Below are 57,671 nucleotides of genomic sequence, written 5' to 3'. Positions count from 1 at the left end.
CTGAGTAACGATGATGGTGTCACCGCTCCGGGAATTCAAACTTTAGCGGCAACATTACGTAAATACTATCATGTTCAGGTGGTTGCACCTGATCGTAACCGTAGCGGTGCGTCTAATTCTTTAACACTGGATCGTTCCTTGCGTATTAATACACTGAATAACGGTGATATTTCTGTCCAGGAAGGTACACCGACTGATTGTGTCTATTTGGGTGTAAATAAATTAGTTCGTCCCCGCCCTGATATCGTCGTTTCAGGGATCAACTGTGGCCCTAATCTTGGTGATGATGTGATTTATTCCGGCACAGTTGCGGCTGCGATGGAAGGTCGTCATTTAGGGTTACCCGCACTCGCGGTATCACTAAATGGTGACAGACATTATGAAACCGCAGCAGAGGTGACAGTAAAATTATTGACTTTGTTGCAACAATTCCCATTGAGAGCGGGCAATATTTTGAATATCAATGTGCCTGATATTCCGTTTGAACAAATCAAAGGCTTTCGGGTAACGCGATGCGGCAGCCGCTGTGCTGCGGAAGAAGTCCATACTTTACAAGATCCCAAAGGCAATATGCTCTATTGGATAGGTCCTCCGGGTGAAAAAAATGATGCAGGGCCTGAAACAGATTTTGCTGCGGTAGAAGAAGGATTTGTATCTATTACTCCTTTACAGGTGGATTTGACGGCTTACAAAGCATATGAACTGATAAACGATTGGTTGGCAAAGGTCGGGGATATTGGGGAATGCTGAGCCGGGCAGTGAAAAATTTGCTGGTTCAATTACGCCAGCAAGGTATACATGACGAGCACTTGCTGGAAATAATGGCCAGCGTTCCTCGGGAATGTTTTGTTGATGAAGCTCTTGCACACAAAGCCTATGAGAATACAGCATTGCCCATTGGACATGGGCAAACTATATCTCAGCCTTATATTGTTGCCCGCATGACAGAATTGCTGAATTTAACGTCTGAATCCAATGTGCTGGAAATTGGGACAGGGTCTGGCTATCAGACAGCGATACTTGCTCATCTGGCCAAACATGTTTTCTCCGTGGAGCGTATCAAGGGATTGCAATGGCAGGCAAAGCGGAGGTTGAAGCAACTCGACCTGCACAATATCTCAACTCGTCACAGCGATGGTTGGAATGGATGGCCATCAAAAGGCCCATTCGATGCCATAATTGTTACAGCGGCACCACCAGAAATTCCACAAGCTTTGCTTCATCAGCTTGCTGATGGTGGTGTCATGGTTTTACCTGTTGGCGAGAGCTCTCAGTCATTGAAAGTGGTGCATCGTTATGGAAATGATTTTCATAGCGAAGTTATCGAATCTGTCCGTTTTGTACCTCTAATTCAAGGCGAGCTAGCATAATTAGCTGATTTATTTGAGGCGTAATTTTAAAATTGGCTGTCGTTTTGTTTGAAGTTGAGCAAAATATCTCGCTTTAAATCTTTTGTAATTCTAAATTTCTTTATAAATCATCATTATTAGTACTTATATTTGCCTTTGTGGGGGAATAAGGTATGAATTCAGGAAACCCAATGAAAAAAATAAAGTGGATAATCATCAATATATTTATAGGGAGTATATTGGTTGGTTGTAGCAATACACCAAATCGTCCGGCTCCGATAGTGAATATTGATAATAAGGAAAAAAACGGAGGAATATCCTCCAGACCGTCATCAATTTCGACTCCTATGCCGTCTTCTCCTGCAATCATTTCAAAAAATAGTACGCCAGATAATCGTGCTGTAGAAAACCGCCAGACAGTGAATCCTGCTACTATTGTGAGTTCACATCAAGGAAGAATTACCTATAGTCGTAACTACGAAAACATCCCGAAAGGCAGCTATAGCGGAAATACCTATACAGTCAAACATGGCGATACACTATTTTACATAGCCTGGATTACGGGCCATGATTATCGTGATTTGTCTCTCAAAAACAATATTTCAGAGCCTTATAGTTTAAATGTTGGTCAAGTCCTGAGAATGGATAATGTAAACTCCAAGAATGGTGTATTAATAGCATCAAATAGTACCCAATCTGAAATTAAGCAGGTTGATTTTCAAAAAATTAATGCGTATCCTGCAAACATTGATAGACCTAGTGCCAAAAAAATGTTGCCAAGAGCAACTATTGCTGATAGCGACAGTGCCAAATCAAAAGCACCTACAGTAACTAATACGGGTATAAATGGTGCTGACAATCTTGGCACTATTAGTAGTAGCTGGAGATGGCCTGCGGAAGGAAAGATTCTTGAAGGCTTCTCTGATTCTCAGGGAGGAAATAAAGGCATTGATATTGCGGGAAGCCGTGGCCAGTCCGTATTTTCAACTGCCAGTGGGAAAGTAGTTTATGCTGGGAATGTATTACGCGGATATGGAAATTTAATAATTATAAAACATAACGATGACTACCTGAGTGCCTATGCTCACAACGACACTATGTTGGTACGTGAGCAGCAGGATGTCCAGGCGGGGCAAAAAATTGCCACCATGGGTAGTACCGGAACAAGTTCCGTGAGATTACATTTTGAAATTCGCTACAAGGGAAAATCCGTAAACCCGCTGCGTTATCTTTCGCAGCGATAAACCAGGGCAGGATCTGAAATTCCTGCCCGTATTATCATGGGTAGGAGCAGCTGATGAGCCAAAGTACGCTTAAAGTTAATAAGTTGTATGATGATGCGGATTTAGACGAAAGTGGCATGGAAGCCGATGACTTTGATGAAGCGTTGCTGAAAGATGGGGATGATGTTACCAATCTTGATGAAGATTTGGATTTGTTGCAAAGTGTAAACCAAAGAGTTCTTGATGCAACCCAACTTTATCTCGGAGAGATAGGTTTTTCCCCTCTGCTGACAGCAGAGGAAGAGGTTTTTTTCTCTAGAAGAGCACTGCGTGGAGATATTGCGGCGCGCCAGCGTATGATTGAAAGTAATTTACGTTTGGTCGTCAAAATATCCCGTCGATATAGTAATCGTGGATTAGCTCTGCTAGATCTGATTGAAGAAGGGAACCTTGGGCTTATTCGTGCGGTAGAAAAATTTGATCCTGAAAGGGGATTTCGTTTTTCCACTTATGCGACATGGTGGATACGTCAAACTATTGAACGTGCCATCATGAATCAAACCCGTACAATTCGTCTCCCTATTCACATAGTCAAAGAATTAAATGTCTATTTACGTACTGCAAGAGAACTGGCACACAAATTGGATCATGAACCCAGTGTTGAAGAAATTGCGGAAAAACTGGATAAACCAGTTGAAGATGTAAGTCGTATGATGCGGCTTAACGAACGCATTACTTCTGTCGATACACCAATTAATGGCGATTCAGATAAAGCATTATTAGATATTTTATCTGATGAAAACGACTCAGGGCCTGAAACAACCATTCAAGATGATGATATGAAAAGGAGCATCGTGAAATGGTTGTTTGAACTGAACGCAAAACAGCGTGAAGTTTTGGCACGTCGTTTCGGTTTACTTGGGTACGAAGCAGAAACATTAGAAGATGTTGGGCGAGAAATAGGATTAACAAGGGAGAGAGTTCGTCAAATTCAAGTTGAAGGGTTGCGTCGCCTTAGAGATATATTGCACACCCAAGGCCTGAATTTAGAATCATTATTCCGTACTTAATTAACCCGAATTCTGGATAAGAAGTTGACGAGAGGCCTGTTCCCGGAGCCATGTTTTGGTGCCCACCAAAAACCGCTCCGAGGGGGAACAGGCCATGAACAACTTAGTTGAAATCTTCTGTGATGTCGATGATTTTTGCCGTTTTTTTATCCCACAATGGATGCAATTTTGTCTTGATAACAAAGGTTATCTCAACAAGGAATTAGCGGAGGATTTAGCCCAAAATGGTGAGTGAATCGATAGAGATTTATAATCGATATCGGCCGCACTTAGCGCTAAAATATAAAACGCCCGATGAAGTCCATTATCAGGCGTTAAGTAAAAATAGTGTCAACGTATATCAGGACTAGACACCTGTACCTGAATTCGTGTAATTGCCTGTATTTGATATGTTTAATTTATCAACTTCTGCATCTACCTTATCTTTTAAGTATCTGTTTTTTTCCAATCCCAAAATATGGCTAATTCTGGATTATGTCTCTGAATGAATTTTTTAAAATCAGACTGAACCAGAGCTATCTCTTTATCTATATTGTTCTGCATTTGTGCAATACTCCAATTAGAAGTTTATATAGCCTTTAACTCATTCACGATATTAGGGTTCTTTTCCATAAAATATCCTCGTTATGGAGAGGTTAACCGCCCGAAGGCGGTGTTTTTATTTCATATATTGAATAGCATTCCTCAATTGAGCCTTTTGAGCTTGTGTTAAGTCAGCTTGTGCATTTTCCATCAAATACTAAAGTGATCACCACTCATGCGCTGGCTTATCGTTTTCTGAAGAACTTGAAATTAAAAATAAAGTTTAATTTCAATGAGTTTGATGTTGCGCGATTGCTAAATATCACTTCAATTCAATTGCAATTCCTCATAATCGAAACACTCAATAATTACTACAGATCAGCAGACTACACGTTACAGATTCAGCATGTTCTAACTGAGAATGCGAGTAGCGGTAAAAAACACTCTGAAAATCTGAGAAAAGATGCCTTAGAAAAAGCGAGACTGATTTTTGAGTTACAGGCAGATCCCAAAAGCCAGTTCCCGGCTCCACCGGATTTCTATATAAAGTATTTTCAGTTGGTAGCACCGCCACTTGATACATGGTTCGATATCATTCTTTTTGATGAAGCACAGGATGCTAACCTTGTGACTAAAGCCTTGCTGGATAAGTGCCAGTGCAAACGGATTTTTGTTGGTGACACCCATCAGATGATAAATCGTTGGCGTGGTGCTAATGACGCTCTGGAATGCGTCTGTACGGGACGGAGCCTTACTACCTCTTATCGGTTCGGACGCTGTGTTGCAGCAATAGCTAATGCTATTTTGATGCTAAAAGGCGAAACCGTGAGTCTGAAGACTACAGGGATAACAGATAAGTTGGTCAGTAAAGCAGAAATTATTTTGGCCGAACATCCTCTTCCACCTTATTTGGTGCAAATATTACTAAGGTTACAGGCGCATTATCACTATCTGGTTGGGCGAATCACCGAGATTGAGACCGCACTGTCACAGGAAATCATTCAGGATGATACCGGACATCGGCTGATGACGATCCCCGGTATTGGTCCCATCACGGCGAGTGTGCTTTCCTCACAACCGGGTGATGGAAAACAATATTCTTGCAGCCGGGATTTTGCGGCCTCGATGGGTTTGGTTCCCCGCCAGTACACTAATATCGTGGCCTGTGCATTGGCTAATAAACTTGCCCGGATAGATTTAAGCAAGCCAAAAATTTATCAAAAATTAGTGTTGCAAAAAAGAGGGGAACCATAGATTTTTATGCTATTCCCAATATGAAGTCCATAAGTTGATGTACTGACAGGTAGTACCGACTTTCTGTGAACCTGGTAAACGGCTTAGTCTAACGAGATTATTGTCATGATGAGGCCAGAGAGTGCGGATTTTCATCAGGATTCATTGAAGCCGAATATATGTTTGCGACTACGTTGTCAGAAAAATTTATTCATCCACTTGAATTGAGTCGGCGTCCATATATGCCGTTTAATCTAGACTCGTTTGCTCTGCCGGTGAATGGTTACATTCTTTGCTTCCTGAAAAATCGGTAAAAGCAAGGGTTTTTACGCCTAATCGATAAATTTCCTCATATCCTACGACCTCCCCGAATTCCGCTCTGACAATCATACCTTCTAGAAAGGTTATGATAGCTTTGGTCTTAGTATTTACTCCTGATTGCTCTGGTTCAAATACTGAGAGTAGCAGTGATTCGAACCAAGCTTTATGTCGTAACGCTTGCTGCGTGAGTTTTTCATCAAAACCCTTAAATTCTGCCAAAGCATGCATGAACATGCATCCTTTAAAATCCGCAGATCTAAACCAAGAAAAGTGCCAGTCCAAAATGGCATTCAATCGACTCTCGGTATTAGATGCAGAGGAAACTGCCTCAGTCAGTCCTTTTTCAAAAAACTGATGTCTCCTAACGAGAACTGCTTCTATCAGTTTGTTTTTTGAACCAAAATATCGATACATTGATGTTTTGGACACTTGTGCCTTGTCTCGGATCAAATCAACCCCAACAGATGTATATCCAAACTCACTAAACAAAGCTTCAGCTGTGTCCAGAATGTGTTCTCTCTTACTCATCACGATCTCTTATTAAATTTTATAAATTAAATGTTGCCTCTATGTGAGCAGATGTGTATCATTTTTTGTAATGTACAGATCTGTACATTCAATTATAGCACAGTACTTAATGGTATTTCCGTGACCTTTTTAAGGAAATGTAAAGATGAAGAAACTACGAGGCGGTGGAGCACTTCCGCCAAGACCGAAATTTATCCAACTAATGAAAGGATTAGTCGGCGGTTTTTTCGGTATTTTAATTCTTGGTGTTCTTAGCCAACTAACTGAAGTTCCTTGGCTGATGGCTCCTTTTGGTGCTACCTGCGTGATTCTATTCGCGGCACCTGCTTCACCATTGGCACAACCACGCAATGTTATTGTTGGTCATCTCGTGACCTCAGCCGTGGGTTTGACTGCCTTATATGGTTTTGGCGATTCCATTATCGTGATGTCATTGGCTGTTGGTGTAGCCATCATGTTGATGCAATGCCTCCGTGTGGTACATCCGCCCGCTGGTGCCAACCCGTTAGTTATCATTCTCGCTGGGCAAGGTACTGTAGGTTTTGATTATTTATTTATGCCAGTACTGATTGGTAGTGTCGTTTTGGTTGTGATCGCATCTGTTGTTAATAACTACGGAGAAGAAGGCAATTGGCCGATTTATTGGCATGGATTAAGTCGCGGGAAGAAATAGTAATTATGCCTAAACTAGATCTTACGCTTAATACACAATTGCCTGAAGAAGAGGTAAAGAAAGTAGTTACAGAATTAACATCTTTGACTCAGGTATTACTCGGAAAAGACCCCAAAGTTACTCGGATACATATTTATCAAAATAGAAGTCAGTGTTTCGTGAATGCAGCTTATATAAATGAATCATCTGTTTTTGATTTAGTCATTTACATTACTAAAGGAACTAATACAGAGGAGCAAAAAGCGCAGTGGTTACTCGCAACTTATCAGTTTCTTAGTGAAGTACTGGGAGGACGAGGATCACAACAGCCCAATTACATCTCCATATTTGAATTAGATGCGCGTAACTGGGGCTACAATGGCCTGAGTCAATATACAAGAAATCATTAAGTCTATAGCAATAAGGAGTTATATAGATGGAGTTCGTTGTTCCACCCGAATCAAGGGATGTGGTTTTGAAATTAGGTGTTGGTGATATCAACTTACCTGCGGAATTAGAATTTCGACCATATCAACGCGGCCTTCGGGAAGGCGTTGATATCGCGGTGCTGTTTGATGAAACAATCAATAATCCCAAGGGACCAGATATGGCTTTTCTGCGTTATGAGGCTGGCGCATATGTTCCTGGTCATGTCCATATGGGATTCGAAAGTGTTTTGGTTCTGCAAGGCGACTATATTGAGAACGGGCAAACTTTTACATCTGGCTCATTAATCGTCCGGGCGCCCGGCACTTGCCATAGCATGGCATCCAAAAACGGTTGTGTGATACTGGCCTCTCGTTACCAACCGGTTAAGCAGTTAAGTGAGTGATAAAATGAGACGGATTACAGCAAAAGCTGTGGCTGAGATGATCACAAATGACTCGGTTGTGATTCCTGGGGGATTTGGGTGTTGTGGGCACCCAGATCTACTAACTCAGGCCTTATCTGAGCGATTTTTCCGTGAACGACAACCAACAGGACTAACGTTACTTTTTGCGTCTGGTGCAGGTGATAAACAGGGAAACGGATTGGATAAACTTGCTCATCCCGCTCTAGTGAAACGCGCTATAGGTGGCTTCTGGGGATTCTGTCCAGCACTGACCAAGCTTGGCCGGAAAGGAGAGATTGAAGCTCACAATTGGCCAATGGGAGCAATTAGCCACCTGTTCCGCGATATCGCCTCAGGCTTGGATGGTCACTTTAGCCGAGTAGGATTGCATACCTTTGTTGATCCGCGCCATGAAGGTGGGGGGCTAACAAAGGATACTGCTTCCCTAGTTGAGGTTGTTACCGTCCGCAACAAAGAACTGTTGTATTATCCCAGCCCGGGTGCAGATTTCGCGTTGTTGCGGGGAACTTTGGCAGATGAGCACGGTAACATTTCGATGTCAGGAGAAGCTGCTCTACATGATGCATTCTGGCAGGCTATGGCGACTCGTAATTGCGGAGGGCGAGTGGCAGTTCAGGTTGAGAATATTGTACATTCTTTACCTGCTGAGCAGGTTGATATTCCTGGGCATTTGGTGGATTTCATCATTGAAACCAATGATCACCACTACCCTAGCTACGGAGCTGCTCAAAATATAACTACCGAACAGATGCCTGTACTGTCTCTGGAAAAAACACTTATAGTGAACCGAGCATGTACAGAGCCGATTCAACCTGGCGCGTTTCTAAATTTTGGGATTGGAATTCCTGCGTTGATTGGGAGAAGGCTGACCAACCGGAATGATCAGATTTATACATCTGTGGAATCAGGGGTGATAAATGGTAGGCCAAAAGAAGGTATAGCTTTCGGAGAGGTTTCAGATTTCAGTAGTATTGTTCAGCAATCTGATCTCTTTAGTTATTATAATGGCGGAGGAATTGATGTCGCGTTCCTAGGGTTTGCCGAAATTGATCAATATGGAAATATTAATGCCAGTGCTTTTGGAGAAAAGTTCACCGGTGCGGGAGGTTTTATTAATATTGTCAGCTCAGCCAAGAAGCTCGTCTTTTGCGGCACATTTACAACTAAGGGCTTACAATTAGAAATGCAAGGACACAATATATGCATTCGTAGTGAAGGGAAAATACCGAAGTTTGTCGAACGGGTTCAGCAAATAACTGTTGCCACTAACCATTCTGATTTTTGGGATAAAGACATCAGAATTATTACCGAACGAGCCGTATTTTCTTTACATAAAGGTGAATTTGTTCTGGAGGAGTTGACAGAAGGGATTTCTATTAACGACGTCCTTCAAGCAATACCATTTTCCATTAAGATTTCACAAAAAATTCGGCAATAGATAGAAAATTAGGATATTAGAAAGTGAAAACTAACATCGTTATTATTGGCGGTGGGGCTTCGTGCATATCTTTTATGGATGCCCTGTTGAAAAGAAACTTACAAGAAAAATTTAATGAATTGTCACTTACTATTTTGGAAAAATCTAGCGAGATTGGGCCTGGTAATGCTTATATCAGTGATTTAAGTTCGAATATTCTAAATACGAAAGCGGGTTATATCACAATTTTCAAAGATCATCCTGGTGATTTTTATAATTGGTTAGAATGTAATGAATATAAATGGAAACTAAATTTCCCTGATTTAAAAATAACTCGGGATACCTATGTTCCTCGTCCACTGTTCGGTATGTATATGAAGGATGCTTTTGCTTACATTTGTTCCTCTTGCCAACACAGAGGCGTTAGAATCAAAGTAATTCGTGATGAAGCCATTGAGATCGAGCAATTAGAAAAAAATAAAGTAAATGTTATAACTAAAAACGGTATTTCTATCGTGGCCGACAAAGTAGTGTTGGCTTGTGGAACACAGCAGCGATCTAGTATGTTACCTCCATACAGTCCTAACATAATTAGTACACCCTATCCTACTCAATACTTGAACCAAAAGATCAGTACTGATGAGAGCGTAGCAATTATAGGAGCTAGACTCAGCGCGATTGATGCTACCATCGGTCTCATTGAGAATGGTCACATTGGTCCGATAACAATTTATTCCCGTAGTGGTTATTTCCCTTGCGTGCGGGGAATACAAGGACGATATAAGAATGTCTACTTAACACCAGATTATATTGCCAAACATTACCCAAAACTTGATTTTTATACTTTAGGCTGTTTGTATCAGCAAGAACGAGAACACTACCAAATGCAATCCGGCGAAGATTATTTTGAAGATTTGCCTCTACCAACCAATCCGATTGATAATTTGGAAGAATTCTTGGTAAAGGAACTGGGTCTGGCTAAAAGAAATAGAGGTTGGCAGGCCATTCTATATGATACTAATGCCAGCATTGATCAGATGTGGGATCGTTTATGTGCTGAAGACCAAGAATTGTTTGTTAAACGATATCTTTCATCTGCAATGTCGATGAGAGTATCTATCCCGGTCGAAAATGCTGAAAAAATACTGAGTTACCTTCGCTCAGGACAACTGAAGTTTGTGACGGGTCCCTCCTCTGTAGGATTAAAAAACAATCAATTAGCGGTGCATTGTAATAATGTTAGTGTCCCGACTGATAAGGTCATTTATGCCGTAGGTAGCCCTAAATATCTCGATCAAATTGACTCGCAATTAATTCGCAATCTGATTGGTAGTGGCATTAGTGTAGAAAACAAGTTCGGTGGTATTGATGTCTGTAAGAACAATTACGGCTTATTTTGCAAAGAAGGTGAAATGAGCACAAATATTTTTGCTATCGGTGAACTGACCAGTGGTCGTTTTTTGTTTACAAGTGCTTTAGATATCATTATCCGACATGCCCATGCATGCGCCGCCAGTATTGAGAAATTTATTATTCAGCGTGATCGTTCCGAGTCACAAACCGGCTTTCAGGAGTTAGCATGAGTCTTTCCTTTATTCCTCAACCCACTCTGTTATTAGGGCCAGGCCCATCGCCAGTACATGAGTCAGTTCTAGCTGCTACATCACAACCGACTATCGGCCATCTTGATAGGCAGTGTTTTGTACTTATGAATGAAATCAAGCGGATGTTACAGCAGCTATTTCAAACGGATAATTCCCTAACTATCCCGTTATCGGGACCTGGTTCTGCTGGGATGGAGGCTTGTGTATCTAATCTAATTGAACCAACCGAAAAAGTCATAGTCTGTATCAACGGTGCTTTTGGAAAACGTATCGCAGAAAACTCTCGGAAAGTGGGAGGTAATGTGATTGAAGTGAGCGCTGTGTGGGGAAAACCTATTGAACCTAGTGTCCTGCGTACAACTCTGGAACAACATCCAGATGTCAAAGTGGTTTGTTTTGTACACGGTGAAACTTCTACAGGAGTGCTCAATGATGCAAAAGCACTGTGTGCCGTTGCTCATGAATTTGGAGCTTTGACGATTGTAGATGCGGTTACCTCGTTGGGAGGTGTCGAAGTTAAGGTCGATGAATGGGGTATTGACGCCATTTTCTCGGGAGCCCAAAAGTGCCTATCCTGCCCGCCAGGTCTGGCACCGATCAGCCTAAATCAGCGTGCAGTGAATAAGCTTCAGCAAAGAAAATCTCCGATTCCGAGCTGGTTTTTGGATTTATCTATGATCAACCGCTACTGGGATGTATCTTCTCGAGCTTATCATCATACTGCTCCAATCAACGCTCTTTATGGTTTACATCAAGGTTTGTTTAATGCCTTAAATGAAGGAAAAGAGGAGCTGATAAAACGGCATAGGCAATGTCATGAGTTGTTAGTAACCGGATTGGATGCATTAAATTTGAAACTGTTAGTCGATGAAAGCTACCAGTTACCTCAACTTACTACAATTATAATTCCTGGCTGGGTGGATGATTTAGCGTTTCGTAAGCAACTAATGGATGATTATCAAATCGAAATTGGCGGAGGCATCGGTGATTTAGCTGGGAAAGTTTGGCGTGTGGGGTTGATGGGTAATGGGGCAGTACCGGAGAATGTGGAGCAATTACTTTATGCGATGAATTCAGTCCTCCATTCTTGAGATGTTGGGTAAGCTTTCACTGAACTAGCTACATCACCGTAGAAAGTAGTAGTACTTATCGCGAAGGTACTCAACAACCGCGACTTTAGTCAGCGGTTGTTGAGTTTCCATTAAATACTCTATTGCGTACCAACGTTCGGTAAACTGTGGGCCTGGATACTGAAAAAAGCTCGGCCAAATCACCGATCGAATAATCACCCGTGCCGTGCATCCGGCATAATTCTTTCTGTTGCTTATTGGAAAGTTTAGTGTTGTGCTTTAATAAATTCGGACACTTTGGTGCACATGAGTACTGAGCATAATCACGTTTAGTGCAGCCGACTTCTGAAATTCATCATTTGATGAAATTCAAGTTGAGTCAGTAAATTGAGATGAGCGCACACTATTGATGATGAACCGTTATAATAAGCGAGATTTTCATAATCAAGAGAATATGCAGTGACCGAAAGTTATAGTGATAAATATTGGATGCGCCGGGCAATGGCGTTGGCTATGCAAGCACAGGCACAAGGTGAGATCCCTGTCGGCGCTGTATTGGTGGCAGATAACAAAATTATTTCGCAAGGGTTTAACCTTCCGATTACCGGGCATGATCCTACTGCTCATGCTGAGATTATTGCCTTGCGACGGGGTGGTATCCAATTGCAGAATTACCGTTTACTGAATACGACGCTATATGTCACTTTGGAACCCTGTGTCATGTGCGCAGGAGCAATGGTACACAGCCGGATACAGCGGCTTGTTTATGGAGCCAGTGATATGAAAACGGGCGCAGCAGGATCATTGATTGATATACTGCGTCATCCCGGCATGAACCACCAGATTGAAATTATCGGCGGTGTTCTGGCCGAAGAGTGTTCTACTATGTTGAGTTCTTTTTTTAAACAACGCAGGGAGCAACATAAGGCATTGAAGAAGATGTTGAAAGCTCAACAACAGAAAATGTCATAATCAGTTACAATCAAAAAACCAATTACGATTGACGTATTGTTGCAGATTGCGCCGATGTTGTCTCTTCCGGCGCTTTTTCATTGGAATCGGTTTTAGTGCCTTCCGCTTTATCATCTGTTATTTTATCACTTTCAGGTTGGGAGCCACTGGTTGTGTCCGCCGGCACTTCTTCTGCTATTTTCTCACGGTTGGCTTTTGCCTGTAGATATCCTTCCAAACTCAGATAGTAACGCCGGATATTTTCAACATAGCGATAAGCCTCATAGCCGCGGGCATAACCATAAGTCGTATTGGTATAGTATTTTTTCTTGCTGAGCAGGGGAAGGCGCGCTTTAACATCCAGCCAACTGTCAGGATTACCTTTTTGCACCGCCGTTAACTTACGAACATCAAGAATATGCCCGTATCCCATGTTATAGGCGGCGAGAGCGAACCAGATACGTTCATCTTCAGGAATGGTTTTTGGCAAGCGATCCATCAAATAGTGCAGATAAGCCATACCACCTTTCACGCTTTCTTCTGGGTCCAGCCGATCGTGGATCCCCGCCCATTCTGCCGTTGGACGAGTCAGCATCATCATACCACGAACGCCAGTAGGGGAGGTCGCTTGCGGATCCCAATGCGATTCTTGCCATGCAATGGCTGCCACTAATTGCCAATCCAGTGATCCCGCATATTTCTCAAAAATAGGCTTATATGTAGGCAAAATATTATTGATAGCACGGATAAAAGAGATGGTATCAAAATAGTCGAATGAATTGACATGGCTGAAATACTTTTCCTGTAGCCGCGACATAATGCTGTTTTCAGCCAGCATGCTGAAAAAATCAAGCATGGCGGAATAAAGACTATAATCATCATTGCGTTTTAAATACCAAGTCAGGGGACGTTCTTCACTGACATCAAAAGCAACTGCCAGATTGGGATGAACACGTTGTTGCAGGGCCAGACTGATTGAATCGCTGATTGTATAGTCGATTTTTCCCTCGGACACTTGTTCGAGTAACTGTTGTGTATTTTCGTGCGATGTCTCTTCCCAGGTTAAATCAGGATAAGATTTCTCTTTCCATTTTTTCAGTTCGCTTACATGGGCCGAACCCGCTGTGACGATGAACTTACCTTTTAAATCATTAAACGAACGCGGACGTGTTGTCCCTTTGCGATAAACCAGTTGTTGTAAGACTAAATAATAGGTTGGACCAGTGTGTGTCTGATCTAACCTTTCTTCATTGTAGATAAGGCCCGCAGCCAAGAAATCGGCTTTATCGTTTTCCAAATCGTCAAAAAGCTGATTAATGTTGGCGCGAAACTGAATGACAAGTTTCACACCCAGATAATCAGCAAACCGTTTGGTCAATTCATAGTCAAATCCTATTGGCTTATTTTTGCTGTTAAGAGAAATCAGAGGAGAAGAGATGGTATTAACCCGAAGTTCTCCTCGTGCCATAATTTTGTTTATCTGCTCCTGCTGTTTATTGGACCAATTAATGTTGAGACCAATAATAGCAGCGGAAAGGAGCGCGATAATAACGATAACAAAATAATTTATCTTTATATTACTCAAACAGTTATCTCTAGCCAGTGTGGTTAGGCTCCGTATGAAATGTAAGATAATAGCATGGTTAAATTTCCAGTAATCAAGAATTTTGCTGAATAAAATAGCGTAACGCAACTTGATTAAACCAATTTTAGAACTTCATTACGTACATTAATAGGGTGTTAAATAACCACGCAAACGGTTTCGTCGGGGAGAGCATTCCTCTATAATGTCTTCAGTTTCCCCTGAGGCATCAGTCAGGCTTTGCTTCTAAAATGAGAGAACCTATTATTATGGAAATTCTGCGTGGTTCGCCCGCTTTATCAGCGTTTCGTATTACTAAGCTCCTTTCCCAGTGTCAAGATCAGTGCCTTCCCGTTACAGAAATCTATGCAGAATATGTGCATTTTGCAGAAGTTAATCGTCCTATCACCGGAGATGAACGGGAAAAATTAAATCAATTATTAAAATATGGTCCCGCTTTGGCTGTGCGTGAGCCTAAAGGTCAACTACTGTTAGTCACACCTCGCCCGGGCACTATCTCTCCTTGGTCATCGAAGGCGACAGACATCGCTCATAATTGTGGACTGAATACGATTGTCCGTTTAGAGAGAGGAATTGCTTATTATATCCAATGTATTGAAATGAATACCACTCAGTGGCAAACCTTATCCGCGTTACTGCATGATCGTATGATGGAGAGTGTATTTACTCAGTTTCAACAGGCTGAAATATTATTTTCTCACCAAGAACCTACTCCATTGAAGCAAATTGATGTTTTGCAATCGGGACGGGCAGCACTGGAATCTGCCAATATTGAATTGGGATTGGCTTTGGCCGCAGATGAAATTGATTATTTGGTGAAGGCTTTTCAGATATTGGAACGTAATCCGACAGACATTGAGCTTTATATGTTTGCACAGGCGAATTCTGAACATTGCCGCCACAAAATTTTCAATGCAGATTGGGTTATTGATGGGCAGGCTCAACCTAAGTCTCTGTTCAAGATGATAAAGAACACATTTGAACAAACGCCGGATTACGTGCTTTCTGCTTATAAAGATAACGCGGCCGTAATGGAAGGCTCTCATGTTGGTCGCTTTTTCCCTGCCCTTGAAACCGGGATCTATGATTACCACCAAGAACCCGTCCATATCTTGATGAAAGTTGAAACGCATAACCATCCGACTGCGATATCACCGTGGCCGGGTGCTGCGACAGGTTCAGGAGGGGAGATCCGGGATGAAGGAGCGACAGGACGAGGTGCTAAACCCAAAGCTGGATTGGTCGGCTTTTCAGTATCAAATTTGAAAATCCCTGGATTTGAACAGCCGTGGGAAGAGAATTTCGGTAAGCCTGAGAGAATTGTCAGTGCTCTGGACATTATGCTGGAAGGCCCGTTAGGTGGCGCGGCTTTCAACAACGAATTCGGGCGTCCGGCGTTGCTGGGATATTTCAGAACCTATGAAGAAAATGTATATTCCCATAATGGTACAGAGCTGCGTGGTTATCACAAACCCATCATGCTTGCGGGGGGTATTGGAAACATTCGTGAAGAGCACGTTCAGAAAGGAGATATCCCGGTTGGCGCAAAACTTATTGTGCTGGGCGGGCCAAGCATGAATATCGGCTTAGGGGGCGGCGCAGCATCGTCAATGACCTCAGGTCAATCCGATGCTGATTTGGATTTTGCGTCTGTGCAACGGGATAATGCAGAGATGGAGCGCCGTTGCCAGGAAGTCATCGATAGTTGCTGGCAGCTGGGAGACAAAAACCCAATTCTGTTTATCCATGATGTAGGTGCTGGTGGATTATCAAATGCCATGCCTGAGTTAGTCAATGATGGCGGTCGAGGCGGTCGTTTTGAGCTACGTGATATTCTGAATGATGAGCCGGGAATGAGTCCATTGCAGGTATGGTGCAATGAATCTCAGGAGCGTTATGTTCTGGCCGTGGCACCCGAACAACTTACCCTGTTTGAAGAATTGTGCCGTCGTGAGCGTGCTCCTTATGCTGTGATTGGAGAGGCTACGGAAGAACGACATCTGCTGCTGAATGACAGACATTTCGAGAACCAGCCAATCGATATGCCTCTGGATGTTTTACTCGGCAAGACACCAAAGATGTTGAAAAATGTACAGGTTTTGCAAGCTCATGGAAAAAGTCTTGAGCGTAAGAGCATTGATCTCGCGGAAGCGGTAAAACGAGTCCTGCATTTACCTGCTGTTGCCGAGAAAACATTCCTGATTACAATTGGCGATCGTTCCATAACAGGCATGGTTGCCCGCGATCAAATGGTTGGCCCGTGGCAAATTCCTGTTGCGGATTGCGCTGTGACTACAGCCAGTCTTGATAGCTATTATGGTGAAGCCATGTCAATAGGTGAGCGCGCTCCAGTTGCATTACTGGATTTTGCTGCTTCGGCACGCATGGCTGTCGGGGAAGCGCTGACCAATATCGCTTCTGCTTACGTGCAGGATCTGAAACGAGTGAAGTTATCCGCTAACTGGATGTCAGCATCAGGCCATGCAGGTGAAGATGCGGGCCTGTATGCTGCGGTAAAAGCTGTGGGAGAAGAATTGTGTCCTGCACTCGGCCTGACCATTCCGGTAGGCAAAGACTCTATGTCAATGAAAACCCGTTGGAATCAGGATGGAGAAGAGCGTGAAATGACTTCGCCACTTTCATTGGTTATCAGTGCATTTGCTCGTGTGGAAGATGTACGTTGCACAGTGACGCCAGAACTATCTGCGGAAGATGATAACGCATTGCTGCTAATCGATTTGGGGCAAGGGCAGAATGCCTTGGGAGGAACCGCATTGGCTCAGGTTTATCGCCAGCTTGGTGATAAAACCGCAGATGTTCGTGACGTTGAGCAACTAAAAGGCTTCTTCAATGCAATTCAGCAATTGATTGCAGAACAAAAACTGTTGGCTTATCACGACCGCTCTGACGGCGGCCTGCTGGTAACATTAGCAGAAATGGCTTTTGCCGGACATTGTGGGCTGCATGCTGATATCAGTGCTTTTGATGAAGATGTTTTGGCTGCTCTGTTTAGCGAAGAATTAGGGGCAGTGATTCAGATTCGGGAAACGGACAGGGAGTGGGTTGAAAATCTACTGGCAGATTATGGTTTGAGTGAAAACGTACACTATTTAGGTAAAGCTCAAACAGGCGATAATTTCGTCATTTCCAGTAAAAATATGGAAGTTTACCGCCAAAATCGCAGCACTTTGCGTTTATGGTGGGCAGAAACAACATGGCAGATGCAAAGTTTACGTGATAATCCTGAATGTGCTGACCAAGAACATCAGGTGAAACAGGATGTGAACGATCCCGGTTTGAATGTGAAGTTATCTTTTGATCCTGGCGAAGATATTGCAGCCTGTTACATTTCGAAACAGATACGACCACGCGTTGCCGTGCTACGTGAACAGGGCGTTAACTCTCATATTGAGATGGCGGCTGCATTCCACCGCGCCGGTTTTGAGGCCGTAGATGTTCACATGAGTGATTTGTTGAGTGGCCGGATCACGCTTGAGCAATTCCAAACATTAGTCGCTTGTGGTGGCTTTTCATATGGAGATGTACTTGGTGCGGGTGAAGGATGGGCGAAATCCATTCTGTTTAATTCACGGGTACGCGATGATTTTGCGAATTTCTTTGCAAGGCCGGATACTTTGGCACTTGGGGTGTGCAACGGTTGTCAGATGATGTCTAACCTGCATGAACTGATTCCGGGTACAGAGCACTGGCCTCGTTTTGTCCGTAACCGTTCAGAACGCTATGAAGCACGTTTCAGCTTAGTGGAAGTGGCAGACAGCCCTTCACTGTTCTTGACAGAGATGGCAGGTTCTCGTTTACCAATTGCCGTTGCCCACGGTGAAGGCCAGGTGGAATTCAGAAACAGTCAAAGTTTGCAGGAACTTGAAAAACACCAGCAGGTAGCACTGCGCTTTGTGGATAACTACGGTTCGGTGACTGAAAATTATCCGGTAAACCCGAATGGCTCTGTCAATGGCATTACCTCAGTTACCAGCCTTGATGGTCGAGTCACAGTGATGATGCCTCATCCTGAAAGGGTATTCCGTACTGTCAGTAATTCCTGGCATCCTAAAGAGTGGGGAGAAGATAGCCCGTGGATGCGTATTTTCCGCAATGCACGTAAACAATTGGGGTAATTCATCTCTGCATTTTATGCTGAAAAGGCCCTGAAAATTTCTCAGGGCCTTTTTAATAAAAGTATTTCGTCGTCGATTTGGCATTGTTTTGGCATTGTTGATGAATGTTATTATCAGTGTTTCCATATTGAGACAACGTGATTTCTGATGTCTCAAATAGGAGACATTTAATAGCATGATATTAATGAGAAAATATCTAAGTATGGCTAAGTGTCATAAATTGACGACAAAAATGCAGATCAGGCACCATAAAATTTTAATCAGAAAAATAAATGAATATATTTATTTTTAAATTAACAATAAAATCAATGCATTAAAAAAATATTTTACAAGTTGGCACGCAATGTGCTTAATACAGGCCAGTTGCTCATTCAATTTTTTATGTCGGCCCGCAATTAGGTGGAAACATGCCACATAAGCCCAGAATGATGCCGAAGTAAGGTGCCTACCGTCCACTTAATGATACTCGCTTTCGGGCTTTATCAAACACAGGGCGACACGTGGAGTGAGGCACCACCTATATGCTATAGGTTCATCAGGTAGCATGAGGTTCCTCACTGGCGGGATAGTAAACAAAGTTACTATCCCGCCGTCATTATTACAGGTGACTCCTGTCCATCGTGTTTATGTACGTACCCACGTAACTTCAAACCATCCACTATTTTCAATTATTATTTTCAAACGTTTTCAAAAAAGAAGAGAAAGAGTAACTTTAGAATTCATCATTTGGCAGACGTTCTTCTTTGTTTTATGCCAATTGGCATCAATGTAATTGCAGGTTATAAGATGATTTCTTTGAAAAAATGGCGTTTATTTCCGCGCTCACTGCGTCAATTGGTTGTAATGGCTTTCTGGCTAGTATTATTGCCATTATTGGTGTTGGCTTATCAGGCTTATCAGAGCCTCGACCAGCTCAGTACTCACGCCGCAGAAATCAATAGCTCTACCCTGGCGGATGCCCGTCGTAGCGAAGCGATGAGTGGCGTTGTCTTTGAGATGGAACGCAGTTACCGCCAATATTGTGTATTAGGTGATGCCAGGCTGGAGAAACTTTATCAGCGTCAATATCGTCAATATACGAGTATGCTCGGCAATCAGATAACCATGCTGGGTAATACTGAATATACAAAAAAGTTTAACGAATTACTGGCAGGCTTGACCAAAATTTCCTGTAACAACGGTGTCCCAGAACCTACCTCATCCAAATTACTTGAAGAATTTTCTACCACTAATAATCTTCTGGTACAGGAAATCCGTAAGATCATTTTTAGTCGGGGTGAACAATTACAAAAAGATATTGCAGATAAAGGACAATTCTTTGGTTGGCAGAGCCTTATCTTATTCTTGCTAAGTGCATTCTTGATAACTCTATTTACACGCATGATCATCGGGCCAGTGAAACGTATCGAACGGATGATCAATCGGTTGGGAGAAGGGCAGTCATTAGAAATTGAGTCCTTTAAAGGCCCACGGGAATTGCGATCACTGGCACAGCGTATTATTTGGCTGAGCGAGCGTTTATCTTGGCTGGAATCTCAGCGGCATGAATTTTTACGCCATATCTCCCACGAATTGAAAACACCTCTGGCAAGTATGCGTGAAGGTACTGAGTTATTGGCGGATGAAATAGCAGGGTCACTGACAGAAGATCAAAGAGAAGTCGTGAGCATTCTGGATAGCAGTAGCAGGCATTTACAGCAGCTCATTGAACAACTGCTCGAATATAATCGAAAATTGGCAGATGGTGCCGCAGAACACCAGATTGTGTCTTTAAAAGAAATTGTGGATGGTGTTGTATTATCGCATCAGCTACCGGCACGCACAAAAAATATTCATACGGAAATTCAATTAGATATGGATATGTGCTGGGCGGAACTAAATTTATTGACAAGAGTGATTGATAATCTCTACTCCAATGCAGTGCACTATGGCGCTGAATCCGGTAACATCTGGATTGCCAGTCGGCAAGTGGGAAAAAATCTTCAGATCGATATTGCCAATACAGGAACGCCTATCCCTGAATTAGAAAAGAGTATGATTTTTGAGCCGTTTTATCAAGGAAAGCTCCAGCGAAAAGGGGCAGTGAAAGGAAGTGGGCTTGGCTTGAGTATTGCGCAAGATTGCATTAAACAGATGAGGGGAGAGCTTCATTTGATAGAACCCGAATTTGCTGACGTATGTTTTCGAATTGAACTGCCATTAACCGCAGAGAATGACTAGATAATATGTATAACAGATTTATTTACCGCTTTATGACGAAGACGGAACAGCAGGGTATTGTGACTCAGCCGGTTTTGGCCCGGGTTCCGGTTTTACGTTTTCGTACCGTGTTGTTATTGCTCGTTCCCTATTTACTGGCCGGGTGTGCTAAAACGAGCGGAACAGATAAATTGGCAACAATTGCGGAATCTATTCTACCGGAGCAGCATGTCACGGATTACCGTTTTAAAGAGTGTGATGTAATCTGGGATATGACGAAACCAAAGGCACTGGAAAACGGGCTTTATTGGCTGAGACTTATAGATTGTACGGATCGGCTGTCTTCAGCAGATGCTCGTGAGATGGCAAAAAATTTCACTATGACTGATTGGGAACAGGTATTTAAACAGAGTATCCTGATTAACAGGGCTACGCCTGCATTAGCTGAACGCCGGAAAATTGTCGAAAACCTCAACCAGTATAGTGTCCAGTTTCCTGTTGCTTTGCGGCCATTATTACAATTGTGGCGTGAACAGCAATACTTGAAAATTAACCTCGCCGAAGAAAGAACTAAATTCCAGCGGCTCCAACTCGACAGTGATAACAAAATAGATCGCTTGAAAGAGATTCGGGCTCGCTTAGAATATGATCTTCGCTCAATATCCCGCAAACTCGAAAATCTGACAGATATCGAACGTCAGCTTTCCTCCCGCAAACAAGATCAGAGCAATGCTGCTACTTCCGGTGATATAGGTAACGTGAGTAACACAAACTCCCCATCCAGTAAATTGATACCGGAAGATAAATCAGCAACAAGCCTGGAGCTTAAAACAGAAATTAACTCTCCAGAAGAAAAAGGAGCTGAATAATAATGACAGTACGCAATCCCGCCCATCTTCTCTTAGTTGATGATGATCCTAGCTTGTTAAAATTATTGGGAATGCGTCTGACCAGCGAAGGTTTCCGTGTCACGACCGTTGAGAGTGGTCATGAAGCATTGCGAATGTTGGTGAAAAAAAAAGTAGATTTAGTGATCAGCGACTTGCGCATGGATGAAATGGATGGAATGGCATTGTTTGCTGAAATACAGAAACAACATCCTGGCATGCCAGTGATCATTTTGACCGCACATGGTTCTATTCCTGATGCAGTAGCGGCAACTCAGCAAGGCGTATTTAGTTTTTTGACCAAACCCGTTGATCGTGAAGCACTTTATAAAGCCATAGATGCAGCACTGGAGCTATCAACACCCGCTGTAGATGGGCAATGGAACGAGCAGATTGTAACCCGCAGTCCTTTGATGTTACGTCTGTTGGAACAGGCAAAGATGGTGGCTCAATCGGATGTCAGTGTCCTGATTAATGGGCAAAGTGGAACCGGTAAAGAAGTAGTGGCTCAAGCTATTCACCGGGCAAGTCCCCGGGCGAAAAAGCCTTTTATTGCGATTAACTGCGGCGCTTTACCTGAACAGCTGCTTGAATCTGAATTATTTGGTCATGCCAAAGGCGCATTTACTGGCGCGGTCAGCAGTCGGGAAGGGTTATTTCTGGCGGCTCAGGGAGGAACATTGTTCCTTGATGAGATAGGTGATATGCCATTGGCGCTGCAAGTAAAATTATTGAGAGTTTTGCAGGAGCGCAAAGTTCGTCCGTTGGGGAGTAATCGTGACATAGACATTGATGTCAGAATTATTTCTGCTACTCACCGTGATTTGCCAAAGGCGATGCAACGAAATGAATTTCGTGAAGATCTCTACTATCGATTGAATGTCGTTAACCTGAAAATCCCTACACTGAATGAACGTGCGGAAGATATTCCCCTATTAGCCAATTATCTATTGCGGGTATCAGCCAAACGTCACAAACCCTTTGTTCGCAGCTTTTCCACTAATGCGATGAAATGTCTGATGGCGGCAAGTTGGCCGGGTAATGTTCGTCAATTGGTTAACGTGATTGAGCAATGTGTCGCATTGACAACTGCTCCTGTAATCAGTGATGCGCTAGTGATACAGGCACTGGAAGGGGAAAATACGGCATTGCCGACATTTGTGGAAGCTCGTGGGCAATTTGAACTGAATTATCTGCGCAAATTACTGCAAATAACCAAAGGCAATGTAACACATGCTGCTCGCATGGCAGGGCGTAACCGGACTGAATTCTATAAATTGCTGGCCAGGCATCAGTTGGATGCCAGTGATTTTAAAGAATAACTTTTTGACCATTTCAAAAACCCTTACACTGAATAAAAATTGTATATATTTAATATACCTAATGAATTTCAGATTGCAGCGTGGCACCAATGCTGAAATTTGAAAGACGAAGGGATAGATGCGCTGTCTTGCTAAGACGAAGTAAGATAGATAGATGAATTATGGCCCAGGAGAGCCGCATTCTATGAGTCGTACTCTTAATATCGGTCTTGCCCAGTTAAATTGGCTGGTGGGAGACATCGAAGGCAACTGCGAGCGTATGTTGCAAACAGTCAAGGAACAGCAAGAAAAAAATGCTGATCTGGTTATGTTTTCAGAACTGGCACTGTCTGGCTATTTTCCTGAAGATTTACTGTTCCGTCCCGATTTGCATCAACGTTGCCGTGAACAATTGATACGTTTGCAGGAAGCAAGCTCTCAGGTCGCTATTTTAGTGGGGCATCCGTGGCAACAAGATGGCAAACTCTACAATGCCCTTTCACTGTTTTGGAAGGGTGAAGTTGTTGCCAGATATTTCAAGCAGTTACTGCCAAACTATGGCGTCTTTGATGAAGAACGTTATTTCAAGGCGGGTAAGCAAAGCTGTGTAATACCATTTAAGGGTTATAATCTTGGTTTATTGATTTGCGAAGACTTGTGGTTTGATGCGCCAATTGATGCCCTGAAACAGGCTGGTGCAGAAATTGTTCTGTCGATTAATGCTTCTCCTTATAATCGTGAAAAACCGAATATTCGCAGTACCTTAATTAAATCCCATTGCCAGCGCACTCAACTGTCGATCATCTATCTCAATCAGGTTGGCGGACAAGATCAGCTTATCTTTGATGGTTGCTCAAAGGTTTTTGATACAAATGGTGAAATTACCCATCGTATGGCAGCTTTTGAAGAGCAGATTGAACAATGCCGCTTCAATGACATGAATATTGAACCGATGGCGAACCCTACACCTCAGCTGCCACTGCTTGAACAAATCTACAAGGCACTGGTGCTCTCTGTTCGTGACTACGTACAGAAAAATGGTTTCAAAGGCGCTTTGCTTGGCTTATCCGGCGGGATTGATTCTGGTTTGACATTGGCGATTGTTGTAGACGCGCTAGGTAAAGAGCACGTGCAGGCGGTTATGATGCCATTCCGCTATACCTCAGAGATGAGCATCCACGATGCCAGGGAACAAGCAGAAATGCTGGGTGTTGAGTTTGATTTGGTATCCATCGAACCTATGTTTGATGCGTTTATGGCGCAACTTGAACCGATGTTCGCGGGAACAGAAAAAGATACAACAGAAGAGAATTTGCAGGCCCGCTGTCGTGCAGTTATTTTGATGGCGATGTCAAACAAACACCGCCGCCTTGTATTGACGACCAGTAACAAAAGCGAATCAGCAGTAGGATACTCCACTTTGTATGGCGATATGGCGGGGGGCTTTAATGCGTTGAAAGATGTGCCAAAAACGATGGTATTTGCATTGTCCGAATACCGCAATACAGTATCTCCGGCTATCCCTCAGCGGGTAATAGATCGTCCACCTTCTGCGGAACTGGCACCGGATCAGCTGGATCAGGATAGTTTGCCGCCATATGACATGCTGGACGCTATCCTCGAAGGATATGTTGAAAAAGACAAATCAGTGGCTGACTTAGTAGCTGAAGGTTTTGATGAAGCCATTGTTCGCAAAGTGATCCGACTGGTTGATATTAACGAATATAAACGTCGTCAGGCACCTATTGGCCCACGTATTACACAACGTGATTTTGGTAAAGACCGTCGCTACCCGATTACTTCTGGTTTCGGGCATAAGAACTGGTAATAACAGGAAAACTTCATGAAAAAGATTGATGCAATTATCAAACCTTTCAAGCTGGATGATGTACGTGAGGCTCTGGCTGAAGTGGGGATCACTGGTATGACCGTGACAGAAGTAAAAGGGTTTGGTCGCCAGAAAGGACATACTGAGCTTTATCGCGGTGCGGAATATATGGTGGATTTTCTGCCAAAGGTCAAAATAGAAATTATTGTACCGGATGATATTGTTGATACCTGTGTCGAAACAATCATGCAGACCGCACAAACCGGCAAAATCGGTGATGGCAAAATTTTTGTTTTTGATGTTGCCCGTGTTGTGCGTATCCGTACTGGTGAGCAGGACGAAGAAGCGATTTAACTGAAATTCCGAAAAAAGTGATAACGGAAGCTGGGCAATGACCCATATTCAAACGGGAGTGCAACTGTTTTAGCCTATAATTTATAAAGCAACCTGATGGTACGGCTCATTCTATTTATGACCTCGAAATTTATAAATTGTATTTGGGAATACACCAAATAAAAAAAGAAGATCATATTGATTTAAATCAAAAATCTGAAAGGATCTTGTCTTTTTATGAGCATAAATTTTGATTAAGATCACAAATATTAGTGATAAATCTGAAATTGTTGATTTTATAGTTAGTTATTTAGCCGCAAAGAGGCAATCAACAAATAATGCAAACGTTTGCGTAAATTATCTTGTCAAGACTATCTCATTAGAGAAAAAGAGTTTACACTGTGTGACATTCTGGCCCTCAGGGGTAATTTTTAGTGATGTAGCTGAGTCAGGAGAACCAAATGTTAAAGCGTGAAATGAATATTGCGAATTACGATCCCGAACTGTGGCAAGCGATGGAACAGGAGGTTTGTCGTCAAGAAGAACACATTGAATTGATTGCCTCTGAAAACTACACCAGCCCAAGAGTTATGCAGGCTCAAGGATCTCAACTCACTAACAAGTATGCGGAAGGTTATCCGGGTAAACGCTACTATGGTGGCTGTGAGTATGTCGATGTTGTTGAACAACTTGCGATTGATCGTGCGAAAGCGTTGTTTGGTGCAGATTATGCTAACGTCCAACCACACTCTGGTTCTCAGGCAAATGCTGCGGTGTATATGACATTGCTGCAACCTGGAGATACTGTTTTAGGGATGAATCTGGCTCACGGCGGCCATTTGACTCACGGCTCTCCAGTAAATTTCTCCGGTAAACTGTATAACATTGTGCCTTATGGCATTGATAACAGAGGTAAAATCGATTACGACGATATCCGTACCCAAGCGCAAAAACACCAGCCAAAAATGATTATCGGCGGCTTCTCTGCTTACTCCGGTGTTGTTGATTGGGCGAAGATGCGTGAAATTGCCGATGAAATCGGGGCTTATCTGTTCGTTGATATGGCTCATGTCGCTGGTTTGGTGGCTGCGGGTGTCTATCCAAACCCAGTTCCTCATGCCCACGTTGTCACAACCACAACGCACAAAACACTGGCTGGCCCGCGTGGTGGCCTGATTTTAGCAAAAGGTGGTGATGAAGAGTTTTACAAGAAAATAAACTCTTCTGTTTTCCCCGGTTCTCAGGGTGGCCCGCTGATGCACGTTATTGCCGGTAAGGCTGTTGCTCTGAAAGAAGCGATGGAGCCTGAATTTAAGGTTTATCAGCAGCAAGTCGCCAAAAATGCGAAAGTCATGGTAGAAGTGTTCCTGCAACGCAGCTATAAAGTGGTTTCTGGTGAGACTGAAAACCATCTGTTCTTGTTGGATTTGGTGGATAAAGACATTACCGGTAAAGAAGCAGATGCAGCATTAGGGCGCGCCAATATTACTGTTAACAAAAATAGTGTGCCTGACGATCCTCGTAGCCCGTTTGTAACCTCTGGTATTCGTATCGGTACACCTGCTATTACCCGGCGTGGCTTTAAAGAAGAAGAAACCCGAGAACTGGCCGGTTGGATCTGTGATGTGTTAGATAACATCAATGATGATGCGACGATTGAAAGTGTTAAACAGAAAATATTGGCAATCTGTGCAAAATATCCGGTTTATGCATAAATATACCAATTTAAAATAAAATACTGACAGTGCTTTGAGCTGCATTGTCGATATTACTAAATCCCGACTCATGACATTCGTTTTGAGCGGGTTTTTTGTATTTTCCTGCCATTTTAGGCCACAGACAAACTCCGTTTAAAACAACGGAGTTTTTTTATCATAAAAATATTTTCGTAAAAATATTGTCTAAAAATATTGTGGATGATGAAGATTCATTCACTCACCTTGCACTCTGCAAATAATCAACAACACTAATAAATGATCTTTTTATATTATTCTATTCCCAGAGCCGAATGGAACTGGCTTTTTATCGCTTTCTGGAGGTGAATACCATGCTAAAACGTAAGTATCTGACTCAGCCTGAGATAGAAATTCTGCTCAGGGAGTTGGGCAAGCATGCCCATGCAGAACGTAATATATGCATGATTTTTATGTCTTTTATTCACGGTTTTCGAGTTTCTGAACTGTTGAGTCTGAAACTGTCGGATGTGGATTTGGATGGCAGAAGTCTGCGGGTACAGCGGCTGAAGAATGGCTTTTCCACCATTCACCCTATGGTACAACGTGAAGTCCAGCTTATTCGTCACTGGTTGGTATATCGACAGAATTATTTATCAAAAGCCCCGCCACACCAACAATCCGGAGAAGAGGCGGACTGGTTGTTTCTCTCCCGCAATGGTCAGCGTATGTCGCGGCAGCAGATGTATAAAATCATCCGGCAGACCAGCCAGAAGGCCAGATTGTCGATTTGCGCTAATCCACACATGTTGAGGCATGCCTGTGGCTATGCACTGGCGGACAATGGTGTCGATACCCGCTTGATTCAGGACTATTTAGGCCACCGTAATATTCGTCATACTGTCCGTTACACTGCGAGTGATGCAGGTCCTTCGAGACGATATAAGATCAAAAAGGAAAACGCGCTTATTTGACAATTAGTACCAAACTGTCAAGTCACCTAAAATGGCTCTTCTTAACTTTAGTTTATGTTTTTCTCCATCGGTAAAAATCAACTCATCTTATTGTTTCTTAACTAATAAATTTCCCTTGTTTTTCGTCTTGCCTTACGGTGCCAGCCAAATTATTTCTACTTGATTTTTCTATTTATTTTTCCCCTTTACATAATATTCTATTTCGAAAGAGTAATTCCCTGCATTGATCAATCTTCAGTGGTCATTTTGTCTGCCAATCTTGTTTGATTCGCGCAAATCGCAATTTGTGCATTGATACTTGTGTTCCTGATGATTTTATAGATATTAATTACCTCCCATAAAAATACAAAAAAATCATCAAAAAAATACGTTATACAGTTAGATTATTATTTTCATTGTCAGTGATCGCAAAAAATAGCATAAAAAACCTAATATATTAAATAATGCGACAAATAAGGCAGTCAGGTAATCTCTTTTAATCATCCAACACATAAAAAGATAAAAAATAACCATTTCTGATCTGATATACTGAAAATAAATAAAATAGAACATTAGAGATGAAATAAATAACAGTTACACGATTAATTCATATCATAAATGTGGCAACGTACTTAAAAGGTTCTGGAATACGTTTCATTCAAATTTACCTATTAAAAAAACAATACCATAATGATTATTTATATAAATTAAATCATTGGATACTCATTAATGAAGATACCAGAAGATCTCTGTTATTTATATAACCACCGTCTTTCAAATGATAGTTTTATTGGCTATATCCCAATATCCATTGGGATACATGAAACATTTTATTTCCAATAAAATAAAAAACATAACTATGTTAAAAACAATTGAAAAAGTATACCAGGAAAATAATAACTATAAAAAACACTATAAAATCATTCAAAAAATATGACTAAAATAAATCAAGCTATAATCCGCCAAATAAATTCCCCCTACTATTACGTTATGTCGTCTATTTACAAAATGATTTCGCAATGTAATTGAAACAAAAATATTTAAAGTTGTATAAATATACAGTGATTTTTTGCGAGTCACTTCTCAAAGAGCAACATTGTCGATAGCATGTTAGTCAACTAAACGCTAGTGTAGATATCAATCATTAATCAATGATATGCGGTACAGATAAAAACACATATAATTCCGCGGTGCAGTGCGGGCAAAGTGCTGATAAAGTATCGTCGTATACCCAAATAACACAAGGAACGTATAAATGAGCCTTCATGTTTCATTTCGCCAGACTGACATTGATATTCCGGAATTAATACTTAATGGCTGTGAACTCCGCGATGCTGGGTTTACCGCAAATGAGTTATTTCACATATCACAATTTTCCAATGGTCTCATTATCTCTCTCGTTGCTCCCAATGTAGATTTAGTCAGTTTAATCAAAGAAGTAGAAGATAATCCCTATGAAGGGATCGATAGCATTCGTGAGAATGGTGAGCTTTATATCGCGGGGGACTGGTTAACAATCAGCAACTTAATAGAACAACCTATTCATATTGAGGTGGAACCCGGCAAGGTTATTCTTAAGCCAAAGCTGATGGAAAGGCAGGCTTAATACTATTGTCAATTTAAAACCACGGTTCATTTAAATGATGCTATCTGTTTAAAAACCTTCTATGTTTAAAACCTGAGTTTAAGGCAATATATTTAAAAATCTATGTAGTTAAAACCATGTAGTTAAAACCATGTATTTGAAACCACATGTTTAAAATAATTAGCCGGAAAATTATTGAAAAAATTCCGGCTTACGGAACCCGGATATGTCCCATTGGTCTCAAGTTGCTGCGTGGCAAACTATGTCCACAATAGTGTTTATTTCCCACCAGCCAAGTCAATAAAATTGCCCGTAACATAGATGATTCATCCTATAGTAGCCATGCAATAGCCTGAGCAATTTCTTCTGGCTAACTACTCGCTTCATCGGTAAAAAATCCTTGATTCGATCAATGCGTTCAGGTTCTTCGCTATCAGCATGCATGTCAGTATAGATAAACCCCGGAAGTACTGTATTTATTCTAATACCCTGTGCAGATATGATATGTCCTCGTTTTGCCAAACAAAACGCGATAGTCTTACTAATACCCCGTGAACCACCTGTAATGACTGTCACTTTTTGCACAATGTCATTATTGTACCCGTGACTTCCCGTTGTCCAATTGCTTTGATAAGTAGTATCGCAAATCTGTCAGTAGAACAAATACAGAAAATAAAATAGTCAATTGATCGCTTCCCCAAGATTTCCATTCAAGGCTAATTGCATAAATTACGTATTCATGGAGTAGTTCTGTTGTGAAATTAATGTAACGATATGGAAAATAACAAATATTATACGATTTTCACTATTTATTCAAAACATATACCTCTCACGATAATTGTTATCCCATCCCTCAGAAATCTGTAATATTTATTTGATTTTCTTTGTTTATTTCAATGTGAAAATAGCAGGGTAAAATTTAAATACAATTAGTTACCGATAAAAACGATTTAATAATTAAAAGTAAACATCTATAAAAATATTACCTATATCAAATTTACAATCATATCATTCAAAACTATACTCCGAACTGCAAGAGTAGACTTCGTGTTTACGTACTCTAACCAGAGGATATAAGTGATGAAAAGCTTAAAGTTATCAGTTACAGCATTACTAGTGTTATTTTCAAGTACAGTACTTGCAGCGCCTGCGGTATCCACTTCAGCTGGGGCCGTTTCAAAAACCGCAACAGCAGTTGAACATAATGTTAAATCCACAACAAACAAAGTTAACCCGCTAGAGAAAAAAGTAACCAAAAAAGCAAAGAATCAAAAAGCATCCAAGAAGAGTAATAATCCTGCAAAAAAAGGCGCCAATACGGCACTTTGTAAAGACGGGACTTATAGCAAGAGTAAATCTAATAAAGGAGCCTGCTCTCGCCACGGCGGCGTTGCTAAGTGGTTATAATATGATATTTATTTTTCATAATATATAATTAGGGAGATTAATCTCCCTAATTCTTCTTGCATCTGAACCTCATTTTTTTAATCGAATTTATTAAGGATAATTCATTTCTTAACCAGAAAAAATTGGAATGATAATGTTATTTACTGGTGATTATAAAATAAGAAATTCCATAATTAAGTTAGTTACCTATACTGAACACTCCATTCTGTTCAAGAACTTTGAATTAGTTAGAAATTAAACCAGAGATGATGTTACCAACTAGCTAAAGGGTATATATCCCAGTCATCGTTTTTATAAACATACGGTTAGCTATGTTTTTGATAAGGATTTGCATAGAACACAATATAGAATAGACAGAATAAAATAATAAATAAAAACAAAATATTAGATAGAAAACCCAGAGATAAAAAATAAAATTCCAAAATAAAAAAACATTAAATTTATAGTTAAAATCACCAGATAAAATCCCAAAAATCATTACATTAACTTACCATACAACATAAAAAATATAGATATTTGTCAGTAGAGTGCCAATATTCGTTTGTTTTTTTATCCGTTTTTTATCCATAGTAATAAAACATAGTAATAAAATGAGGAGAAGCAAATGCCTTCTCGAATGATGAGGACAACTGTGGTCTTCGCTTTCTTTAGCTCATTAATCTTTACCAATCTGAGCGATGCCTCGACCAGTACCACAGAAATGAAAGAGTATTCTCACAATGGCATTCAGAAAAATTTGCCTGATTTGCGAAAATACCCTTCAGGTACACCCCGGAAGAAAGCGTTTTTAAATATTGTTGTCCCTGTAGTTGATCAGCATAACCAAAAAATTATGCAAGACCGCAAATGGCTCCTGTCACACCAGAAAACAGTCCACTGGTCTGTACAGGATATCGATCGGCTAAAAAAGATCTGCATGGATTATAAAATGACCTGCAATTCACCAAGACAGGTCAATTGGGATAGCCTGCTGAGTCGGGTTGACATTATACCGACCCATTTTGTTGCCACTCAAGCGGCAGCAGAATCAGGCTGGGGAACTTCGGAACTTGCCCAGAAAAACAATAACCTGTTCGGAATGCGTTGTGCTTCTTGTGGCAAGACTAAAGGAAAGATCAAAGGTTATTCTGTTTACCGTACGATTGATGATTCTGTCGTTGCTTATATGAAAAATCTGAATACGCACCGTGCCTATAAGTCATTACGCTCTTCACGGGCAAACCAGAGAACAACGCAGAAAACACTGAATACCAGTAAATTGATTGATAATCTCAATGGTTATTCCGAACTGGGTGCTAACTATAATAGGTATTTACACCGGGTATTTAATGGCAATAAAAACCTGATTTCGGAAGTACAGGAATTAGGGCGTGTTGACGTTTGATCTGACCCCAAAAAGTTAGACAAGTGGTTATATCGTTACCGCCATTTAGTGGAGAATGCGTTTGCAGAAACAAGCATTTTCGTGCTATGGCAACGAGATAAATTAGAACGAAATTATGCCAGCATGTTAGCACTGGCGTTTATCATTGTCTGGCTACCCAGGTAATGGAGGGGATAAATCGCCATTTTGTTAACTTACTCTTATTTCATTTCAAAAGGTATGCCGTTCCACTTTAGTACAACCCAAAGCAGTTAATGTGGACTCTGTGGCGCTCCACTGTGATAACTGACTGTTTTTACTTTCAACCAGCACGGCCCGTTTGATGGACTGACAATCACTACCCGACATGTTCATAAATATCAAAGCAGCCTGCAATGGTGGCAAACTTGGATTGAATGCAGCATTTTCCGCATAACGGCCAGTATAAATTCTCCCTTGCTCATCTTGTAATGCGATACCAGCATGGGATTGGCTGTAAGGTGCGTGGCTGCGGTTCGCAGCATCTAATGCGGCTTGCACTAAATTGTCATGGGTAGCCAACTGATAGTTATGATTAACTGTATCCAACAGCAGTGGGGCATCAGCTAAATCACGCGGACCGAAGGCTTCTGGCAGATAATCGGCCAAAGTTAATGGTGGGCGATCGGGTAAGTGAACCTCTAATTGTGTTCCACTGTTCAATTCATTCATAAATTGTCGGCAGTGACCACAAGGTGAATAGTTGATAGTGATGGAAGCCAGTTTTTTTTCGCCATGGAGCCAAGCGTGAGTGATTGCTGATTGCTCGGCATGAACGGTTTGCTGCAATGGCACTCCCGGAAATTCCATATTGGCGCCAAAATAGAGATTACCACTTTCTCCCCGTGCAATTGCACCGACATAAAAATGAGAAATAGGAGGAATGGAGCAGGCAGCAGCCAATGGCAATAAGGCAAATGCCAAAGCATGATCATCAAAGCCACTGTTCCGCTTGATGGATTCAACCTGCTCCGTTGTCAGCATGGCTGGAAAATCGTCATTTCCAATATAAGGTAACAAAGCTTGTTGCAGTTTAGGGGTGATTTCTGACCAAATAGTGTTAAAACGAGCTTGCATAGAATGATCTCCGAATTAATTAAAGGCCATTCTAGGATGTCTGTTTGGGTTTGTAATGTGATAACAGCCATAAAATCAATGGAATTTGTGTAATAAAGCTATTATTTTAGCCATGCACATCAAATTTTTATGATTTTTATTAATCCTTTCACTTTTTTATTACGGTTTGGTAACTATTTAGATAAAAATCATTTGTAGAATAATCAACTAAACAGGTGAAGTAGTATCGGGAATAAAAAAGGCGCAACCAGTGAAGTAATAATGCCGCAGGTCATCAGGGCCAGTGAACTATATGCACCTTCAGTATGATCTACCTCAGCACAGCGGGCGGTTCCCACAGCATGAGCTGCTGTACCCATAGCCAGTCCTCGGGAAAACTTCGTTTTTATTTTAAGAAGATTAAATAGGTTATGACCGAAGATAGAACCTAAAATACCCACCATGATCACACAAGCAGCGCTGATGGCAGGAATCCCACCGATGGAATTGGCTACTGCCATAGCAATAGGGGTTGTCACAGATTTAGGCAGAATTGAAGCTGCGATTTCAGGTGTTGCACCTGCCCATAATGCTATAGCTGTACCGGTCACCATTGCGACAATACAGCCGATAAAACAAATGGTAATGATTGATTTCCACCGAGTACGGATTTGGTGAAGTTGTTCATAAAGAGGAAAAGCAAGAGCGACCACTGCTGGTTGCAGCAAATCGTTTAATACCCGGCTGCCTGCAAAATAGTGTTCATATGATGTATGTGTCATCAGGAGTAAAGGAATGATAATGACTATTGATATCAATAAGGGATTAAATATAGGAAATTTTAATCGTATAGATAGTTTTTTGGCTAGATAAAATACAAGTAGTGTTAATGGCAGTGACCACCAGATATAGCTCAACATTTTTCTTTCTCTTCAAGTTGTTGTGATGTAGTAATTGCTTCTTCTTCTCGTTTGGAACCAATAATGATGCGTTCGCGATGGATATAGTGGGAACTATAAGCAACGACAATCATGACAATCACTGTACTGACGACACAGGAAAGAACGATTGGGAACATTTGTTGGCTGAGTTGTGGATAATAATTCATGATCCCCACCCCAATGGGCAAAAAGAGTAATGTCATGTTCTTCATCAACAGGCTACAACCTGGCTTCACCCAATGTGGGGGAATAATCTGGAATGCCAGTAAACCGAAAAGGATAAGTAAACCAATAATACTACCGGGAAGAGAGAAAGGAAGGAATGTCGAAATGATATTCCCTGCAATCAAGCACAAATAGAGCAGTGCGAATGCGCGCAGGTATTGCCAGCCTATCATCAGCATGTTTTGGAAAGACATAATCGATAATTCCTCAATATAGGGAGAGTTCATCATACGATTAACTTTCTAAATGTGCCATACATCACATAAAAAAGCGGGCTTTTTTTAGCCCGCTTTACTATTTTTACAACAATAATGTTGTCTGATAATAATTAATATCTTGTCAGAATATATGAATTATTTAACCTGCATGCCTGGTTGTGCGCCGCTGTCCGGGCTTAACAGGAAAATTTCTTTTCCGCCAGAGCCTGCTGCCATTACCATGCCTTCTGAAATGCCAAAGCGCATTTTGCGTGGTGCGAGGTTGGCAACCATCACGGTCAGACGGTTTTCTAACGCTTTCGGATCAGGATAAGCAGAACGAATTCCAGAAAAAACCTGACGAGTTTCGCCACCGATATCAAGGGATAATTTCAGCAATTTGTCTGAACCTTCGACAAAATCTGCCTGTTTAATCAATGCGATCCGCAGGTCAATCTTGGCAAAATCATCAAATGTGATGGTGTCCTGAATCGGATCATCTGCCAGCGGGCCTGTTACCGTTTTTTTAGGCTCGATGTTCTCTTTTGAATCAGCAACCATCGCTTCGATTTTAGCCATCTCAATGCGGTTAAACAGAGCCTTGAATGGGGAAACGTCATGGCTCAGCAGAGGTTGACGGATACCATCCCAAGTCAGTTCTGTATTCAAGAATGTTTCTGTACGTGCGGACAAGCCCGGAAGGACGGGTTTCAGGTAAGTCATCAACACACGGAACAAATTAATGCCCATTGAACAGATAGCCTGAAGATCGACGTCACGGCCTTCTTGTTTCGCTACAACCCACGGTGCTTGTTCATCAACATAGCGGTTAGCGAGGTCAGCCAGTGCCATGATTTCACGGATTGCTTTACCAAATTCGCGATTAGTGAAATCTTCTGCGATAACCTGTGCGGTATCAACAAACTTCTGGTACAACTCAGGATCAGCGAGTTGATCAGCTAGTTTGCCACCAAAGCGCTTATTAATGAAACCCGCATTGCGTGAGGCAAGATTCACTACTTTGTTAACGACATCACTGTTTACACGTTGAACAAAATCTTCCAGATTCAGGTCTATATCATCAATACGGGAAGAAAGCTTAGCAGCATAATAGTAACGCAGGCAGTCTGCATCAAGGTGTTTTAAATAGGTTTCGGCCTTGATAAAAGTCCCACGAGATTTAGACATCTTGGTGCCGTTAACGGTGATATAACCGTGAACAAACAGATTGGTTGGCTTGCGGTAGTTGCTGCCTTCCAGCATTGCAGGCCAGAACAGACTGTGGAAATAAACAATGTCTTTGCCGATGAAATGATAGAGATCAGTCTTGGAATCTTTCTCCCAGAACTCATCGAAATTCAGGTCACTCCGCTTGTCACACAGGTTCTTGAATGAACCCATATAACCAATCGGAGCGTCCAGCCAGACATAGAAATATTTGCCTGGTTGATCAGGGATCTCAAAACCGAAATACGGCGCATCACGGGTGATATCCCATTGTTGCAGACCTGAATCGAACCATTCCTGCATTTTGTTCGCTACTTGTTCCTGCAACGTGCCGGAACGAGTCCATTTTTGTAGCATATCGCTGAATGCAGGCAGATCGAAGAAGAAATGCTCTGTCTTACGCATTTCTGGCGTTGCCCCGGAGACAACAGAACGAGGGTTGATCAATTCGGTTGGGGAATAAGTGGTTCCACAGACTTCACAGTTATCGCCATATTGGTCTTCTGCCTTACATTTTGGACAGGAACCTTTGACGAAACGGTCTGGCAGGAACATTTCTTTTTCTGGATCGTACAGTTGAGAAATCGTCCGGTTCTTGATGTAACCGTTCTTTTTCAGTTCCAGATAGATTTGGGATGCAAACGCTTTGTTCTCTTCGCTGTGTGTAGAATGATAGTTATCATAACTGATTGAAAAACCGGCAAAATCCTGCTGATGCTCTAGATTCACCTTGGCAATCATCTCTTCTGGTGAAACACCAGTTTGCTGGGCTTTCAGCATGATTGGCGTACCGTGGGCATCATCGGCACAGACAAAGTGAACCTCTTTGCCGCGCATTCGATGATAACGGACCCAAATATCAGCCTGAATATGTTCCAGAATATGACCGAGATGGATGGGACCGTTAGCATAAGGCAACGCACAGGTCACCAATAATTTGTTCGCGACTTGAGTCATAGTTAGGATCTGACTTCCGTAAAAATGAAAAGGTTTTTGATGTTACCTGATAAGGCGCGTTGCCGCTAGGGTAACGCAAGAACTTCGTTACTTTTACTTGTTGCCTTATCCGAAGTCGCTAGCTTCTGTTATGATGACCAAACAGTTTTATACCCGCTGTCTTTCAGGCTGCATTTTGAAATTCATTGGGTATACACTTCGTCTTTCAAACTGCCTCTTTGTTGGCTGCGCTCGCTCATCCCGGTCACATAGTTATCTATGCTCCCGGGGATTTGCTCTCTTGCCGTCGCGATGCAACTTGAAATCCATTGTGTATATAAATTGAAAAAAGATAAATCAAAAGGAGCCGGGATGAACTCACAATCCCCCGAGCAGACCAATCCTGACCTGCTGAAAAAACACGTTGCGAAAATACTGGCAACATTCAAACATCCAACATTAGAGCGGGATTTGATTGCTCTGAAAGCATTGCATCACTGCACTATATTGGATGGAACACTGCATATTGAATTAATGATGCCGTTTGTCTGGAAAAGGGCCTTTGAAGTTTTAAAGAAAGAAACGACGTTATCTTTACAAGCTGCGACGGGAGCAAAATCCGTTGACTGGCGATTAACCCACGATATCAGTACATTGCGCCGTGCCAATAATTTGCCGGGCGTTAAAGGTGTGCGCAATATTGTGGCGGTGAGTTCAGGAAAAGGGGGGGTGGGGAAATCCAGTATGGCGGTGAATCTGGCACTGGCGCTGGCACAGGAAGGTGCGAAAGTCGGTATTCTGGATGCAGATATCTATGGGCCATCCATCCCTAATATGCTCGGTACAGCCAAAGAACGGCCGACTTCTCCTGATGGCCAGCATATGGCACCGATTATGGTGCACGGCATTGCAACCAACTCCATCGGTTATCTCGTTACTGATGATAATGCAATGGTCTGGCGTGGCCCGATGGCGAGCAAGGCTTTGATGCAAATGTTGCAGGACACATTGTGGTCTGATCTGGATTATCTGGTGATTGATATGCCGCCCGGAACTGGGGATATTCAGTTAACGCTGTCCCAGAATATTCCGGTAACAGGGGCATTGGTTGTCACAACACCACAGGATATTGCCCTGATTGATGCGATGAAAGGCATCGTTATGTTCCAGAAAGTCAATGTACAGGTATTGGGTATTATTGAGAATATGAGCAACCATATTTGCAGCAATTGTGGTCATCATGAGCCGATTTTCGGTACAGGCGGAGCAGAAAAACTGGCAGAAAAATATAATTGCCAATTATTGGGGCAGATTCCGCTGCATATCTCATTGCGTGAAGATCTTGATCGTGGTGAACCGACAGTAAGCAGCCAGCCTGATAGTGAATTTGCGGATATCTACCGTGAAATTGCAGCCAATATTTCTGCACAGATGTATTGGACTGGTGAAAAAATTCCGACGGAAATTTCCTTCCGTGCTGTTTGATTTAACTAATTGAATGAATAAATAAATGCCGTTTTGTTAGAATTTTCTCTATTTAGAGCATAAAACTGCGGGATTTTTATGCGAAGTATATTGAAAAAACGGGACTTATCTTGTTTACTCTGGAATAGAAGTCATTAACTCCCTATAATCCGCCAAACATGGTGTATCGAGTGCCATGTTCCCGCTTTATTTTTTCTTTTTTAACCAGGTTATTTCTATCATGGCTGATGAAGCACATAAGTGTACAATTGTAGGTATTTCAGGTGCCTCTGCCTCAGGCAAAAGCCTTATTGCCAACACGCTTTATAGAGAATTACGTGCTCAGGTAGGTGATCACAATATCGGCGTTATTCCAGAAGATTGTTATTACAAAGATCAAAGCAATACCCCGATGGAAGAGCGTTATAAAGTCAATTACGATCATCCAAATTCAATGGATCACAGTTTACTGTTCGAGCATCTTCAGGCACTGAAAGCCGGAAAATCCATTGAATTGCCGCAATATGACTATACCAAACACACCCGCAAACCCGAATCCATCCATTTTGAACCGAAAAGAGTCATTATCCTTGAAGGTATTCTACTATTAACGGATAAGCGCTTGCGCCAAGAGCTGGATTTTTCCATTTTTGTCGATACACCACTGGATATATGCCTGATGCGCCGTATCAAACGTGATGTAAATGAACGCGGACGTTCGCTGGATTCCGTCATAGAGCAATACAATAAAACTGTGCGCCCAATGTTTCTGCAATTCATCGAGCCATCAAAACAATATGCAGACATTATTGTTCCTCGTGGAGGGAAGAACCGCGTAGCCATTGATATCTTAAAAGCCAAGATTGGCCAATTTTGCGAATAATATGCTGTTTGTTATTCATAAATATTATCTTATTTGAGAGGAAATAATGCGACTCTGTGACCGTGACATTATTAAATGGCTAGATGACGGTAAACTGGTAATTACTCCACGTCCTCCTGTCGAACGTATTAACGGGGCAACCGCTGATGTGTGTCTTGGGAACCAGTTTCGTGTTTTTCGGGGGCATACTGCTGCCTATATCGACCTGAGTGGCCCTAAGGCTGAAGTCAATGCAGCGCTTGACCGTGTCATGAGCGATGAGATCACTTTGCCGGCTGGGGAAGCGTTTTTCCTTCATCCGGGTGAATTGGCTCTGGCGGTGACACTGGAATCTGTCACATTACCTGATAATTTAGTTGGCTGGCTGGATGGACGTTCGTCTCTGGCACGTCTTGGTCTGATGGTTCATGTGACGGCACACCGAATTGATCCGGGCTGGCAGGGGCAAATAGTCCTGGAATTCTATAATTCAGGCAAGCTGCCTTTAGCTTTGCGTCCCGGCATGGTCATAGGTGCATTAAGTTTTGAACCGCTGTCAGGTTCTGCTGAGAGACCTTATAATCGACGTCAGGATGCTAAATATAAAAATCAGCAAGGAGCTGTAGGCAGCCGAATCAGCGAGGATTAATCTTTTCTGGTAAAGCTTTCCGGTGACACTTTTTGGTGAAGAATAGTCATCTTGTGGACATGAGACTGGAGAAGTCATGAAAAGATTATTGACGACACTCGTTATTTTGTTGATTGTTATTGTTGCCGGCTTAACTACGCTGGTCATGCTGGTTAATCCTAATGATTTTCGTGACTATATAGTTAAGCAGGTACAAAAGAAGAGTGGTTACCATCTCGTTTTGCAAGATGATCTGCGCTGGCATGTTTGGCCAAAATTGAGCATTCTGACCGGACAGATATCACTGACTGCTCAGAATGCTAAACAATCTGCGATTATTGCAGACAACATGCGATTGGATGTGGAATTATTACCTCTATTATCTCACCAACTTTCTGTTAACGAAGTGATGCTGAAAGGAGCTGTTTTGCGAATCACGCCGGATAGCCAACCTCAGAAGCGGACAGAAGCCCCCATTGCACCCGAAAGTGGTATTCATTATCCAATGGTTGCAAGTGATCAGCCTTGGAAACTGGATATTGCCAAAATCAAAATAGTTGATAGCTTACTGATTTGGCAAACCAAAGATCATTCTCAATTTAATGTCCGTGATATCAATTTACTGTTAGCACGCAGTGATAAAGATCACGTTAGTCTTGAAGTTAGCAGTAAAATCAACAAAAACCAGCAAGAATTGGCATTTGAACTTAATGCATCAGTGGATACTTCAGATTATCCGCAGCAGATATCGGCTGATATAAATTCCCTCGAATACCAGTTGCAGGGTGTCGGGCTGCCATCCGAAGGGATTAGAGGGGCAGGTAGCGCTGTAGCCAAATATCAGGCGCGATCCGAATCACTTGCATTGCAAAAAATAGCGTTAACCGTGAATGGAGAGAGTGACCTGAAAGGGAATATTACTGCTGCCTTGAAAGATAAGCCGCAATATGTCATTCATCTGGCCTCTTCGAAGTTGAATCTGGATAATCTACTGGGCTGGGATACCTTACCTAAAAACAGCCTACAGGCAAAACATGATTACCGAATCGAAAATAACTCATTAAAACCGGTAATTGCGACATCAGTATCGCCCTTAACCAATTATGATCTTACGTTTTTGCAAGGATTTGATGCGAATATCTCGTTTACAGTAGGTAAATTGATTTATCAGGGTATGGATATTGATAATTTTGACCTGAAAGCTGTAAATAATGATGGTGTGACGGAAATTGAAACATTAAACGGAGATGTGTTTGGTGGACATTTTATACTTCCGGGCACAATTGATGCCACGATAATACCTGCAAAATTACATATAAAACCACGCTTGCAGAAAATTGAATTGCAGCCTTTGTTAACCACTTTGGCACTGCCGACGGTATTCAGTGGTCAGCTTAATGTAGCTGGTGATTTGGTTGGTGAAGGTTATGATGAATACGCCATTTCCCATTACTGGCAAGGTGATTTGAATCTAGAGCTGAAAAATGTGCGCCTGGAAGGATTGAATATTCCTCAGCTTATTCAGCAATCTTTTTCACGAGTGACAGATAGAGTTGACCAACCGACAAATACAGATAGTTTTACTGAAGCGGAAAATATGTCGGTGAAAGCGAAATTGGATCGCGGGGAAGTTAAAATTGATGAGCTTACTGCAACTTCAGGTATGTTAAATATTCGTGGGCAGGGTAAAACAAATTTACTGAAGCAGAATACCGATATGGCATTGTTGGTGCAATTAACAAACGGGTGGGGCAAGCAGAACGAATTTGTACGCCAGTTGGCGAAATTAAACATTCCTTTGAGAGTTTATGGCAGCTGGGATAATTTGCAGTATACGCTGAATGTAGAATCTTTGATGCGCGATGAATTACAGCAAAAAGCCAAAAAATCAATCAAAGATTGGCTCGAAAGGCATAGTAGTGAGAATCATAAAGCGCTAAAGGATTTGCTGAATAAAAAATAGCTCTTATCATAGTATTTAAGGTTAACTTTTTTATTCCTTTATAGTGGATAGTGGATAGTGGATAGTGGATAGTGGATAGTGGATAGTGGAGAGAGATGATTATGACTCTCTCCACAGCATAATATATTGTTTAGTATTAAAATGCAGTGGTTTCCCTCTAATCTTATAAAACTTATGGGAATAAAAAACCGACGTTATGCCGGTTTTTCATTAGATAATTAATTTTATAACCAGGGATTATATTTTTGCCTCTGTTTCAACTTTCAGTGAGTTAATCTTCACTTTATTGATGCGATGGCTGGTGATTTCCAGTGGTTCAAACAGGTAATCACCAATCTGTAGCTGCTCACCTTGTTGCGGAATATGTTGCAAATGTTCCATCAACAGGCCTGCAAGTGTCTGGTATTCGCGTTTTCCGTCCAATGGCAATGGTACGTAAAGAACTAAATCTTCTAGTGGCATAAACCCATTGGCAACCCAATATCCCTCTTCCATGACTTGAATATCATGGCGAGCATCCAGCTCTCCGCTACCTACCGGCAAATTACCAGTAATTGTTTCCATCACGTCTGTTACCGTAACTACACCTTCAACAGAACCAAACTCATCAACGACAAAAGCAAAGTGTGTTTGGGCTTGACGGAACTGCTCCAGTGCTTGCAGCAAGGAGAGAGATTCCGGGAAAATCAGCGGTTGTTGCACTAATTGCCGTAAATCGAACATATTATGGGTCAGTTGCTGATTAAGGATATCGATCACATGCACAACACCGAGAGGCTCATCGCTGGTTTGCTCATCAGTGACGACAATCCGTGTATGGGGTTTTTGTTCCAGCAGCATGGTCAATTTTTCGGCCGGAGCATGGACATCAAGATAAATAACATCATGGCGTGAAGTCATGATGCTACTGACGGTACGTTGTGCCATGCTGAGAACGCGGGCGATCATCTGACGCTCTTGAGGTTCAAAGACTTCTTTGTTATCCGAATCATCAGCAATCAGATCGGAAGTATGATTATCCAGTGTCGTGTTTTCACGTTTGCCATTTAAAATGTGCAGAACGGCCTCTGCGGTTCTTTCTCGCAGAGAGCGGGAAGCGCTCAAGAACTTGCGGCGATTGAACTGGGCGAATTGGTTCAGTGCTTCAATCATGATGGAGAAGCCGATGGCAGCATAAAGATAGCCTTTCGGAATATAATAACCAAAGCCTTCTGCAACTAAGCTGAAACCTATCATCAGTAAGAAGCTGAGACATAGGATAACGATCGTGGGGTGTGCATTGACGAATCTCGTCAGAGGCTTACTGGCCCATATCATCAGGATCATGGCAACGATAACAGCGGCAATCATGATACCAATATGATCGACCATACCCACGGCAGTAATGACGGAATCCAGAGAGAATACAGCATCCAAGACTATAATCTGCACAACAACAGGCCAGAAACTAGCTCCTTTGCGTTGTTGATTGGTATGCAGGTTTTTCCCTTCCAACCGTTCATTTAACTCCATTGTGGCCTTGAACAACAAGAAAATACCCCCTATCAGCATAATCAAATCACGAGCGCTGAAAGAGTGCTCCCACAGGGTAGTCAATGGATTAGTCAGGGAAATGAGCCAGGATAGGCTGAATAACAGCAATATCCTCATGATAAGGGCGCAGGAAAGCCCTGTAATGCGAGCTTTATCTCTCTGTTTTTCAGGAAGTTTGTCTGCCAGAATGGCAATAAATATTAAGTTGTCAATTCCGAGAACAATTTCTAAAACGATAAGTGTGGCCAAACCAGCCCATATCGTAGGATCAGCGATCCATTCCATACAATTTATTTTACCTTTTAATGTGACGGCTTTTGCCGACTGTTGAATAATGCGTATTGAAGTTCAAAATATCAATAGATGATTTATCTCAGTTGGAAATTTTTTCAGCGAAAGAACGTTACGACGGTATCGATTGCATCAATAACTACCTTCTATAGCCATTCCTGAGTTAACATGTGACCTCATTAACAAATTGTCCACTCTGTTTTGTTGCATACGGAATGTGTCACATATGCACAAAGTTACATATGAAATATAGCGTAACGTACTGCATTTTGGGTGGACAGCAGTCATTATTAGACGGGAGTTATTCATGTCCAAACAACAGATCGGTGTTGTCGGTATGGCGGTAATGGGGCGTAACCTGGCGTTGAATATTGAAAGCCGTGGTTATTCTGTATCTATTTTCAACCGCTCCAGCAATAAAACTGATGAAGTTACTGCTGAAAATCCAGGGAAAAAATTAGTTCCAAGTTATTCCATTGAAGAGTTTGTCGATTCGCTGGAAAAGCCACGTCGTATTCTGTTGATGGTTAAGGCAGGTGAGGCTACGGATAAAACCATTGCATCACTGACGCCATATTTGGATAAGGGTGATATTCTGATTGATGGTGGCAACACCTATTTTCAAGACACTATCCGTCGTAATCGTGAATTGTCTGCTCAGGGCTTTAATTTTATCGGTACGGGTGTTTCCGGTGGTGAAGAAGGTGCGTTGAAAGGCCCTTCAATCATGCCTGGCGGCCAGAAAGAAGCTTATGAACTGGTAGCGCCAATTCTGAAAGAGATCGCTGCGCAGGTTGATGGTGAGCCTTGTGTTACTTATATCGGGGCTGATGGTGCAGGGCACTATGTGAAAATGGTTCACAATGGTATTGAGTATGGTGATATGCAACTGATTGCGGAAGCCTATTCCTTGCTGAAAAATTCATTGAACCTGAGTAATCAGGAACTGGCTGAAGTATTCAGCGACTGGAACCAGGGTGAATTGAGTAGTTACCTGATTGAAATTACTTCTGATATCTTCCGTAAGCAAGATGAAGAAGGTAAATATCTGGTTGACGTGATTCTGGATGAAGCTGCCAATAAAGGGACGGGCAAATGGACTAGCCAAAGCGCTTTGGATCTGGGCGTTCCTGTGACACTGATTACCGAATCCGTATTCGCACGTTATATTTCTTCGCTGAAAGATCAGCGTGTGGCTGCGTCTAAAGTTCTGTCAGGCCCGGAAGCTCAGCCATTTAATGGTAATAAAGCAGAATTTATCGAGAAAGTTCGTCGTGCCCTGTACCTGGGTAAAATTGTTTCTTACGCACAAGGTTTCCAGCAGTTAAAAGCAGCATCGGATGAATATAACTGGGATCTGAACTACGGTGAAATTGCTAAGATCTTCCGCGCGGGTTGTATCATTCGTGCGCAATTCTTGCAAAAAATCACAGATGCATACAATGAAATCCCGGCTATCGCTAACCTGCTGTTAGCTCCTTACTTTAAACAAATCGCAGATGAATATCAGCAAGCTTTGCGTGATGTTGTTTCTTATGGCGTGCAGAATGGTATCCCAACTCCAACATTCTCTGCTGCTATTTCTTATTATGACAGCTATCGTTCAGCGGTATTACCCGCCAATTTGATTCAGGCACAGCGCGATTACTTTGGTGCGCATACTTACAAACGTACTGATAAAGAAGGTGTCTTCCACACTGAATGGTTGGACTAATCATTCAGTGTTTTAATTTAACATTGAATGATTAAAAATAAGGTGCTGATTTTTCAGCACCTTATTATTAGATAAAAGTGCTAATTTGAAGGTGTCCACTTGATTAATTTCTGTGCACACATCTTTAGCCAGTGCTCTAGGTCTGCATCATAACTGTAAAGAAGAACAGCTATACTGAGAGTAGCAAGACCGAATATTACTAGAACAAAAATATTATTCATATAATAATTCGCCTATTTTCATCTGGTTAAATTATAGCAAAATGTAAATTTTATTTAAGTTAACCTTAATTAATTACGTATTTTCTTTGTATTAACTTCAATCTGCTCTTTTCTGAAAAGCAACTAATTCAGGCATAGCGATACGGCGATAGTCCCCCGTATTTTTGCTACCTCTTCTGAACGGCCACCCGTAGAGTGCTCTATAACGCGATAGCGGGCATTATGTGTATCTATACACTTCGTCTTTCAAGTTGCAGCTTTGTTGGCTGCGCTCACTCACCCCGGTCACATAGTTATCTATGCTCCCGGGGATTTGCTCTCTTGCCGTCGCGCTGCATCTTGAAATCCATTGGATATAGCAGGGCAGTAAGACGCTCGAATATGTTATTTTTTAGCAAAATTTTCTCCAACATAAACCAAAAGTAAAAGCAAATGCCATTTTTTGCTCTTACATAGGCAATTATTGATTCTGGTCAAAATGACTGAAATAAATAAGTGTCACATTGTAATTCAATTCTCTTACATCTAGATTTGAAATACTTCAGTAAAATCTAAGGAGTTCCAAATGGCAGCATCCACTTTCTTTATCCCGCCAGTGAATAAAATTGGTATGGGGTGTATGACTGAAGCCGTCGAGTTAATAAAGAATTATGGCTACAGACAGGCTTTAATTATCACTGACCGCGTGCTGAACGAGATTGGTGTTGTTGAAAAGGTTCAGACTTTACTGGCGGATGCAGGGATAAAAAGTGCGATTTATGATGGAACGAATCCAAATCCAACCACCATTAATGTTGAGGAAGGATTGAAAATCCTACTCCAGAGTAACACTGATTGTGTAATCTCTTTAGGGGGTGGCTCATCACATGATTGCGCAAAGGGTATCGCATTGGTAGCTACCAACGGTGGGGATATTCGTGACTATGAAGGGGTTGATCTTTCAGCCAAACCACAGTTGCCTCTGATTGCTATTAATACTACCGCAGGTACAGCGTCTGAGATGACACGTTTTTGTATCATTACGGATATTGAGCGTCATATCAAAATGGCGATAGTGGATAAAAACGTTACACCTATTTTGTCAGTCAATGATTCTGCCTTAATGGCGGGGATGCCAAAAGGGCTGACAGCCGCAACGGGGATGGATGCACTGACTCATGCTATTGAAGCTTATGTTTCTACGGCGGCAAATCCTATCACTGATGCCTGTGCGTTGAAAGCGGTGACAATGATTAGTCACTATTTACGCCGTGCCGTTGAGGATGGTAATGATATGGAAGCGCGGGAAAATATGGCTTATGCCCAGTTCTTAGCTGGTATGGCGTTCAATAATGCATCCTTGGGATATGTTCATGCGATGGCACATCAGTTAGGCGGATTTTACGATTTACCACATGGTGTCTGTAATGCGGTTTTACTGCCACATGTACAAAGATTTAATGCCAAAGTGTCTACGGCTCGCCTGAAAGAGATTGCGGCAGCGATGGGGGCTGAAGTCGCAAATCTGAATGATGGGCAAGGCGCTGAAGTTTGTATCCAGACCATCAGTAAATTGGCCGCAGACGTGAATATTCCAGCAGGTTTGTCTGAATTGAATGTAAAAGAAGAAGACTTGCCAACATTGGCGACTAATGCTTTGAAAGATGCCTGTGGTTTCACTAATCCGGTTCAGGCTTCACATGAAGAAATTGTAGCTATCTTTAAGGCTGCAATGTAACTTACTGAACAATGGTTTTAATCACCGAGTATTCAAGTAACACTGGTTAAGATGATTTTTTTGGTAGTTCGTATTTCCAAAAGTGTACAGATGCATTACACATATATGTTCTTCTTTTCAGAGCTACTATGGGCTTACTCTGTACACTTGATGGGAATATTATCTTCCGCTATCACGTACTATATTTCACGCACTATATTTCACGTAATCCACATGATTGCGCGGTGAGACGTTCAACTGAAATCCCTACACAACATTCTTCTTGCAAAAAGCTGATCAGGTTTTTCAAATGCTGATATTCAGGTATGCATACAATAGTACGGCTGTGTTTCTCCTGACGGATCAATCCGACCTTTACCAGACGAGCGAGATGATGTGATAGCGTTGAAGCTGGAATCCCTAAGGCTTTCTGAATTTCCCCGACAGAGGCTCCTTGATGACCGGCTTTAACTAAATATCGAAATATGGCTAATCGGTGAGTGTTCCCTAGTTCAGCCAGGCTTTGTGCGACTTCTTCGTGTTTCATTCTGGTCTCTAAACAAAAATTTCTATGTTTCTAGAAATATACTTGACAGTGATTGCAATGGCAATCTATCATCCACCGATAATTCCATATTACTAGAAATATAGATACTTGGAGAATTAGAATGTCTTCTCAATTGCAAGAAACCCTAAACATGTTTGTCTTCCTTGCCATAGAATTATCAGCCTTATTCATTGGTGTGAGTTTATTGATAGGTCTTCTCCAGCGACATATACCTCCATCCAAGGTGGAAGCCTTACTGAGCACTAACCGGAAAAGAGGATATTTTTTGGCTGCAGCTCTCGGATCTATTACTCCTTTCTGTAGTTGTTCGACTATTCCGATGTTGAAAGGGTTAATTCGTGCCAAAGCTGGTTTTGGCCCAATGATGGTATTTTTATTTTCCTCCCCTTTGTTGAATCCCATCATTGTTGTATTGTTTGTTGCTACTTTTGGTCTGACGTTAACAGCTATTTATGTACTATCTGCCCTTCTAGTCTCACTTGGAGCTGGATGGTTGCTACAAGTATTGGGATTTGAACGTTATATACGCCGTGCAGAGGCGTCTGATGGCGGTAATTCTGGAAGTAATTGTGGTATTAAATCCACAATATCAAACAGTTGTGAATCAATAGCGACTTCCTGTTGTCCTGTTACTCAAACCACTACACAATCGACAAGTTGCTGTGATAACCAAATTATTAAAACTGATCGCCAGAAAAGTAAATACAGCGGTTTATGGCAGGAAGTTTGGTCAGATTTTAAGGGGGTACTACCGTATTTATTTATCGGTATTGCAATCGGCAGTGTTATTTATGGTTATATACCGACCAGCCTGCTAGAACAATATGCTGGCTCAGATAATCCTTTTGCTATCCCCGTTGCTGCTGTCATTGGCGTACCGCTATATATTCGTGCCGAAGCTTTGATCCCCCTTTCAGCAGCTCTGATGGCGAAAGGAGTCGGTGCCGGAACAGTTCTGGCGTTAATTATTGGTGGTGCCGGTGCCAGCCTGACTGAGTTAATTTTATTACGCTCCCTATTTACATTTAAGCTCTTGGCCGCCTTTGTCGCTGTTATCTTTGCTATGGCAATGATCGCAGGTTACACGACTTTCCTGTTTTTCTGAATACTCCCTTAGATGGCAAGCAAATAAACATATTGAGCCCAGAGGCCACTAGAATCATATCTGGCCTGAAGTTGGATTTTATTAGAGGAATGGAATGATGAAAACCAAAGAACAAGAATTATCTCAGCGAGTTGAAAATGTACAGCACTACTATGGTACAACTCTTTCAAGTAAGGAAGACTTGGTAACCAATGTTTGCACTGTCGATGAATCACCTTCCGATGAGATAAAAGACATATTAAAGACAGTTCATCCAGATGTGCAGAAGAGATTTTATGGTTGTGGTACTCCCTTTCCTCCTTTACTGGTGGGTTCAACTGTGTTGGATTTAGGCTGTGGTAGTGGGCGGGACTGCTTCATTTTATCTAAGTTGGTAGGGCAAGAAGGACATGTTATTGGCATCGATACTACACTTGAACAAATTGAATTTGCCAAGAGTCACATTGAATATCATCGGGATGCCTATGGTTACAACGAAAGTAATGTACATTTTATACACGGTAATATTGAGTCCTTGGATCAACTCAATTTACCGTCGAATAGTGTTGATATCATAGTTTCCAATTGTGTCATTAATCTGGCAGCTGCAAAATTTAATGTGCTTCAGGGGATGTTTCAGTTGCTTAAATCTGGCGGCGAAATTTATTTTGCTGATATTTTCTCCGATCGCAGACTCTCACCGGTGTTGAAAAATGATCCATTGCTGATTGGAGAATGTATTGGTGATGTGTTGTATTATGGCGACTTCGTGAAAGTCGCTCGTGATGCAGGCTTTCGGGATATACGGGTTGTTTCAAGTTATTTAAAAACCATCAACAACAAGCCCATTGAAGAAAAGTTGGGGGGCGCAAAACTGTATTCAATGACTCTCAGATTATTCAAGATTGATCTAGAGGATAGTTGTGAGGATTACGGTCAAGTTGCTATATACAAAGGTAATCTTCCCGGGGCTTCCATTCGCTTTATGCTTGATCAAGAACATATATTTGAGACAGGGAAAGCGGTGCCGATATGCCGAAATACAGCAGATATCATTTGTAAAAGCCGATACCATAGCTTGTTTAGTGTAATTGGTGAAGGACACACACATTTTGGGATTTTTAATTGTGGAACAGCTTCAAACAACTTTTCAGCCTCAAATGAGGTTTCCATGTATGCATCGAGTGGCTGTAGTTGCTAAGCACTGACAAACTCAGATACAAAAGGTTATCTCATAAGGTTGCAAGAGGCCACTCCGGATATAATTTAGTGAAGTGGCGGATACTTTGTGAACTTTGTCTGGCAATCTATTATTGTTGGTTAGATTGCCGTTCCTGCAATCGACGGATAATTTGACTGAGATCCAGTTCCTGATCTTGCAATAAAACCAGCAGATGATAAACCAAATCTGCGGCTTCGCTGGTTAACTCTTCTCTATCATTCACTGTGGCTGCCAGTGCTGTTTCTAGACCTTCTTCACCTACCTTCTGAGCAATCCGTTTTGTTCCGCTTGCGTACAATCGTGCGGTATAAGAGCTGTCTGGAGAAGAGTTTTTTCGGCTTGCCAGTAGTTGTTCCAATTGATAAAGAAAACCCCAGTCAGTTTGTGCAGGGGCAAAGCAACTTTCAGTGCCATTATGGCAAGTTGGGCCAATAGGATCTACGAGAATAAGTAAGGTATCGTTGTCACAATCAGGATAGATGGCTACCAGATTGAGGAAATGACCGGAGCTTTCTCCTTTTGTCCATAACCGTTGCTTGGTACGGGAAAAAAAGGTCACTTTTCCAGAATCAAGTGTGACATTCAGTGCTTCCTGATTCATGTAACCCATCATCAATACTGATCCGGAAACGGCATGTTGGACGACAACAGGCATTAAGTTCTCTACTTTTTCCCAATCCAGTTTCTCGATTTCTTGTGTTGTGAATTGTTGTGTCAGCATGTTCTAACCTCGATACCCTGTGTAGCAAGATATTGTTTGAGTTCACTGATCTTGATGATTTGTTTATGAAAAACAGATGCAGCCAGAGCACCATCAACGTTGGCAAATTTAAAAGCATCCAGAAAGTGTTCGGGTGTTCCAGCGCCGCCAGAAGCGACCAGTGGCACAGAACAGATATCACGGACTCGTTTTAATTGTGTAAGGTCATAACCATTGCGGACACCATCCTGATTCATCATATTCAGGACAATTTCACCAGCCCCGCGTTGTTGAACTTCCTTGACCCAATCCAGTGTTTGCCTGCCCGTGATAGTTGTACGCTGTTCATCTCCTGTAAATTGGTAAACCTGATAACTATTTGTTTTTTCATCAAACCAGGTATCAATTCCTACAACGACACATTGAACACCGTAGCGTTCAGCCAGACGGTTAATCAATTCCGGATCAGTCAGGGCAGGGGAGTTGATGGAAATTTTATCTGCACCGAATGATAAAATCTGGCCTGCCTCCTCAATAGTTTTAATGCCACCTGCTACGCAAAAAGGGATATCAATGACTTCAGCAACTTTCGCCACCCAGCTTTTATCCACTACGCGACCATCAGAAGAAGCAGTAATATCGTAAAATACCAATTCATCAGCACCTTCTTGAGCATAGCGTTGTGCGAGGGGAACAATATCACCAATAATTTCGTGATTGCGGAATTGAACACCTTTGACGACGTGTCCATCACGGATGTCAAGGCATGGAATTATGCGTTTTGCCAACATTGGATAGCCTCCGTCAGTGTGAATTTGCCTTCAAGCAACGCGCGCCCGACAATAACACCCGCTACGCCAGATGCAGGCAGAGGAGAGATATCGGTGAGGCTGCCAATACCTCCGGATGCTTGAAACTGGATTTGCGGGTACTGTTGGCTGATCTCATGATAAAGTGTGATGTTAGAGCCGTTTAATGTGCCATCACGGGAAATATCAGTACACAACACATGTTTTAATCCAACAGGAAGATATTGCTCAATGACATTTTCAAGCGTGGCATTGCTGTTTTCCTGCCAGCCGCTGATGGCAATTTGTTTAATTCCATCTTTTCTTATGCGAGTATCCAGCGCCAGTACAATCGATTCAGCACCGTAACGTTGAAACCATTGCATAACTAATTCAGGCTGCGTAATTGCAATAGAACCCATCACAACTCGACTGGCACCGGCTTCAAGAAGTGCTTTGATATCATTTTCTGAGCGAATGCCTCCACCGACTTGAATCGGAACGGTGACTCCCGCGAGCAGTTGTTTCAAAAGTGTAATCTGGCGATTGGCTGGATCTTTTGCTCCGGTGAGATCCACCAAATGCAGTAAGTTAGCACCTTCCTGTTCATATTGTTGCAAACGAGAGAGGGGAGAATTGCCATAATCCCGCCGCTGGTCGTAATCTCCCTGATGCAAACGCACCACATTACCGTCAATTAAATCTAATGCAGGTATAATCATGTGATTACATCCCCAAAAAGTTTTTCAATAATTGTGCACCCGCTGCGCCAGAGCGTTCAGGATGGAATTGCACACCAAAGAAATTATCTTTCGCAATGGCGCTGCTAAATGTGTTGCCATATTCTGTTTGAGCAATCGTATATTCACCAACAGGCAGGGCATAACTGTGAACAAAATAGAAACGGGCATTGTCAGCGATATGCTGAAATAGAGGATGTTTTTTTTGTACCTTCACGTGGTTCCAGCCCATGTGTGGCAATGGCAAACCAGTGGTTGCCATTTTTTCGACAGGAGCATCAATTAATTTCAGCAGTGGGGTGTTATCACTTTCTTCACTGACGGAAGCTAATAATTGCATACCGAGGCAAATACCCAATACGGGTTGGGAAAGTGAGTTAATCAATGGAATTAATTGGCGTTGTTCGAGTTGATCCATTGCGGCTCTGGCTGTTCCTACTCCCGGCAACAGTAGTTTATCCGCTGAACACACAATTTCTGTGTCCAAACTAACAATCGGTTGACAACCTAATCGCTGAACTGCATAGGTAACAGAAGCAAGGTTGGCACAGCCTGTATCCAGAATAACAACGTTCATCATGGCTTCCTTTTAAGCATTACCTTATAAAACACCTTTGGAACTCGGCAAAGTGTCACCTTCTACACGAATGGCCTGGCGTAATGTCCGACCAAAGACTTTGAACAGGCTTTCTGCCCGATGATGGTCATTCTTTCCTTTAGTTTTCAGGTGCAAGGTGCATCCCATCGTGTAAGAAAGGGAGCGGAAGAAGTGTTCAATCATCTCTGTACTTAAATCTCCGACGCGCTGATATTTAAATTCGGCTTTATATTCTAAATGTGGGCGACCGGAAATATCTAAGGCACAGTGAGCAAGGCATTCATCCATTGGCAGCGTGAAGCCAAAGCGGGTAATACCGCGTTTATCCCCCAATGCTAGCTTCAGGGCCTCACCCAGCACCAAACCTGTATCTTCAACGGTATGATGATCGTCAATATAGAGGTCACCTTTGACTTGTATGTTCATGCGGAAGCTACCGTGAGTTGCGATCTGATCCAGCATATGATCAAAAAAACCAACACCTGTATTGATGCGGCTTTCACCTTCACGATCCAACCAAACTGCAATATCAATCGTAGTTTCTTTGGTTTTCCGTTCAACATGCACGTGGCGATCTTTACATGTCAGTTTTTCACAAATAGCTGACCAGCCCAGTGATTCTGGCTGATAGCGAATGCCTTGAATCTTCATGTTTTGCGCTAATTGCAGATCGGTTTCCCGATCACCGATGACATAACTGTTTTCGGTATCCATGACATCTTTTGCCAGATATTTTTCCACCAAGCCGAGTTTTGGCTTACGGCAATTACAGTTATCTTCAGGTTTGTGCGGGCAGATCAATATTTCTTCAAAACGGATGCCTTGTGAGATGAAAATTTGCATCATAAGGGCATGCGGAGGCTCAAAATCAGCTTGTGGGAAACTGGTGGTGCCCAATCCATCCTGATTAGTGATCATGACCAGTTTGTATCCTGCTGTTTGCAGGGATAGCAGGGCAGGAATAACCCCTGCTTCGAATGCCAGTTTATCCAGGCGATCAACTTGATAATCATTGGATGGTTCAGTGATTAACGTTCCATCGCGGTCAATAAAAAGTAGTCTCTGTCTCATGGATTCTCAGTTTCCTTGATTTGTTGAGTTTGGCTGGAAAGCACATTGATGGCATTGATCAACTGTTCACATTCATTTCGGCTGCCAATAGTGATACGAAGACAATTATCCAATCCCGGTTGTTTGCGTTGATCACGTAATATGATCCCTTGATCCCATAGGGTCTTGAATACCATTTCTGCATCAGTAAATTTCACCAGAATATAATTAGTTTCACTGGGAAATACGTTTTCAACCAGTTCTAATTTAGTCAGTTCTCGCTCAAGATAAGACCGATTGTTCACAATTTCTGCTACTCGATTTCTCATCAAACAAATGCCAGTTTCTGTCAGTGCTTGTGCTGCGATATCCGCGACAGGTGTAGCCAGTGGATAAGGGGCAATCACTTTTAATATCAGCGTGATGATATCGGCAGATGCCAACGTAAATCCACAGCGCAATCCCGCCAAAGCAAAAGCTTTCGAGAGGGTTCGCAAAATGACTAAGTGAGGGTAGTCTTGCAGCCAATGGGTGATAGTATGTTGCGGACAAAATTCGATGTAGGCTTCGTCAATGGCAACAATCGCACGATTGCGCGAGAGTTCAATAATCTGGCGTAATGCTGCGGGATCGATCAGGTTACCTGTGGGATTGTTGGGGCTACAAATATAGATAAGTTTGACGCGATCAAGATTATTTTCGATAGCGGTAATGTCGGGTTGCCAGTTAGCGCTGACAGGGATTTTTTTCTGTTCTACGCCGAAAGCTTCCGCGCTAACACTGTACATGCCATAGGTTGGGGGGCAAAACAGGACGGCATCACGCCCCGGTTCGCAAAAAACACGGATCAGCAATTCGATGGATTCATCGGCACCACGGCTGACAAGAACTTGCTCAGGTGTAAGGCCGACATAATTTGCATAACGTTGAATGACTGTTGTCGGCTGACATTCAGGATAGCGATTCAGTGTGTTTTCGGTAAGTTGGTAATCGGTCGCTATCGGATATTCGTTCGCATTTAACCAAATATTACCATTACCGCCTAAGCGTCGGGCTGACATGTAAGGGACTAAGTTACGAACATTTTCTCTTGCTAATGAATTGATATCAAACACTGTATTCATGATTGATCCTTAGCTTTGTGATTCCGATTTTGTGTTATTCAAGGCTGCTATGCGTAATGTAACGGCATTTTTGTGGGCGATAAGTTGTTCTGCCTGCGCCAGTGTTTCAATGGTTGGAGCGAGATTTATCAACCCCTGCGGTGTAAGACGTTGAACCGTCATTCTTTTTAGAAAGTCAGCCAGTCCCAAACCGGAATAGGTTGAAGTATAGCCATAGGTGGGCAGAACGTGATTAGTGCCGGAAGCGTAATCCCCTGCGGATTCAGGTGACCAATCACCAAGGAAAATGGAGCCAGCACTGGTGATTTGTTCTACTAATTGCTCAGGCTGGCGGGTTTGAATAATCAAATGTTCCGGGCCGTATTGGTTGCTGATCTCCACGCATTGGGTGAGATTTTCAGCAATAATGATCCGGCTGGCTTGTAGCGCTTGGGTTGCAATTTGCTGGCGTGGTAATGCGTTAAGCTGGATTTCAATTTCACCAATCACTTGCCTGGCAAAGGTTTCATCAGGTGTTACCAGTATGACTTGAGAATCGGGGCCGTGTTCGGCTTGGGAAAGTAGGTCAGCCGCAGTAAAGATGGGATTGGCTCCGCTATCCGCGATGACCAATACTTCAGATGGGCCTGCGGGCATGTCAATTGTCGCACCATTAATGCATTGACTCACCTGACGTTTGGCTTCCGTGACCCATGCATTGCCGGGGCCAAAAATTTTGTCCACTTTAGGAACAGATTCAGTTCCAAAGGCCATGGCAGCAATGGCTTGCGCACCTCCAATGTTGAAAATCTCGTTGATCCCGCATAGTTGTGCAGCATAAAGAATTTCATCGGCAATGGGTGGTGGAGAGCAGAGGATGACTTTACGGCATCCCGCAATATTGGCTGGTATACCAAGCATAAGTACTGTGGAAGGCAAGGGCGCAGAGCCACCGGGAATATAGAGACCAACTGAATCTATTGGGCGAGTGATTTGCTGGCAACGAACGCCCGGTAATGTTTCAACATCAATTTCTTCTGGTTTTTGTGCTTCATGGAATCGGCGGATATTGTTCATTGCCTGCTGTATCGCCTGCTTAATCTCTGGTGTCAGGCGGCTGGCGGCTGCATCTACTTCATTTTCATTGGCTGCAATTTGGATAGTCTCAACGGCTATTTTATCGAAGCGTTGGTTGAATTCCCGCAATGACTGATCACCACGTGCCTTTACCGTTTCCAGAATCTGTTTAACAGTATATGAAATATCTTCAGATGCAGCGACAGCAGGGCGTGTCAGCAAAATTTTTTGTTGCTCTGGCGTACATTCTTGCCAGCGAATGATGGCCTTGAAATTAGTGTTCATCAACGTTACTCCATCATTTTTTCGATTGGCAGAACTAAAATGGAACTGGCACCCAATGATTTGAGTTTTTCCATCGTTTCCCAAAACAGTGTTTCACTACTGACCATATGCATAGCGACACGATTTTGCGCGCCAGCCAGTGGCAAAATGGTGGGACGTTCAGCTCCCGGCAGCAGGGAAATAATCTCTTCGAGCTTATCACTGGGTGCATGTAGCATGATGTATTTGGATTCTCGTGCCTGGATGACACCCTGAATGCGGATCATCAATTTGTCGATAAGCTGTTGTTTGTCTTCTGGCATCTTTCCATCACGTTGGATCAGACAGGCTTTTGAACGATAGATGATTTCCACTTCCCGCAAGCCATTGGCTTCCAGTGTTGCGCCTGTTGAGACTAAATCGCAGATAGCATCTGCCAGCCCAGCACGAGGAGCAACTTCAACAGAACCATTGAGGAGGCAGGATTTGAAACGTATACCTTTTTGATCGAGATAACGCTTCAATAAGTGAGGGTAAGATGTAGCGATACGGGAATTTTGCAGGCATTCTACACCGGTATAGTCGCAGTCGAAGGGCGCGGCAAGGGAGAGACGGCAGTCGCCGAAATAGAGACGGTGCAAGGTTGAATAACGGGGATCTTCTCCTTGTGCCCGACGTGTCAGTAATTCTTCTTCAAGAACATTTTCACCGATAATACCTAAATCGACAACACCATCCATGATAAGGCCGGGAATATCGTCATCGCGGACGCGCAAGATATCAATGGGCATATTTTCTGCAAATGCGATCAGACGTTGTTGTTGCAAATTAATTTTAATACCACAGCGTGCAAGTAATTCCCGTGAATCATCACTAAGGCGACCTGATTTTTGAATGGCTATCCGTAAGCGTGTTTTATCTAACATGTTGTGTTTTACCCTATCTCAATTTTCGGTCATATAAATCAGAAATAAAAAACCCCCGGAAGATCTTCCGAGGGTTTTTCTTTGTATTCATACCACCGGAAGACGGGTTAAATGTCTTCCAGCACACAGCAGCCTGAAAGACTAGTCAGGATGATGGTGATGATGATGGTTAAATTGAATACGGTTCATAATATGTAAGCTCTCTGTCTGCTTTTTTGAGTTTAATTCTATGTTCGGCACTGCTTTCAAAAAGATGAATTGTGCGTTAAATAGTGCTGTTTACACTGCCTATAAATGAAAACTCTGTTTGCGAATAAGGGGGTGGTTGCTTGTTGTTTAACCTATACGATTTTATGTATAAAAAGCAAACTTTTTTTGGGAAAGATATTTATTATGCTCTAGTACTACAGCCGTAATCCATATTGTGCCATGATGGGGCTCTTCTTCCTTAAATAAAAGGCGGTGTCACATGTCATCCCCTGCCAAAATCTGGGAAC

Annotated in this window: 49 protein-coding genes, 6 pseudogenes and 1 other annotated feature (1 of these 56 running past the window's edge); of the genes and pseudogenes, 35 read left to right on the top strand and 20 right to left on the bottom strand. The window is 42.3% G+C overall.

What is annotated here, in order from left to right:
* The 8 genes and pseudogenes from surE to BM329_RS14910 all read left to right on the top strand — a co-directional run.
* On the top strand, positions 1-750 hold the 3' portion of the coding sequence (gene surE / locus BM329_RS00250; protein WP_092547264.1) for a 5'/3'-nucleotidase SurE. It extends 15 nt beyond the left edge of the window; the window shows 750 of its 765 coding nt (coding positions 16-765); its start codon lies beyond the left edge, outside the window; its stop codon occupies positions 748-750.
* On the top strand, positions 744-1,370 hold the full coding sequence (locus tag BM329_RS00245; RefSeq protein ID WP_092547262.1) for a protein-L-isoaspartate(D-aspartate) O-methyltransferase: 627 nt from the start codon (positions 744-746) through the stop codon (positions 1,368-1,370). The genes surE and BM329_RS00245 overlap by 7 nt, the downstream gene beginning before the upstream one ends.
* Positions 1,371-1,522: 152 nt before the next feature.
* Positions 1,523-2,593, top strand: coding sequence for a murein hydrolase activator NlpD (gene nlpD, locus BM329_RS00240; protein ID WP_092547260.1), 1,071 nt, complete (start codon positions 1,523-1,525; stop codon positions 2,591-2,593).
* A gap of 53 nt (positions 2,594-2,646) precedes the next feature.
* Positions 2,647-3,642 carry an RNA polymerase sigma factor RpoS gene (rpoS, locus tag BM329_RS00235; protein WP_092547258.1) on the top strand — a complete coding sequence of 332 codons (996 nt, stop codon included), beginning with the start codon at positions 2,647-2,649 and terminating at the stop codon, positions 3,640-3,642.
* Positions 3,643-3,736: 94 nt separating this feature from the next.
* The gene (locus BM329_RS14605) at positions 3,737-3,877 is read left to right on the top strand and encodes a hypothetical protein (protein ID WP_177216150.1); all 141 of its coding nucleotides are present in this window, start codon (positions 3,737-3,739) and stop codon (positions 3,875-3,877) included.
* Positions 3,864-3,992 (top strand): annotated as a pseudogene (locus tag BM329_RS14270) (IS3 family transposase); the annotation flags it as partial. The gene BM329_RS14605 and the pseudogene BM329_RS14270, both read left to right, overlap by 14 nt.
* Positions 3,993-4,347: 355 nt before the next feature.
* Positions 4,348-4,869 (top strand): annotated as a pseudogene (locus BM329_RS15160) (hypothetical protein); the annotation flags it as partial.
* Between the two features lie 153 nt (positions 4,870-5,022).
* A pseudogene (locus BM329_RS14910) lies at positions 5,023-5,418 on the top strand (transposase); the annotation flags it as partial.
* A gap of 228 nt (positions 5,419-5,646) precedes the next feature.
* On the opposite strand, the gene BM329_RS00225 reads toward BM329_RS14910, so the two are convergent.
* Positions 5,647-6,246 (bottom strand): TetR/AcrR family transcriptional regulator, encoded by a 600-nt coding sequence (locus tag BM329_RS00225; protein ID WP_092547254.1) that lies wholly within the window; start codon positions 6,244-6,246, stop codon positions 5,647-5,649.
* A gap of 145 nt (positions 6,247-6,391) precedes the next feature.
* Between BM329_RS00225 and BM329_RS00220 the strand changes: the two genes are divergently transcribed.
* From BM329_RS00220 to BM329_RS00195, 6 genes are read left to right on the top strand one after another with little or no spacing between them, the layout of a single operon-like run.
* Positions 6,392-6,919 carry an HPP family protein gene (locus BM329_RS00220; protein WP_092547252.1) on the top strand — a complete coding sequence of 176 codons (528 nt, stop codon included), beginning with the start codon at positions 6,392-6,394 and terminating at the stop codon, positions 6,917-6,919.
* Positions 6,920-6,924: 5 nt separating this feature from the next.
* Positions 6,925-7,308, top strand: a complete 384-nt coding sequence (locus tag BM329_RS00215; protein WP_092547250.1) for a tautomerase family protein — start codon at positions 6,925-6,927, stop codon at positions 7,306-7,308.
* 26 nt (positions 7,309-7,334) lie between these two features.
* The gene (locus BM329_RS00210) at positions 7,335-7,730 is read left to right on the top strand and encodes a cupin domain-containing protein (RefSeq protein WP_092547248.1); all 396 of its coding nucleotides are present in this window, start codon (positions 7,335-7,337) and stop codon (positions 7,728-7,730) included.
* Complete coding sequence (locus BM329_RS00205; RefSeq protein WP_143101186.1) at positions 7,723-9,189, top strand: CoA-transferase; 1,467 nt, start codon at positions 7,723-7,725, stop codon at positions 9,187-9,189. Before BM329_RS00210 ends, BM329_RS00205 begins: the two co-directional genes overlap by 8 nt.
* A 23-nt stretch (positions 9,190-9,212) precedes the next feature.
* The gene (locus BM329_RS00200) at positions 9,213-10,751 is read left to right on the top strand and encodes an FAD/NAD(P)-binding protein (protein WP_092547244.1); all 1,539 of its coding nucleotides are present in this window, start codon (positions 9,213-9,215) and stop codon (positions 10,749-10,751) included.
* A complete protein-coding gene (locus BM329_RS00195) occupies positions 10,748-11,863 on the top strand; it encodes a pyridoxal-phosphate-dependent aminotransferase family protein (RefSeq protein ID WP_092547242.1) in 1,116 nt (371 codons plus the stop codon). Before BM329_RS00200 ends, BM329_RS00195 begins: the two co-directional genes overlap by 4 nt.
* A gap of 85 nt (positions 11,864-11,948) precedes the next feature.
* On the opposite strand, the gene BM329_RS15155 is transcribed toward BM329_RS00195, so the two are convergent.
* Positions 11,949-12,194 carry a helix-turn-helix domain-containing protein gene (locus BM329_RS15155; protein ID WP_143101192.1) on the bottom strand — a complete coding sequence of 82 codons (246 nt, stop codon included), beginning with the start codon at positions 12,192-12,194 and terminating at the stop codon, positions 11,949-11,951.
* Positions 12,195-12,301: 107 nt separating this feature from the next.
* On the opposite strand from BM329_RS15155, the gene tadA reads away from it, so the two are divergent.
* The gene (tadA, locus tag BM329_RS00185) at positions 12,302-12,814 is read left to right on the top strand and encodes a tRNA adenosine(34) deaminase TadA (protein ID WP_092547238.1); all 513 of its coding nucleotides are present in this window, start codon (positions 12,302-12,304) and stop codon (positions 12,812-12,814) included.
* Between the two features lie 22 nt (positions 12,815-12,836).
* Here tadA and mltF read toward each other — a convergent pair whose 3' ends face one another.
* Positions 12,837-14,378 carry a membrane-bound lytic murein transglycosylase MltF gene (gene mltF, locus BM329_RS00180; protein WP_245758976.1) on the bottom strand — a complete coding sequence of 514 codons (1,542 nt, stop codon included), beginning with the start codon at positions 14,376-14,378 and terminating at the stop codon, positions 12,837-12,839.
* Positions 14,379-14,644: 266 nt separating this feature from the next.
* Here mltF and purL point away from each other — a divergent pair, with 266 nt between their 5' ends.
* The 9 genes from purL to BM329_RS00135 all read left to right on the top strand — a co-directional run bounded on the left by purL (position 14,645) and on the right by BM329_RS00135 (position 29,312).
* The gene (gene purL, locus BM329_RS00175) at positions 14,645-18,532 is read left to right on the top strand and encodes a phosphoribosylformylglycinamidine synthase (protein ID WP_092547236.1); all 3,888 of its coding nucleotides are present in this window, start codon (positions 14,645-14,647) and stop codon (positions 18,530-18,532) included.
* Positions 18,533-19,318: 786 nt separating this feature from the next.
* A complete protein-coding gene (locus BM329_RS00170; protein ID WP_092547451.1) occupies positions 19,319-20,752 on the top strand; it encodes a sensor histidine kinase in 1,434 nt (477 codons plus the stop codon).
* A gap of 5 nt (positions 20,753-20,757) precedes the next feature.
* A complete protein-coding gene (gene qseG / locus BM329_RS00165; RefSeq protein WP_245758975.1) occupies positions 20,758-21,600 on the top strand; it encodes a two-component system QseEF-associated lipoprotein QseG in 843 nt (280 codons plus the stop codon).
* 2 nt (positions 21,601-21,602) lie between these two features.
* A complete protein-coding gene (glrR, locus tag BM329_RS00160) occupies positions 21,603-22,940 on the top strand; it encodes a two-component system response regulator GlrR (RefSeq protein WP_092547234.1) in 1,338 nt (445 codons plus the stop codon).
* A gap of 184 nt (positions 22,941-23,124) precedes the next feature.
* The gene (locus BM329_RS00155) at positions 23,125-24,747 is read left to right on the top strand and encodes an NAD+ synthase (RefSeq protein WP_092547232.1); all 1,623 of its coding nucleotides are present in this window, start codon (positions 23,125-23,127) and stop codon (positions 24,745-24,747) included.
* A 15-nt stretch (positions 24,748-24,762) separates the two neighbouring features.
* Positions 24,763-25,101 carry a nitrogen regulatory protein P-II gene (glnB, locus tag BM329_RS00150; RefSeq protein WP_049584201.1) on the top strand — a complete coding sequence of 113 codons (339 nt, stop codon included), beginning with the start codon at positions 24,763-24,765 and terminating at the stop codon, positions 25,099-25,101.
* 440 nt (positions 25,102-25,541) lie between these two features.
* Positions 25,542-26,795 carry a serine hydroxymethyltransferase gene (glyA, locus tag BM329_RS00145; RefSeq protein ID WP_092547230.1) on the top strand — a complete coding sequence of 418 codons (1,254 nt, stop codon included), beginning with the start codon at positions 25,542-25,544 and terminating at the stop codon, positions 26,793-26,795.
* Between the two features lie 332 nt (positions 26,796-27,127).
* Positions 27,128-27,727 (top strand): tyrosine-type DNA invertase, encoded by a 600-nt coding sequence (locus BM329_RS00140; RefSeq protein ID WP_143101185.1) that lies wholly within the window; start codon positions 27,128-27,130, stop codon positions 27,725-27,727.
* A gap of 1,234 nt (positions 27,728-28,961) precedes the next feature.
* Positions 28,962-29,312 carry a SymE family type I addiction module toxin gene (locus BM329_RS00135; protein ID WP_092547228.1) on the top strand — a complete coding sequence of 117 codons (351 nt, stop codon included), beginning with the start codon at positions 28,962-28,964 and terminating at the stop codon, positions 29,310-29,312.
* 310 nt (positions 29,313-29,622) lie between these two features.
* On the opposite strand, the pseudogene BM329_RS14900 reads toward BM329_RS00135, so the two are convergent.
* Positions 29,623-29,786, bottom strand: a pseudogene (locus tag BM329_RS14900) (SDR family oxidoreductase); the annotation flags it as partial.
* Positions 29,787-30,371: 585 nt separating this feature from the next.
* Between BM329_RS14900 and BM329_RS00125 the strand changes: the two are divergent.
* The 3 genes and pseudogenes from BM329_RS00125 to BM329_RS00115 all read left to right on the top strand — a co-directional run.
* The gene (locus BM329_RS00125; RefSeq protein ID WP_092547224.1) at positions 30,372-30,698 is read left to right on the top strand and encodes a DUF3761 domain-containing protein; all 327 of its coding nucleotides are present in this window, start codon (positions 30,372-30,374) and stop codon (positions 30,696-30,698) included.
* Positions 30,699-31,302: 604 nt separating this feature from the next.
* Positions 31,303-32,082 carry a protein bax gene (locus BM329_RS00120; RefSeq protein ID WP_092547222.1) on the top strand — a complete coding sequence of 260 codons (780 nt, stop codon included), beginning with the start codon at positions 31,303-31,305 and terminating at the stop codon, positions 32,080-32,082.
* A 9-nt stretch (positions 32,083-32,091) separates the two neighbouring features.
* Positions 32,092-32,247, top strand: a pseudogene (locus tag BM329_RS00115) (IS5/IS1182 family transposase); the annotation flags it as partial.
* Between the two features lie 45 nt (positions 32,248-32,292).
* Here BM329_RS00115 and cdd read toward each other — a convergent pair.
* The 4 genes from cdd to metG all read right to left on the bottom strand — a co-directional run bounded on the left by cdd (position 32,293) and on the right by metG (position 36,703).
* A complete protein-coding gene (cdd, locus tag BM329_RS00110) occupies positions 32,293-33,177 on the bottom strand; it encodes a cytidine deaminase (RefSeq protein WP_092547220.1) in 885 nt (294 codons plus the stop codon).
* Between the two features lie 203 nt (positions 33,178-33,380).
* Positions 33,381-34,076 (bottom strand): CidB/LrgB family autolysis modulator, encoded by a 696-nt coding sequence (locus BM329_RS00105; protein ID WP_092547218.1) that lies wholly within the window; start codon positions 34,074-34,076, stop codon positions 33,381-33,383.
* On the bottom strand, positions 34,070-34,516 hold the full coding sequence (locus BM329_RS00100; protein ID WP_143101184.1) for a CidA/LrgA family protein: 447 nt from the start codon (positions 34,514-34,516) through the stop codon (positions 34,070-34,072). Before BM329_RS00100 ends, BM329_RS00105 begins: the two co-directional genes overlap by 7 nt.
* Positions 34,517-34,675: 159 nt before the next feature.
* Positions 34,676-36,703, bottom strand: coding sequence for a methionine--tRNA ligase (metG, locus tag BM329_RS00095; RefSeq protein ID WP_092547213.1), 2,028 nt, complete (start codon positions 36,701-36,703; stop codon positions 34,676-34,678).
* A gap of 351 nt (positions 36,704-37,054) precedes the next feature.
* Here metG and apbC point away from each other — a divergent pair, with 351 nt between their 5' ends.
* The 4 genes from apbC (at position 37,055) to asmA (ending at position 41,599) form a co-directional block, all read left to right on the top strand.
* A complete protein-coding gene (apbC, locus tag BM329_RS00090) occupies positions 37,055-38,167 on the top strand; it encodes an iron-sulfur cluster carrier protein ApbC (protein WP_092547447.1) in 1,113 nt (370 codons plus the stop codon).
* Between the two features lie 220 nt (positions 38,168-38,387).
* On the top strand, positions 38,388-39,029 hold the full coding sequence (udk, locus tag BM329_RS00085) for a uridine kinase (protein ID WP_092547444.1): 642 nt from the start codon (positions 38,388-38,390) through the stop codon (positions 39,027-39,029).
* A 46-nt stretch (positions 39,030-39,075) separates the two neighbouring features.
* Positions 39,076-39,657, top strand: coding sequence for a dCTP deaminase (gene dcd, locus BM329_RS00080; RefSeq protein ID WP_092547211.1), 582 nt, complete (start codon positions 39,076-39,078; stop codon positions 39,655-39,657).
* Positions 39,658-39,733: 76 nt separating this feature from the next.
* Complete coding sequence (gene asmA, locus BM329_RS00075; RefSeq protein ID WP_092547209.1) at positions 39,734-41,599, top strand: outer membrane assembly protein AsmA; 1,866 nt, start codon at positions 39,734-39,736, stop codon at positions 41,597-41,599.
* A gap of 237 nt (positions 41,600-41,836) precedes the next feature.
* Here asmA and BM329_RS00070 read toward each other — a convergent pair whose 3' ends face one another.
* On the bottom strand, positions 41,837-43,417 hold the full coding sequence (locus tag BM329_RS00070) for a TerC family protein (RefSeq protein ID WP_092547207.1): 1,581 nt from the start codon (positions 43,415-43,417) through the stop codon (positions 41,837-41,839).
* A gap of 313 nt (positions 43,418-43,730) precedes the next feature.
* Between BM329_RS00070 and gndA the strand changes: the two genes are divergently transcribed.
* On the top strand, positions 43,731-45,137 hold the full coding sequence (gene gndA, locus BM329_RS00065) for an NADP-dependent phosphogluconate dehydrogenase (protein ID WP_092547205.1): 1,407 nt from the start codon (positions 43,731-43,733) through the stop codon (positions 45,135-45,137).
* A 371-nt stretch (positions 45,138-45,508) separates the two neighbouring features.
* Here gndA and BM329_RS14895 read toward each other — a convergent pair.
* Positions 45,509-45,592, bottom strand: a pseudogene (locus BM329_RS14895) (YbaK/prolyl-tRNA synthetase associated domain-containing protein); the annotation flags it as partial.
* A 331-nt stretch (positions 45,593-45,923) separates the two neighbouring features.
* On the opposite strand from BM329_RS14895, the gene yiaY reads away from it, so the two are divergent.
* Positions 45,924-47,075 carry an L-threonine dehydrogenase gene (yiaY, locus tag BM329_RS00060; protein ID WP_092547203.1) on the top strand — a complete coding sequence of 384 codons (1,152 nt, stop codon included), beginning with the start codon at positions 45,924-45,926 and terminating at the stop codon, positions 47,073-47,075.
* A gap of 193 nt (positions 47,076-47,268) precedes the next feature.
* On the opposite strand, the gene BM329_RS00055 is transcribed toward yiaY, so the two are convergent.
* The gene (locus tag BM329_RS00055; RefSeq protein WP_092547201.1) at positions 47,269-47,601 is read right to left on the bottom strand and encodes an ArsR/SmtB family transcription factor; all 333 of its coding nucleotides are present in this window, start codon (positions 47,599-47,601) and stop codon (positions 47,269-47,271) included.
* 121 nt (positions 47,602-47,722) lie between these two features.
* On the opposite strand from BM329_RS00055, the gene BM329_RS00050 reads away from it, so the two are divergent.
* On the top strand, positions 47,723-48,727 hold the full coding sequence (locus tag BM329_RS00050) for a permease (protein ID WP_092547199.1): 1,005 nt from the start codon (positions 47,723-47,725) through the stop codon (positions 48,725-48,727).
* Positions 48,728-48,824: 97 nt separating this feature from the next.
* Positions 48,825-49,907 (top strand): methyltransferase domain-containing protein, encoded by a 1,083-nt coding sequence (locus BM329_RS00045; RefSeq protein ID WP_092547196.1) that lies wholly within the window; start codon positions 48,825-48,827, stop codon positions 49,905-49,907.
* Between the two features lie 109 nt (positions 49,908-50,016).
* On the opposite strand, the gene hisIE is transcribed toward BM329_RS00045, so the two are convergent.
* The 9 genes from hisIE to hisL all read right to left on the bottom strand — a co-directional run bounded on the left by hisIE (position 50,017) and on the right by hisL (position 57,363).
* A complete protein-coding gene (hisIE, locus tag BM329_RS00040) occupies positions 50,017-50,649 on the bottom strand; it encodes a bifunctional phosphoribosyl-AMP cyclohydrolase/phosphoribosyl-ATP diphosphatase HisIE (protein ID WP_092547194.1) in 633 nt (210 codons plus the stop codon).
* Entirely contained in the window at positions 50,643-51,419 is a 777-nt protein-coding gene (hisF, locus tag BM329_RS00035; protein WP_092547192.1) for an imidazole glycerol phosphate synthase subunit HisF, read from the bottom strand. Before hisF ends, hisIE begins: the two co-directional genes overlap by 7 nt.
* A complete protein-coding gene (gene hisA / locus BM329_RS00030; RefSeq protein WP_092547171.1) occupies positions 51,401-52,138 on the bottom strand; it encodes a 1-(5-phosphoribosyl)-5-[(5-phosphoribosylamino)methylideneamino]imidazole-4-carboxamide isomerase in 738 nt (245 codons plus the stop codon). Before hisA ends, hisF begins: the two co-directional genes overlap by 19 nt.
* Before the next feature lie 4 nt (positions 52,139-52,142).
* Complete coding sequence (hisH, locus tag BM329_RS00025; protein ID WP_092547169.1) at positions 52,143-52,733, bottom strand: imidazole glycerol phosphate synthase subunit HisH; 591 nt, start codon at positions 52,731-52,733, stop codon at positions 52,143-52,145.
* Between the two features lie 24 nt (positions 52,734-52,757).
* Positions 52,758-53,825: a bifunctional histidinol-phosphatase/imidazoleglycerol-phosphate dehydratase HisB gene (gene hisB / locus BM329_RS00020; protein ID WP_092547167.1), complete on the bottom strand. Its 1,068-nt coding sequence runs from the start codon at positions 53,823-53,825 to the stop codon at positions 52,758-52,760.
* The gene (hisC, locus tag BM329_RS00015) at positions 53,822-54,928 is read right to left on the bottom strand and encodes a histidinol-phosphate transaminase (protein ID WP_092547165.1); all 1,107 of its coding nucleotides are present in this window, start codon (positions 54,926-54,928) and stop codon (positions 53,822-53,824) included. Before hisC ends, hisB begins: the two co-directional genes overlap by 4 nt.
* 9 nt (positions 54,929-54,937) lie before the next feature.
* Positions 54,938-56,272, bottom strand: coding sequence for a histidinol dehydrogenase (gene hisD / locus BM329_RS00010; RefSeq protein WP_177216151.1), 1,335 nt, complete (start codon positions 56,270-56,272; stop codon positions 54,938-54,940).
* A 2-nt stretch (positions 56,273-56,274) separates the two neighbouring features.
* Complete coding sequence (hisG, locus tag BM329_RS00005; RefSeq protein ID WP_092547161.1) at positions 56,275-57,174, bottom strand: ATP phosphoribosyltransferase; 900 nt, start codon at positions 57,172-57,174, stop codon at positions 56,275-56,277.
* 43 nt (positions 57,175-57,217) lie between these two features.
* Positions 57,218-57,340, bottom strand: a sequence feature (His leader region).
* A complete protein-coding gene (gene hisL, locus BM329_RS14255; protein ID WP_113967449.1) occupies positions 57,316-57,363 on the bottom strand; it encodes a his operon leader peptide in 48 nt (15 codons plus the stop codon). (Overlaps the previous feature by 25 nt.)
* Positions 57,364-57,671: the final 308 nt, after the last annotated feature.

The organism is Xenorhabdus koppenhoeferi (assembly GCF_900116635.1).
Classification (GTDB): domain Bacteria; phylum Pseudomonadota; class Gammaproteobacteria; order Enterobacterales; family Enterobacteriaceae; genus Xenorhabdus; species Xenorhabdus koppenhoeferi.
Note: the sequence above shows the minus strand (reverse complement) of the source record. Positions and strands in the feature narration are given on the sequence as shown.

Coding starts and splice junctions, on each gene's coding strand:
- BM329_RS00245 (WP_092547262.1), top strand. CDS start 744: ATGCTGAGCCGGGCAGTGAAAAATTTGCTGGTTCAATTACGCCAGCAA.
- nlpD (WP_092547260.1), top strand. CDS start 1,523: ATGAATTCAGGAAACCCAATGAAAAAAATAAAGTGGATAATCATCAAT.
- rpoS (WP_092547258.1), top strand. CDS start 2,647: ATGAGCCAAAGTACGCTTAAAGTTAATAAGTTGTATGATGATGCGGAT.
- BM329_RS14605 (WP_177216150.1), top strand. CDS start 3,737: ATGAACAACTTAGTTGAAATCTTCTGTGATGTCGATGATTTTTGCCGT.
- BM329_RS00225 (WP_092547254.1), bottom strand. CDS start 6,246: ATGAGTAAGAGAGAACACATTCTGGACACAGCTGAAGCTTTGTTTAGT.
- BM329_RS00220 (WP_092547252.1), top strand. CDS start 6,392: ATGAAGAAACTACGAGGCGGTGGAGCACTTCCGCCAAGACCGAAATTT.
- BM329_RS00215 (WP_092547250.1), top strand. CDS start 6,925: ATGCCTAAACTAGATCTTACGCTTAATACACAATTGCCTGAAGAAGAG.
- BM329_RS00210 (WP_092547248.1), top strand. CDS start 7,335: ATGGAGTTCGTTGTTCCACCCGAATCAAGGGATGTGGTTTTGAAATTA.
- BM329_RS00195 (WP_092547242.1), top strand. CDS start 10,748: ATGAGTCTTTCCTTTATTCCTCAACCCACTCTGTTATTAGGGCCAGGC.
- purL (WP_092547236.1), top strand. CDS start 14,645: ATGGAAATTCTGCGTGGTTCGCCCGCTTTATCAGCGTTTCGTATTACT.
- BM329_RS00170 (WP_092547451.1), top strand. CDS start 19,319: ATGATTTCTTTGAAAAAATGGCGTTTATTTCCGCGCTCACTGCGTCAA.
- qseG (WP_245758975.1), top strand. CDS start 20,758: ATGTATAACAGATTTATTTACCGCTTTATGACGAAGACGGAACAGCAG.
- glrR (WP_092547234.1), top strand. CDS start 21,603: ATGACAGTACGCAATCCCGCCCATCTTCTCTTAGTTGATGATGATCCT.
- BM329_RS00155 (WP_092547232.1), top strand. CDS start 23,125: ATGAGTCGTACTCTTAATATCGGTCTTGCCCAGTTAAATTGGCTGGTG.
- glnB (WP_049584201.1), top strand. CDS start 24,763: ATGAAAAAGATTGATGCAATTATCAAACCTTTCAAGCTGGATGATGTA.
- glyA (WP_092547230.1), top strand. CDS start 25,542: ATGTTAAAGCGTGAAATGAATATTGCGAATTACGATCCCGAACTGTGG.
- BM329_RS00140 (WP_143101185.1), top strand. CDS start 27,128: ATGCTAAAACGTAAGTATCTGACTCAGCCTGAGATAGAAATTCTGCTC.
- BM329_RS00135 (WP_092547228.1), top strand. CDS start 28,962: ATGAGCCTTCATGTTTCATTTCGCCAGACTGACATTGATATTCCGGAA.
- BM329_RS00125 (WP_092547224.1), top strand. CDS start 30,372: ATGAAAAGCTTAAAGTTATCAGTTACAGCATTACTAGTGTTATTTTCA.
- BM329_RS00120 (WP_092547222.1), top strand. CDS start 31,303: ATGCCTTCTCGAATGATGAGGACAACTGTGGTCTTCGCTTTCTTTAGC.
- cdd (WP_092547220.1), bottom strand. CDS start 33,177: ATGCAAGCTCGTTTTAACACTATTTGGTCAGAAATCACCCCTAAACTG.
- BM329_RS00105 (WP_092547218.1), bottom strand. CDS start 34,076: ATGTTGAGCTATATCTGGTGGTCACTGCCATTAACACTACTTGTATTT.
- BM329_RS00100 (WP_143101184.1), bottom strand. CDS start 34,516: ATGTCTTTCCAAAACATGCTGATGATAGGCTGGCAATACCTGCGCGCA.
- metG (WP_092547213.1), bottom strand. CDS start 36,703: ATGACTCAAGTCGCGAACAAATTATTGGTGACCTGTGCGTTGCCTTAT.
- apbC (WP_092547447.1), top strand. CDS start 37,055: ATGAACTCACAATCCCCCGAGCAGACCAATCCTGACCTGCTGAAAAAA.
- udk (WP_092547444.1), top strand. CDS start 38,388: ATGGCTGATGAAGCACATAAGTGTACAATTGTAGGTATTTCAGGTGCC.
- dcd (WP_092547211.1), top strand. CDS start 39,076: ATGCGACTCTGTGACCGTGACATTATTAAATGGCTAGATGACGGTAAA.
- asmA (WP_092547209.1), top strand. CDS start 39,734: ATGAAAAGATTATTGACGACACTCGTTATTTTGTTGATTGTTATTGTT.
- BM329_RS00070 (WP_092547207.1), bottom strand. CDS start 43,417: ATGGAATGGATCGCTGATCCTACGATATGGGCTGGTTTGGCCACACTT.
- gndA (WP_092547205.1), top strand. CDS start 43,731: ATGTCCAAACAACAGATCGGTGTTGTCGGTATGGCGGTAATGGGGCGT.
- yiaY (WP_092547203.1), top strand. CDS start 45,924: ATGGCAGCATCCACTTTCTTTATCCCGCCAGTGAATAAAATTGGTATG.
- BM329_RS00055 (WP_092547201.1), bottom strand. CDS start 47,601: ATGAAACACGAAGAAGTCGCACAAAGCCTGGCTGAACTAGGGAACACT.
- BM329_RS00050 (WP_092547199.1), top strand. CDS start 47,723: ATGTCTTCTCAATTGCAAGAAACCCTAAACATGTTTGTCTTCCTTGCC.
- BM329_RS00045 (WP_092547196.1), top strand. CDS start 48,825: ATGAAAACCAAAGAACAAGAATTATCTCAGCGAGTTGAAAATGTACAG.
- hisIE (WP_092547194.1), bottom strand. CDS start 50,649: ATGCTGACACAACAATTCACAACACAAGAAATCGAGAAACTGGATTGG.
- hisF (WP_092547192.1), bottom strand. CDS start 51,419: ATGTTGGCAAAACGCATAATTCCATGCCTTGACATCCGTGATGGACAC.
- hisA (WP_092547171.1), bottom strand. CDS start 52,138: ATGATTATACCTGCATTAGATTTAATTGACGGTAATGTGGTGCGTTTG.
- hisH (WP_092547169.1), bottom strand. CDS start 52,733: ATGAACGTTGTTATTCTGGATACAGGCTGTGCCAACCTTGCTTCTGTT.
- hisB (WP_092547167.1), bottom strand. CDS start 53,825: ATGAGACAGAGACTACTTTTTATTGACCGCGATGGAACGTTAATCACT.
- hisC (WP_092547165.1), bottom strand. CDS start 54,928: ATGAATACAGTGTTTGATATCAATTCATTAGCAAGAGAAAATGTTCGT.
- hisG (WP_092547161.1), bottom strand. CDS start 57,174: ATGTTAGATAAAACACGCTTACGGATAGCCATTCAAAAATCAGGTCGC.